Source organism: Microbispora sp. CA-102843 (genome assembly GCF_050936215.1).
In the GTDB taxonomy this organism is placed as follows: domain Bacteria; phylum Actinomycetota; class Actinomycetes; order Streptosporangiales; family Streptosporangiaceae; genus Microbispora.
Genome location: NZ_JBNJNF010000001.1, coordinates 7,186,245 through 7,240,919 on the forward strand (window position 1 = coordinate 7,186,245; position 54,675 = coordinate 7,240,919).

The 54,675-nt window shown below is 71.0% G+C and carries 57 protein-coding genes (1 of these 57 cut by a window edge); 23 read left to right on the forward strand and 34 right to left on the reverse strand.

All coding sequences use genetic code 11. The features are described 5' to 3' along the window. Positions 1–8 precede the first annotated feature (8 nt). Entirely contained in the window at positions 9–473 is a 465-nt protein-coding gene (locus tag ACQEVJ_RS33255; RefSeq protein ID WP_030510650.1) for an RrF2 family transcriptional regulator, read from the forward strand. A gap of 34 nt (positions 474–507) precedes the next feature. After that, complete coding sequence (locus ACQEVJ_RS33260) at positions 508–1,293, forward strand: Fpg/Nei family DNA glycosylase (RefSeq protein ID WP_433107989.1); 786 nt, start codon at positions 508–510, stop codon at positions 1,291–1,293. A gap of 687 nt (positions 1,294–1,980) precedes the next feature. Here ACQEVJ_RS33260 and ACQEVJ_RS33265 read toward each other — a convergent pair. The 7 genes from ACQEVJ_RS33265 to ACQEVJ_RS33295 all read right to left on the reverse strand — a co-directional run bounded on the left by ACQEVJ_RS33265 (position 1,981) and on the right by ACQEVJ_RS33295 (position 7,252). Next, the gene (locus ACQEVJ_RS33265; protein WP_079311978.1) at positions 1,981–2,337 is read right to left on the reverse strand and encodes a helix-turn-helix domain-containing protein; all 357 of its coding nucleotides are present in this window, start codon (positions 2,335–2,337) and stop codon (positions 1,981–1,983) included. A gap of 254 nt (positions 2,338–2,591) precedes the next feature. After that, positions 2,592–3,086: a CinA family protein gene (locus tag ACQEVJ_RS33270; RefSeq protein WP_433107992.1), complete on the reverse strand. Its 495-nt coding sequence runs from the start codon at positions 3,084–3,086 to the stop codon at positions 2,592–2,594. Continuing rightward, a complete protein-coding gene (gene pgsA, locus ACQEVJ_RS33275; protein ID WP_433107994.1) occupies positions 3,083–3,805 on the reverse strand; it encodes a CDP-diacylglycerol--glycerol-3-phosphate 3-phosphatidyltransferase in 723 nt (240 codons plus the stop codon). Before pgsA ends, ACQEVJ_RS33270 begins: the two co-directional genes overlap by 4 nt. Further along, positions 3,802–5,214: a 30S ribosomal protein S12 methylthiotransferase RimO gene (gene rimO, locus ACQEVJ_RS33280; RefSeq protein WP_433107996.1), complete on the reverse strand. Its 1,413-nt coding sequence runs from the start codon at positions 5,212–5,214 to the stop codon at positions 3,802–3,804. Before rimO ends, pgsA begins: the two co-directional genes overlap by 4 nt. A gap of 30 nt (positions 5,215–5,244) precedes the next feature. Then, a complete protein-coding gene (locus ACQEVJ_RS33285; protein ID WP_433107998.1) occupies positions 5,245–5,964 on the reverse strand; it encodes a helix-turn-helix domain-containing protein in 720 nt (239 codons plus the stop codon). 159 nt (positions 5,965–6,123) lie between these two features. Further along, on the reverse strand, positions 6,124–6,522 hold the full coding sequence (locus ACQEVJ_RS33290) for a hypothetical protein (protein ID WP_433108000.1): 399 nt from the start codon (positions 6,520–6,522) through the stop codon (positions 6,124–6,126). 58 nt (positions 6,523–6,580) lie between these two features. Continuing rightward, positions 6,581–7,252, reverse strand: coding sequence for an oxidoreductase (locus tag ACQEVJ_RS33295; RefSeq protein WP_433108002.1), 672 nt, complete (start codon positions 7,250–7,252; stop codon positions 6,581–6,583). Between the two features lie 193 nt (positions 7,253–7,445). Between ACQEVJ_RS33295 and ACQEVJ_RS33300 the strand changes: the two genes are divergently transcribed. After that, positions 7,446–7,997 carry a winged helix-turn-helix transcriptional regulator gene (locus tag ACQEVJ_RS33300; RefSeq protein WP_433108004.1) on the forward strand — a complete coding sequence of 184 codons (552 nt, stop codon included), beginning with the start codon at positions 7,446–7,448 and terminating at the stop codon, positions 7,995–7,997. Between the two features lie 34 nt (positions 7,998–8,031). Here the strand turns inward: ACQEVJ_RS33300 and ACQEVJ_RS33305 are convergent, their stop codons facing one another. The 7 genes from ACQEVJ_RS33305 to ACQEVJ_RS33335 all read right to left on the reverse strand — a co-directional run bounded on the left by ACQEVJ_RS33305 (position 8,032) and on the right by ACQEVJ_RS33335 (position 16,536). Further along, a complete protein-coding gene (locus ACQEVJ_RS33305) occupies positions 8,032–10,569 on the reverse strand; it encodes a DNA translocase FtsK (RefSeq protein ID WP_433108006.1) in 2,538 nt (845 codons plus the stop codon). 120 nt (positions 10,570–10,689) lie between these two features. Continuing rightward, positions 10,690–11,304, reverse strand: coding sequence for a DUF6879 family protein (locus ACQEVJ_RS33310; RefSeq protein WP_433108008.1), 615 nt, complete (start codon positions 11,302–11,304; stop codon positions 10,690–10,692). A gap of 97 nt (positions 11,305–11,401) precedes the next feature. Next, a complete protein-coding gene (locus ACQEVJ_RS33315; protein ID WP_079315726.1) occupies positions 11,402–12,175 on the reverse strand; it encodes an IclR family transcriptional regulator in 774 nt (257 codons plus the stop codon). Positions 12,176–12,205: 30 nt separating this feature from the next. Next, on the reverse strand, positions 12,206–13,369 hold the full coding sequence (locus ACQEVJ_RS33320) for an enolase C-terminal domain-like protein (protein ID WP_433108010.1): 1,164 nt from the start codon (positions 13,367–13,369) through the stop codon (positions 12,206–12,208). An 85-nt stretch (positions 13,370–13,454) separates the two neighbouring features. Further along, positions 13,455–14,744, reverse strand: a complete 1,290-nt coding sequence (locus ACQEVJ_RS33325) for an ABC transporter substrate-binding protein (protein WP_433108012.1) — start codon at positions 14,742–14,744, stop codon at positions 13,455–13,457. A 33-nt stretch (positions 14,745–14,777) separates the two neighbouring features. Continuing rightward, a complete protein-coding gene (locus tag ACQEVJ_RS33330; protein WP_433108014.1) occupies positions 14,778–15,659 on the reverse strand; it encodes a carbohydrate ABC transporter permease in 882 nt (293 codons plus the stop codon). A 19-nt stretch (positions 15,660–15,678) separates the two neighbouring features. Then, on the reverse strand, positions 15,679–16,536 hold the full coding sequence (locus tag ACQEVJ_RS33335) for a carbohydrate ABC transporter permease (RefSeq protein WP_433113117.1): 858 nt from the start codon (positions 16,534–16,536) through the stop codon (positions 15,679–15,681). A 282-nt stretch (positions 16,537–16,818) separates the two neighbouring features. Between ACQEVJ_RS33335 and ACQEVJ_RS33340 the strand changes: the two genes are divergently transcribed. Further along, positions 16,819–17,736, forward strand: coding sequence for a 5-dehydro-4-deoxyglucarate dehydratase (locus ACQEVJ_RS33340; RefSeq protein ID WP_433108016.1), 918 nt, complete (start codon positions 16,819–16,821; stop codon positions 17,734–17,736). A gap of 49 nt (positions 17,737–17,785) precedes the next feature. After that, complete coding sequence (locus ACQEVJ_RS33345) at positions 17,786–19,087, forward strand: pectate lyase family protein (RefSeq protein ID WP_433108018.1); 1,302 nt, start codon at positions 17,786–17,788, stop codon at positions 19,085–19,087. A 46-nt stretch (positions 19,088–19,133) separates the two neighbouring features. Here ACQEVJ_RS33345 and ACQEVJ_RS33350 read toward each other — a convergent pair whose 3' ends face one another. Further along, complete coding sequence (locus ACQEVJ_RS33350; protein WP_433108020.1) at positions 19,134–19,562, reverse strand: ester cyclase; 429 nt, start codon at positions 19,560–19,562, stop codon at positions 19,134–19,136. A gap of 56 nt (positions 19,563–19,618) precedes the next feature. Beyond that, positions 19,619–21,238, reverse strand: a complete 1,620-nt coding sequence (locus ACQEVJ_RS33355) for an FAD-dependent oxidoreductase (RefSeq protein ID WP_433108022.1) — start codon at positions 21,236–21,238, stop codon at positions 19,619–19,621. Between the two features lie 165 nt (positions 21,239–21,403). Between ACQEVJ_RS33355 and ACQEVJ_RS33360 the strand changes: the two genes are divergently transcribed. Next, entirely contained in the window at positions 21,404–22,036 is a 633-nt protein-coding gene (locus ACQEVJ_RS33360) for a TetR/AcrR family transcriptional regulator (protein WP_433108024.1), read from the forward strand. 54 nt (positions 22,037–22,090) lie between these two features. Here the strand turns inward: ACQEVJ_RS33360 and ACQEVJ_RS33365 are convergent, their stop codons facing one another. Both ACQEVJ_RS33365 and ACQEVJ_RS33370 read right to left on the reverse strand, forming a co-directional pair. Beyond that, a complete protein-coding gene (locus tag ACQEVJ_RS33365) occupies positions 22,091–23,506 on the reverse strand; it encodes an aldehyde dehydrogenase (NADP(+)) (protein WP_433108026.1) in 1,416 nt (471 codons plus the stop codon). Position 23,507: 1 nt separating this feature from the next. After that, on the reverse strand, positions 23,508–24,311 hold the full coding sequence (locus tag ACQEVJ_RS33370; protein WP_433108028.1) for an NAD-dependent epimerase/dehydratase family protein: 804 nt from the start codon (positions 24,309–24,311) through the stop codon (positions 23,508–23,510). Between the two features lie 305 nt (positions 24,312–24,616). Here ACQEVJ_RS33370 and ACQEVJ_RS33375 point away from each other — a divergent pair, with 305 nt between their 5' ends. The 8 genes from ACQEVJ_RS33375 to ACQEVJ_RS33410 all read left to right on the forward strand — a co-directional run bounded on the left by ACQEVJ_RS33375 (position 24,617) and on the right by ACQEVJ_RS33410 (position 34,852). Then, complete coding sequence (locus tag ACQEVJ_RS33375) at positions 24,617–25,192, forward strand: hypothetical protein (protein WP_433108030.1); 576 nt, start codon at positions 24,617–24,619, stop codon at positions 25,190–25,192. 159 nt (positions 25,193–25,351) lie between these two features. Further along, positions 25,352–25,780, forward strand: a complete 429-nt coding sequence (locus tag ACQEVJ_RS33380) for a carbohydrate ABC transporter permease (RefSeq protein WP_433113120.1) — start codon at positions 25,352–25,354, stop codon at positions 25,778–25,780. Continuing rightward, a complete protein-coding gene (locus ACQEVJ_RS33385; protein ID WP_433108032.1) occupies positions 25,777–26,640 on the forward strand; it encodes a carbohydrate ABC transporter permease in 864 nt (287 codons plus the stop codon). Before ACQEVJ_RS33380 ends, ACQEVJ_RS33385 begins: the two co-directional genes overlap by 4 nt. A gap of 91 nt (positions 26,641–26,731) precedes the next feature. After that, the gene (locus ACQEVJ_RS33390; protein WP_433108034.1) at positions 26,732–27,634 is read left to right on the forward strand and encodes a 5-dehydro-4-deoxyglucarate dehydratase; all 903 of its coding nucleotides are present in this window, start codon (positions 26,732–26,734) and stop codon (positions 27,632–27,634) included. Next, entirely contained in the window at positions 27,631–28,890 is a 1,260-nt protein-coding gene (locus ACQEVJ_RS33395) for a glucarate dehydratase family protein (protein WP_433108036.1), read from the forward strand. The genes ACQEVJ_RS33390 and ACQEVJ_RS33395 overlap by 4 nt, the downstream gene beginning before the upstream one ends. Continuing rightward, positions 28,887–30,008: a hypothetical protein gene (locus tag ACQEVJ_RS33400; RefSeq protein ID WP_433108038.1), complete on the forward strand. Its 1,122-nt coding sequence runs from the start codon at positions 28,887–28,889 to the stop codon at positions 30,006–30,008. Before ACQEVJ_RS33395 ends, ACQEVJ_RS33400 begins: the two co-directional genes overlap by 4 nt. Before the next feature lie 40 nt (positions 30,009–30,048). Then, a complete protein-coding gene (locus ACQEVJ_RS33405; protein WP_433108040.1) occupies positions 30,049–33,288 on the forward strand; it encodes a BTAD domain-containing putative transcriptional regulator in 3,240 nt (1,079 codons plus the stop codon). A gap of 31 nt (positions 33,289–33,319) precedes the next feature. Beyond that, positions 33,320–34,852 (forward strand): DHA2 family efflux MFS transporter permease subunit, encoded by a 1,533-nt coding sequence (locus tag ACQEVJ_RS33410; RefSeq protein WP_433108042.1) that lies wholly within the window; start codon positions 33,320–33,322, stop codon positions 34,850–34,852. 7 nt (positions 34,853–34,859) lie between these two features. Here the strand turns inward: ACQEVJ_RS33410 and ACQEVJ_RS33415 are convergent, their stop codons facing one another. The 4 genes from ACQEVJ_RS33415 to ACQEVJ_RS33430 all read right to left on the reverse strand — a co-directional run bounded on the left by ACQEVJ_RS33415 (position 34,860) and on the right by ACQEVJ_RS33430 (position 38,585). After that, positions 34,860–35,357, reverse strand: coding sequence for a DUF402 domain-containing protein (locus tag ACQEVJ_RS33415; RefSeq protein WP_433108044.1), 498 nt, complete (start codon positions 35,355–35,357; stop codon positions 34,860–34,862). A gap of 49 nt (positions 35,358–35,406) precedes the next feature. Next, positions 35,407–37,092 (reverse strand): ribonuclease J, encoded by a 1,686-nt coding sequence (locus tag ACQEVJ_RS33420; RefSeq protein ID WP_433108046.1) that lies wholly within the window; start codon positions 37,090–37,092, stop codon positions 35,407–35,409. 101 nt (positions 37,093–37,193) lie between these two features. After that, positions 37,194–38,108, reverse strand: a complete 915-nt coding sequence (gene dapA / locus ACQEVJ_RS33425) for a 4-hydroxy-tetrahydrodipicolinate synthase (RefSeq protein WP_433108048.1) — start codon at positions 38,106–38,108, stop codon at positions 37,194–37,196. A gap of 264 nt (positions 38,109–38,372) precedes the next feature. Beyond that, a complete protein-coding gene (locus ACQEVJ_RS33430; protein ID WP_433108050.1) occupies positions 38,373–38,585 on the reverse strand; it encodes a hypothetical protein in 213 nt (70 codons plus the stop codon). A 221-nt stretch (positions 38,586–38,806) separates the two neighbouring features. On the opposite strand from ACQEVJ_RS33430, the gene ACQEVJ_RS33435 reads away from it, so the two are divergent. The 5 genes from ACQEVJ_RS33435 (at position 38,807) to ACQEVJ_RS33455 (ending at position 41,684) form a co-directional block, all read left to right on the forward strand. Beyond that, positions 38,807–39,544: a GntR family transcriptional regulator gene (locus ACQEVJ_RS33435; RefSeq protein WP_433108052.1), complete on the forward strand. Its 738-nt coding sequence runs from the start codon at positions 38,807–38,809 to the stop codon at positions 39,542–39,544. A gap of 52 nt (positions 39,545–39,596) precedes the next feature. Beyond that, a complete protein-coding gene (locus ACQEVJ_RS33440; RefSeq protein ID WP_433108054.1) occupies positions 39,597–40,259 on the forward strand; it encodes a JAB domain-containing protein in 663 nt (220 codons plus the stop codon). An 87-nt stretch (positions 40,260–40,346) separates the two neighbouring features. Continuing rightward, positions 40,347–40,853: a GntR family transcriptional regulator gene (locus ACQEVJ_RS33445; protein WP_433108057.1), complete on the forward strand. Its 507-nt coding sequence runs from the start codon at positions 40,347–40,349 to the stop codon at positions 40,851–40,853. A gap of 56 nt (positions 40,854–40,909) precedes the next feature. Further along, positions 40,910–41,281: a GntR family transcriptional regulator gene (locus ACQEVJ_RS33450; RefSeq protein ID WP_433108059.1), complete on the forward strand. Its 372-nt coding sequence runs from the start codon at positions 40,910–40,912 to the stop codon at positions 41,279–41,281. Positions 41,282–41,519: 238 nt separating this feature from the next. Then, positions 41,520–41,684: a hypothetical protein gene (locus tag ACQEVJ_RS33455; RefSeq protein ID WP_433108061.1), complete on the forward strand. Its 165-nt coding sequence runs from the start codon at positions 41,520–41,522 to the stop codon at positions 41,682–41,684. Positions 41,685–41,916: 232 nt separating this feature from the next. Here the strand turns inward: ACQEVJ_RS33455 and ACQEVJ_RS33460 are convergent, their stop codons facing one another. The 3 genes from ACQEVJ_RS33460 to ACQEVJ_RS33470 form a co-directional block, all read right to left on the reverse strand. Continuing rightward, complete coding sequence (locus ACQEVJ_RS33460; RefSeq protein ID WP_433108063.1) at positions 41,917–43,179, reverse strand: serine hydrolase domain-containing protein; 1,263 nt, start codon at positions 43,177–43,179, stop codon at positions 41,917–41,919. A gap of 175 nt (positions 43,180–43,354) precedes the next feature. After that, positions 43,355–43,975 (reverse strand): DJ-1/PfpI family protein, encoded by a 621-nt coding sequence (locus ACQEVJ_RS33465; protein WP_433108065.1) that lies wholly within the window; start codon positions 43,973–43,975, stop codon positions 43,355–43,357. After that, complete coding sequence (locus tag ACQEVJ_RS33470; RefSeq protein WP_433108067.1) at positions 43,972–44,946, reverse strand: GlxA family transcriptional regulator; 975 nt, start codon at positions 44,944–44,946, stop codon at positions 43,972–43,974. The genes ACQEVJ_RS33465 and ACQEVJ_RS33470 overlap by 4 nt, the downstream gene beginning before the upstream one ends. A gap of 158 nt (positions 44,947–45,104) precedes the next feature. Here ACQEVJ_RS33470 and ACQEVJ_RS33475 point away from each other — a divergent pair, with 158 nt between their 5' ends. Continuing rightward, on the forward strand, positions 45,105–45,542 hold the full coding sequence (locus ACQEVJ_RS33475; protein ID WP_433108069.1) for an ester cyclase: 438 nt from the start codon (positions 45,105–45,107) through the stop codon (positions 45,540–45,542). Here ACQEVJ_RS33475 and ACQEVJ_RS33480 read toward each other — a convergent pair. The 6 genes from ACQEVJ_RS33480 to ACQEVJ_RS33505 form a co-directional block, all read right to left on the reverse strand. Continuing rightward, entirely contained in the window at positions 45,460–45,642 is a 183-nt protein-coding gene (locus ACQEVJ_RS33480) for a VOC family protein (RefSeq protein ID WP_433108071.1), read from the reverse strand. The two genes, ACQEVJ_RS33475 and ACQEVJ_RS33480, sit on opposite strands and share 83 nt — an antisense overlap. A gap of 30 nt (positions 45,643–45,672) precedes the next feature. Next, positions 45,673–45,864, reverse strand: a complete 192-nt coding sequence (locus ACQEVJ_RS33485) for a hypothetical protein (RefSeq protein WP_433113123.1) — start codon at positions 45,862–45,864, stop codon at positions 45,673–45,675. A gap of 15 nt (positions 45,865–45,879) precedes the next feature. Continuing rightward, positions 45,880–46,245: a ClpX C4-type zinc finger protein gene (locus ACQEVJ_RS33490; protein ID WP_433108073.1), complete on the reverse strand. Its 366-nt coding sequence runs from the start codon at positions 46,243–46,245 to the stop codon at positions 45,880–45,882. Positions 46,246–46,373: 128 nt separating this feature from the next. Continuing rightward, positions 46,374–47,816 (reverse strand): MFS transporter, encoded by a 1,443-nt coding sequence (locus ACQEVJ_RS33495; protein ID WP_433108075.1) that lies wholly within the window; start codon positions 47,814–47,816, stop codon positions 46,374–46,376. A 77-nt stretch (positions 47,817–47,893) separates the two neighbouring features. Next, positions 47,894–48,379, reverse strand: coding sequence for a MarR family winged helix-turn-helix transcriptional regulator (locus ACQEVJ_RS33500; RefSeq protein WP_433108077.1), 486 nt, complete (start codon positions 48,377–48,379; stop codon positions 47,894–47,896). Positions 48,380–48,432: 53 nt separating this feature from the next. Beyond that, on the reverse strand, positions 48,433–49,299 hold the full coding sequence (locus tag ACQEVJ_RS33505; protein WP_433108079.1) for a 4-hydroxy-tetrahydrodipicolinate synthase family protein: 867 nt from the start codon (positions 49,297–49,299) through the stop codon (positions 48,433–48,435). Positions 49,300–49,402: 103 nt separating this feature from the next. Here ACQEVJ_RS33505 and ACQEVJ_RS33510 point away from each other — a divergent pair, with 103 nt between their 5' ends. Next, positions 49,403–50,335 carry a LysR family transcriptional regulator gene (locus ACQEVJ_RS33510; RefSeq protein WP_433108081.1) on the forward strand — a complete coding sequence of 311 codons (933 nt, stop codon included), beginning with the start codon at positions 49,403–49,405 and terminating at the stop codon, positions 50,333–50,335. Here the strand turns inward: ACQEVJ_RS33510 and ACQEVJ_RS33515 are convergent. Both ACQEVJ_RS33515 and ACQEVJ_RS33520 read right to left on the reverse strand, forming a co-directional pair. Continuing rightward, a complete protein-coding gene (locus ACQEVJ_RS33515) occupies positions 50,319–51,341 on the reverse strand; it encodes a hypothetical protein (RefSeq protein WP_433108083.1) in 1,023 nt (340 codons plus the stop codon). The two genes, ACQEVJ_RS33510 and ACQEVJ_RS33515, sit on opposite strands and share 17 nt — an antisense overlap. A gap of 95 nt (positions 51,342–51,436) precedes the next feature. Continuing rightward, positions 51,437–52,390: a DMT family transporter gene (locus tag ACQEVJ_RS33520; protein ID WP_433108085.1), complete on the reverse strand. Its 954-nt coding sequence runs from the start codon at positions 52,388–52,390 to the stop codon at positions 51,437–51,439. Between ACQEVJ_RS33520 and ACQEVJ_RS33525 the strand changes: the two genes are divergently transcribed. Then, positions 52,389–53,789 carry a PLP-dependent aminotransferase family protein gene (locus tag ACQEVJ_RS33525; RefSeq protein WP_433108087.1) on the forward strand — a complete coding sequence of 467 codons (1,401 nt, stop codon included), beginning with the start codon at positions 52,389–52,391 and terminating at the stop codon, positions 53,787–53,789. The genes ACQEVJ_RS33520 and ACQEVJ_RS33525 overlap by 2 nt on opposite strands. An 86-nt stretch (positions 53,790–53,875) precedes the next feature. After that, positions 53,876–54,664 carry a hypothetical protein gene (locus ACQEVJ_RS33530; protein WP_433108089.1) on the forward strand — a complete coding sequence of 263 codons (789 nt, stop codon included), beginning with the start codon at positions 53,876–53,878 and terminating at the stop codon, positions 54,662–54,664. 9 nt (positions 54,665–54,673) lie between these two features. Here the strand turns inward: ACQEVJ_RS33530 and ACQEVJ_RS33535 are convergent, their stop codons facing one another. Next, positions 54,674–54,675: a 2-nt sliver of a hypothetical protein gene (locus tag ACQEVJ_RS33535; RefSeq protein WP_433108091.1), read on the reverse strand. The gene runs 121 nt beyond the window's last position; only 2 of the gene's 123 nt are visible here; its start codon lies off the right edge, out of view — the gene reads right to left on this strand; only part of the stop codon is in view: it crosses the right edge, with 2 bases visible at positions 54,674–54,675.

Sequence of the window (54,675 nt, forward strand, 5' to 3'; positions counted from 1 at the left end):
TCGACTACATGCGACTTTCTGCCCGTGTCGACTACGCCCTCCGTGCCGCCGCCGAACTCGCCGCGGCGGGTGAGGGACCCACCACGGTGGGCGAGCTGGCCAAGGAGCAGGAGATGCCCCCCAAATATCTGGAGAACATCCTGCTGCAGATGCGCCGCGCCGGCCTGGTGCGCGGGCAGCGGGGCCCAGAGGGGGGCTATGTCCTGGCACGGCCGGCCAGTCAGATCTCGCTCGCCGACGTGATCCGCGCGGTGGACGGGCCGCTGGCCAACGTGCGGGGCGAGCGGCCCGAGCACGTCGGCTACCAGGGCGCCGCCCAGGCGCTGCAGCAGGTGTGGATCGCGCTGCGGGCCAGTGAGCGGGCCATCCTCGAGGCGGTCAACCTGGAGCAGATCGCCAAGGGCGAGCTGCCGCCCCGGGTGACCGAGCTCGCCGCCGACCCGGCGGCGTGGGACTCGCACATGCCGGTCTGAGCCGCCTGTACTCGATCCTCCTGGGAGGAGAGCCGTGCCGGAGGGTGACGCCGTCTACCGGACCGCCAAGCGGCTCAGGCAGGCCCTGGACGGCCGGAGGCTGACCCGCAGCGACTTCCGGGTGCCCCGGTACGCCACGGCCGATCTGCGTGGCCGGACGGTGCTGACGACGATCTCGCGCGGCAAGCACCTCCTGACGCGGGTGGAGGGTGGGCTCACGGTCCACACCCACCTGCGCATGGAGGGAAGCTGGCGGGTTGGCCCGGCGGGCCGCACGGCGCCGAGGGGCGACGTGGTCCGGCTGATCCTCGCCAACGCCCAATGGCAGGCGGTCGGCACGCGGCTGGGGATGGTGGATCTCGTGCCCACCGACCGCGAGGAGCGGGTCGTGGGGCATCTCGGCCCGGACCTGCTCGGGCCGGACTGGGACGCCGCCCTGGCCGTACGGAACCTGCTGCGCGCCCCGGAACGGACGATCGGGGAGGCGCTGCTCGACCAGCGCGACCTGGCCGGCATCGGCACGATCTGGCGGGCCGAGACGCTGTACGCCGCGCGGGTGTCCCCGTGGCGTCCGGTGGGGTCGATCCCGCCGGACGAGCTGGAGGCGCTGGTCTCGGTCGCCCACCGTCTGATGGGCGCGAGCAAGGACGCCCCGCTTCCGGTGACGACCGGCGATCCGCGCCCCGGGCGGTCGCTCCTCGTGTACGGCAGGGCACGCCGCCCGTGCCGCCGCTGCGGCAGCCCGATCAGCGGCGGGGAGATGGGACCACAGCCGACCGAGCGGCTGATCTACTGGTGCCCCGCCTGCCAGCAGGACTGAGAACCGACAATAGGGCGGGTAGGTACACACGAAGGGGATCCCGTGCCGCCCACCGCCGCCCGCGTCACGCTGCTCGTCCTGTACACCGACCGGCTGGAAGAGTGCCGCGCCTTCTACGGCGCACTCGGCGTCGGATTCACCCGGGAGCGGCACGGCCGAGGTCCGCAGCACTACGCCGCCGTCCTGGCCGACGGCACCGTGTTCGAGTTGTATCCGGCGACGACCGAGCGCAGAACCGGAGCCGTACGGCTCGGTCTTCATGTGGATTCATGTGGACGGCGCCGCCGCCGAGCCGCGGTTGGAGCCCGGCCGGCACCTCTTGACCGACCCGGACGGCAGGGTGGTCGAGATCCAGGCAGCGTGATCACGATGGTCGGAAGCGGGGAGCCCGGGACGGAGGCCGGGGATCGGGCCGCGAGGCCGCAAGGAGATGAGGGGCCGGACGAACGCGACCAGGCGGGAACGGGCCGAACGGGCACGGGCCGCACGAAAACGGGAAACGGGCCTGCGGGGGCCAGGCGCCCGCCCGTGGGATCGGGACAGGGCACCCGGGTCCGGGGCGACCGGACTGCGAGCGCGGGCCACGCCTGGCCTTCTTGCCGGGCGTGCCTTATGGGGTCTGCGGGGACGGTCGGGCGAGGTCGCGGAGACGCCGTCCGCCGGCGCGGCGGGGCGTCGAGACGCCGCCTAGGCGGCGACCATGTCCTTGACCTCGGGGAAGCCCTCGAATTCCGGCCCCGAGGGGACGGTCTCGGGGATGGGCAGGCGCTCGTGCTCGGGCAGCTCTGCCAGCACGGGGGCGGCCTGCAGTTCGGCCAGCGCGAACTGGTCGGACACCTCGCGCAACACCTGGGACAGCGGGACCCCGAGCGCGCCGCAGATCGAGGCGAGCAACTCGGAGGAGGCTTCCTTCTGACCGCGCTCGACCTCGGACAGATAGCCGAGTGAGACACGCGCCAGGGTGGAGACCTCGCGAAGGGTGCGATTCTGCCGCACCCTCAGCCGCCGCAGTACGTCACCGAGCAGCTGACGCAGCAGGATCATCTGTCGCTCCCTCCCCAGGGGGGGCGCCTTCACGACGCCTCGCGCGGTGGGCTCGTGTCGCCCCTTCTTCATCTGCCCTTCGTACATACGCCTCGCCGTCATCATGGGTTCGCTCGGCCCCTTCGCCGGGCGTGCGCCTGTCTTGCTCCTCGCCGATGGCTCACGGACCTCACTCACAGCTTCCACCGTACCTGTAGAGGGCGACACCGCGGCAGACCGAGGCGAGCATGTTCGCTGGGGACGTAACGCGGTAATCACCCCGAATGTTCCCCCAATTTTGCCTTCAGCACACCTTCCAGCAGCTTCAACGCCTCCTGACAGGTGGCAGTTCTGATCCCGTCCCTGTTTCCGGTCAACCGCAGGTCACGATGCCAGAGCCGCTCTCCCGGCCCCGCCAGCGCGATGTGGACCGTGCCGACCGGCTTGCCGTCCTGGGGATCGGGGCCAGCGACCCCGGTCACCGCCAGGCCGTAATCGGCGTCCGTGAGCTTGCGCACTCCGGTGGCCATGGCCGCGGCCACGTCGGGGTGCACCGCTCCCTCCCTGTCGAGGAGGTCGGACGGGACGTCGAGGAGGCTCGACTTGAGGTCCGTGGCGTAGGCGATCACCCCGCCCCGGAAGGCGGCCGAGGCCCCCATCGGACCGGTCATCGTGGCCCCGATCAGGCCGCCCGTGAGCGACTCCGCCACGGCGACCGTCGCGCCCTGGCGGACCAGCAGGGACAGCACCTCGCTCGCCACGCCCATCATGACGCTCGCGCGCTCCTCGCCACCTGCCGCAGCCGCACCGCCCGCACCACGTAGTCGGCGCCGGTCCCCACCGTGACCACCAGGGCGAGGCCCATCGCCGCCCACCTGATCAGGTCGGGCACCCCCGGCACGATGTAGAGCGCGATGGCGACGATCTGCAACACGGTCTTCACCTTGCCCCCGTAACTGGCCGGGATAACCCCGTGCCGGATCACGAGGAAGCGCAGCAGCGTCACCCCGGCCTCGCGGGCGATGATCACCAGGGTGACCCACCACGGGATCTCGCCGAGGTACGACAGGCTGAGCAGCGCGGCGCCGATCAGCGCCTTGTCCGCGATCGGGTCGGCGATCTTCCCGAAGTCGGTGATCAGCGCGTACTTCCTGGCGAGCCAGCCGTCGAGCTGGTCGGTGAGGGACGCCAGCAGGAAGACGCCGAGGGCCGCCAGGCGCCAGCCCTCCCCGTCGACGAACAGGAAGACGGTGAAGACGGGGACGATCGCCAGCCGGGCGATGGTCAGGACGTTCGCGATGTTCCAGGTGCTGACGCGGCGCACCGTGACCTCTCCGGCCACGTCGGCGGACGGCGGCTCGGGCGCCGTGAGGCCGTCGTCCGGCGCGGCGGGCACGACGGGCACGGCAGCGACCGGCGGCGCAGCGGGCTCCGGTGTCATCTCTCCCGGGCCCGCCACGTCCACCGGCGGCTCACCGCGCTCCGTCATGTGCCTGCCTTGATCCGGGCGATGAGGTCGACTCCCTCGGAGTCGACGGCGACCGCTTGGACGATCTGGCCGGGGACCAGGCCGATCCCCTGGACCGTGACCGCCCCGTCCACCTCGGGGCCCTGGTGCGCCGCCCGGCCCTCGTATCCGCCGTCGCCGAGGTCCTCCTCGATCAGGACCTCCAGCTCGGTGCCGATGCGCTCCTCGGCCCGCTGGGCGGTCAGCTCCTCGGCGAGCTCGGTCAGCGTGGCGACCCGCTCGTCGATCACGTCCTGGTCGAGCTTGCCCTCGAAGCCGTACGCCTCTGTGCCCTCCTCGTCGGAGTAGCCGAAGACGCCGATGACGTCCAGCCTGGCCTCCTCCAGGAAGCCCACCAGCTCGTCGAACTCCTCCTGGGTCTCCCCCGGGAACCCCACGATGAAGTTGGACCTGATGCCCGCTTCGGGCGCGCGGTCGCGGATCTGCGCGAGCAGGTCGAGGAACCGCTTGGGGTCGCCGAAGCGCCGCATGCGCCGCAGCACGGTGCCGCTGGCGTGCTGGAAGGACAGGTCGAAGTAGGGTGCGACCCCCTCGGTGGAGGCGATCACGTCGAGCAGCCCGGGCCGCAGCTCGGCGGGCTGCAGGTAGCTGACCCGCACCCGCTCGATGCCCTCGGTCGCGGCCAGCGGGGGCAGCAGCTTCTCCAGCGCGCGCAGGTCGCCCAGGTCCTTGCCGTACGACGTGGAGTTCTCGCTGACCAGCACGAGCTCCTTGACGCCCTGGCCGGCCAGCCAGGCGGCCTCGGCGAGCAGGTCCTCCGGCCGGCGCGAGACGTACGAGCCGCGGAAGGCAGGGATCGCGCAGAACGTGCAGCGCCGGTCGCAGCCCGACGCGAGCTTCAGCGAGGCCACCGGCCCCGAGCCGAGCCGCTTGCGCAGCATGCGCGGGCCGCTGGCGGGGGCCACGCCCTCGGGGAGCGCGTCGTCCTGGCCGTGACCGGGAATGTGGGCCTGGGCGGCCGAGCGCTCCACCGGCGTGATCGGCAGGAGCGTGCGGCGGTCCCGCGGCGAGTGCGGGACCAGCGGCCTGCCCGCGATGACGTCGTCGAGACGCTCCCCGATCTCGGCGTAGTCGTCGAAGGAGATCACGGTCGCCTCGGGAAGAGCGTCGGCGAGCTGCGCGCCGTACCGTTCGGCCATGCAGCCCGCCGCCACCACCTTCGCGCCCGAGTCGGCGGCGGCGAGCAGGGTGTCGATAGAGTCCTTCTTCGCCGAATCGATGAAGCCGCACGTGTTGACGACGACGATGTCGGGATCGTCGTCATCGGTGTGCCAGCCGGCGGCCTCCAGCCGCGCGGCCAGCTCCTCGGAGTCGACCTCGTTGCGGGCGCAGCCCAGCGTGATCAGCGATACGGTTCGGCGAGAAGACATGATGCGAACTACGGTATCGGCAGTCGGCGATTAACGGGGACTCGGGCTGCCCGCGTCGAAGGTCCGCCGGATCATCTGACCGTCCCTGCCGAGCGTGCCGACGTCCTTTCCGTTGACCTCCAGCCGCACCGCCCCCGCGTCGCCGACGGTCACCCGCATCCGGTCCTTGGCGGAATAGGTCGTGGTCTTCCCCTCGGGCAGCGTCCCCTGGAAGATCTCGTGGCCCTTGGCGTCCTTGACGTTGATGTAGGCCGGCTTGCGCGCGGTGACCTTCACGACCACGAGGCCGGGCGCGACGGCCTCCTCGAGGGTCTTCTTCTCGTGACCCTTCTCGTGACGCTCGTGCGCGTGCGGCGCGTTCACCGGAAGCTGGGCGGCCGTCGGGCCCGTCTTCCCTCCGGATCCCCCGAGGATCCGCGCGATGACGACGACCGCGACGATGGCCAGGGCGACCGCGATGGCCATCGTCCAACTGGGGGCCCTGCGGGCCCGCTCGCCCACGTCGCCCCTGAACACCGCCGACGCCTTGACCGGAGACGCGATGTCGGCGTTCTCCTGCCCGTACTGCCGCAGGATCTCGTCCGGGTCCAGGCCGAGGTCTGAGGCGATGGTCCGGATGTGCCCGCGCGCGTAGAAGTCGCCCACCGAGAAGTCGTCGCGCTCGAAGCGTTCGATGACGGTCTCGCGGATCCGCGTGCGCTCGCTGAGCTGACGCACGGTCAGTCCGGCGCGCTCACGGGCTTCGGCCAAAACAGCACCAACGCTCATCGTTCCGCCCCCCTGTCGTCAACCGCACCGTCTTCCAGCTCGCCCCACGATGCGTAGTTAGTCACATTCAATCAGCAACTGACTACGGAGGGTACCCACAGGTGGACTCCGAGCAACTACCCTGTCACCTTCGCAACGGTTTCAGGGCGAGACGAGAGGAACGCGGCTCAGGCGGCCCCCGTGCGGGTCGTGAGCGACGATCTCCAGCCGGGCGATCCGCTCGGCGTCATCGAGGTCGAAGCGGTAGTCGAGGTCGACGGGGCTGCCGGGGAACGTTCCCTCCAATCGGCAGGTCACGACCGTCCACCCGGCCACGCCGCCGGCGCGGGCGGACAGCGGCGTCACGGTGTAGGTGTACTCGCCCGCGACACGATCGAGCCACCTCCTGATCTCGCCTGTTCCCTGGTAGTCGCGTCCGTCGTCGGTGACGTGCGCGGCCTCGGCGAAGCACACCATCGCGGCGGCGCGGTCGCCGCCGGTGGTCAGGCGCATGTAGGCGCGGACGGCGTCCGGGCAACCGGCGAGCGGCGAGTTCGCCATGGTGGGTTCCTTCCGATGGTCGTGAGTGGAGCGGTCGCCTCTTGCCGAGGCGGAGCGGTCAGACGGTGGGGACGGTGCCGCCGTCGACGAGATAGTCGGCGCCGACGACGCTGGCGGCGGCGTCGGAGACGAGAAAACCGACCACTTCGGCGACTTCGCGGGGTTCGGCGAACCGGCCGAGCGGGACGCCGCCGAGGGCGTCGATCAGTGACGTGAGCGCCGCCTGCCGGTCGCCGTCGAACCGTACGGCGAGCCGGTCGACCAGGCGGTCGGCGGCGGGGGTGCGGATGCCGCCGGGCGAGACGGTGTTGACGCGCACACCCTGGGGCGCGAGCTGGTTGGCCAGGCCGAGGCTGTAGGCCCGCAGGGCGGCCTTCGCCGCGGCGTACCCGAGCGTGCCGTTCCACAGGGGCATGCGTGCCTGGATGGAGGCCACGTGCACGATCGCGCCGCGACCGGCGGCGAGCATCGACGGCACGATCGCCCGGTCGAGTCGTACGGCGGCCAGGAGGTTGAGGTCGAGCTCGCGCTGCCAGTCGGCGTCGCCGAGCGTCGCGAAACCGCCGCCGGGCGCGCTCGACCCGCCGGCGACGTGCACCAGGATGTCCGGCACGCCCTCGGCCGTGACGGTCTCGGCGACGGCCGCAGCGGCGTCGGGAGAGGCGAGGTCGGCGGCCACGAACCGGTCCGCGTCCCCGTGCGGATCGGGGTTGCGGGCGATGGCGGTCACCACTGCGCCGGGGCCGCTTTCAGGCGAGTGACGACGGCGGCGCCGGTTCCCTTCGTCCCGCCGACGACGACCGCGTGGCGGCCTTTCAGCGAGAGAGCGTCCAGATAGGGCATGATTCTCCCGATCGGAGTGACTTTGATGTTAGCAGTGACAAGTGACTGTTACATAGCAGTAACTCGATTCAAGGATGGACATGGTCAGCAAGATCAGGCTGGAAGATCGCGAATGTCCGCTGTCCGCGACACTGGGCATCGTCGGCGAGTGGTGGACGGTGCTGATCCTGCACGACTGCTTCGACGGCTACACCCGATTCGACGAGTTCCAGGCCAACATCGGCCTGTCGTCGAGCATGCTCACGGCCCGGCTGAAGAGCCTCGTCGACCGCGGCGTCCTGGAACGCAGCCCCTACCAGGAGCGGCCGGTCCGGTACGAGTACGTGCTCACCGACCTCGGACGGTCGTTGCGGCCGGTGCTCGTCGCGCTGGCCGCGTGGCGCAACGCGCAACTGGCCCCGGAAGAGCGGTCGATGATCCTCGTTGACGCGCGGACCGGCCGGGAAGCCGAGCCCGTGGTCGTCGACGCCCACACCGGCGAGCGGGTCGACGGCCCCGGCTACGTTTTCGCGGCCGGACCCGCGGCGGGACCGATCATGCGGCAGCGTTATGAAGGCGTGGCGACCCGGCCCGCATCCGAGGCCACCTTCCAGCCGGGTGTACCGGAGACCGCAGCGCCCGAACCGGCCTGATCACGGACGGCACGTCCTGCACCGGAGCCGGCTTTCAGCCGGTCTCCCCGCGCAGCTCGGCGAGCAGGCCGGGCAGGTCGTCGGGCTTGACCAGCACTTCCCGGGCCTTGGAGCCCTCGCTCGGGCCTACCACGTTGCGGCTCTCCAGCAGGTCCATCAGCCGCCCGGCCTTGGCGAAGCCGACGCGCAGCTTGCGCTGGAGCATGGAGGTGGAGCCGAACTGGGTCGACACGATCAGCTCGGCGGCCTGGATCAGCAGGTCGAGATCGTCGCCGATCTCCTCGTCGACCTCCCGCTTCGCGGTGGCGGGCGCGGCGACGTCCTCCCGATACTCGGCCTGCATCTGGGCCTTGCAGTGGGCGACGACCTCCGCGATCTCCTTCTCGGAGATGTACGCGTTCTGCAGCCGCATCGGCTTGCTCGCGCCCATCGGCAGGAACAGCGCGTCGCCCTGCCCGACGAGCTTCTCGGCTCCCGGCTGGTCGAGGATGACCCGCGAGTCGGCGAGCGAGGAGGTCGCGAACGCCAGCCGCGAGGGCACGTTCGCCTTGATCAGGCCGGTGACGACGTCCACGGACGGCCGCTGCGTGGCGATGACCAGGTGGATGCCGGCGGCCCGGGCGAGCTGCGTGATGCGGACGATCGAGTCCTCCACGTCGCGCGGCGCGACCATCATCAGGTCGGCCAGCTCGTCCACGATCACCAGCAGGTAGGGGTACGGCTGGTAGACGCGCTCGCTGCCCGGCGGCGGCACCAGCTTGCCCGCGCGCACGGCCTTGTTGAAGTCGTCCACGTGCCGGAAGCCGCTGGCCGCGAGGTCGTCGTACCGCCGGTCCATCTCGCCCACCACCCATTCGAGGGCCTCGGCGGCCTTCTTCGGGTTGGTGATGATGGGCGTGATGAGGTGCGGGATGCCCTCGTACGCGCTGAGCTCGACCCGCTTGGGGTCGACCAGCACCATGCGGACCTCGTCGGGCGTGGACCGCAGGAGGATCGAGGAGATCAGCCCGTTGATGCAGGTCGACTTGCCCGCGCCGGTGGCGCCCGCGATCAGGATGTGCGGCATCTTGGCCAGATTGGCCACGATGGTGCGGCCCTCGACGTCCTTGCCGAGCCCGACGATCATCGGGTGGTGGTCGGCCTGGGCCACCGGCGAGCGCAGCACGTCGCCCAGCGAGACGAGGTCCTTGTCCGCGTTCGGGATCTCCACGCCGATCGCCGACTTGCCCGGGATCGGGGACAGGATCCGCACGTCGGCCGACTTCACGGCGTACGCGATGTTCTTGGTGAGCGCGGTGACCTTCTCGACCTTGACGGCCGGGCCCAGCTCGATCTCATACCTGGTCACCGTCGGGCCCCGGGTGAAGCCGACCACCTGCGCGTCGATGGCGAACTGCTCCAGCACGCTGCTCAGCGCGTCCACGACGACCTTGTTGGCCTTGGTCTGCGGCTTGGGCGCGGTGCCCGACCGCAGCAGCGCGACGTCCGGCAGCGTGTACGGCCCCTCCTGGCTGGACAGGACGAGCTGCTCCACCTTGCGCGGCGCGGGGGTCGGCAGCGGAGGCTGCGGCGCCGGCTTCGGTATCTCCGGCTCGGTCGGCTCGGCCGCATCCACGACGTCGTCCCCCAGGCCGGGGACGATCTCCGGCGAGTGGTCCTTCTCCGACAGCACGGGCGTGTCGTACGGCTTGGTGCCTTCGCCGCCCTCGGCGCCGCGCCCGCCGCCCTGCTGCTTGCGCGTGCGCTTCTTGGCCGGCCCGGTGGTCTTGCGGGGCTCCCCGGTCTCCTCCGGCCGCTGGAAGAGCATGTGCTGGATCTCGGCGAGGCGCTCGGGGATGCGGTGGACCGGGGTCGCGGTGATCACCAGCAGGCCGAAGCCGGACAGCATCAGCAGCAGCGGGATCGTGATGAACGCCGGCAGGATGCTCGACGGCGGGGCGGAGACGATGAAGCCGATCATGCCGCCCGCCGCCGACACGTTGTCCATGCCGTCGTTGAGCCCGCCGGAGGGGTACGGCGTGCCGTGGGCGACGTGCACGATCCCGAGGATCCCGGCCAGCAGCGCGGTCCAGCCGATGCCCATCCTGCCGGTCTCGGTGTTCTGGTCGGGGTGGCGCAGCAGCCGCCAGGCGAGCAGCGCGAGCAGCACGGGCACCGCCCAGGCGAGCGATCCCACCGTCCCGCGCACCACGGCGTCGACGAACGCGGCGAAGCCCGTCTTGGTGTCCCGCCAGGTCAGGGCGGCGAGCACGATGGCGCCCGCGAGCACCGACAGACCCTGCCCGTCGCGGCGGTGCACGGGGTCGAGGTCGCGGGCTCCCTGCCCGAGTGCCCGCGCCGCCGCACCCACGCTGTTCGCCACCAGCATCCACATGCCGATGACGAGCTTGCCGATCACGAGGAAGAACCAGCTGATCGGGTCCTGGCCGGTGCCGACCGGCCGTTTTTGCGCGGGCCTGGGCGCCGCCCTGCCTCGGGAACCCGCCGGGGATCGCTTCGGGGAAGCCGTACGGGATCCGGAGCGCGACGCGGGGCGCTTGCCGGACCCCTGTCCGGACGTACGGGTGGCCATGATGCCGAAGTTACTCGTAAGGCGGTGAGATATCCGGAAGGCTCGCCGAACGGGCCGGCCGCCGCACCGGTCTCGCGATGAACCGCCCCACGCGTGCTCCGCGCCTACGGACCCGGGGCCTCACCCACGTTCTTCCGCGCCGATCCGGGGTGGGGGCAGCGGCACGACCCGCTTCTCCACGTAACTCGGCAGGTCTTCACCCCGCTCGTACAAAGAGGACACGGTCGAAGTCCAAAAACCGACCACTTCGGCATCGTCTATCCTGCGCGCACCGACGCACGCACCACTTTTGTCGTAATCGATGTGATACATGTGCCTGCCCGGAAAGACGACGAGTTCCGGAAGGGGGCCGTCGGTCTCGATGCCGGCGATCTCACGGGCATCCAGAACTCTGCCGCGCTCTCCCAGACGCGCACGCATCGCGAGGAGGTGAAGCTCCCATTGCAGATACGCGTTGAGCGGCGTCTCGACAATGCGCAGGCGCCGCAGTTCGCCCCTGGCGGGAAGATCCGCGGCGATCGTCTCACGTGCCGCGTCCAGTAAATCGAGAGAGCGCTGCCAGTCCCCCTCACGCATGGCGTTCCAGCTCGGGTTCGGCCCTTCGTCGAACGTCTGAGCGCGCTCCAGCTTCCAGATCACACCGTCGACGTCGTGGAAGACTTCAAGGAAGTCGGCCGCATACTCCTTCATGGGAAGCGACGTGCCCGGCACGTCCTTCAGCCGGCGTATGTTCATGCCTCGTGATTATTCACGCCACGTCAACGGCCCGGATAAGCGAATCAGAAATCGCCCATCCGGACCGTTGTCAAGCGCCCCCACCCGGCGCTTCGGGTCAGTAGGCGCGGCGCTGCCGCATGGCGGAGCGCTCGATGCGTTCGCGCGCCTCCAGGAGGCAGGAGGCGATCTCCTTCTCCCGCTCGGGCGTGAGGCGCGGGATCGGCACCGAGCAGCTGATGGCGTCGCGCGGCGGATCGCTGATGTGCAGCGCGACACCGAAGCACCGCAGCCCCTCGGTGTTCTCCTCACGGTCCACCGCGTAGCCCTGCTTGCGCACCCGGCGCAGATCGACCAGCAGCTCCTCGGCGTCCACGATCGTGTGGGCCGTCAGCGAGGGCAGCTCGGCCGGCAGCATGGCGCGTACCTCGTCGTCGTCCCTGCTCGCCAGGATCGCCTTGCCGAGCGACGTGGTGCTCGCCGGCAGGCGGCGGCCCACCCGCGAGAACGGCCGCAGGTAGTGCCGCGAGGCGCGCGTGGCGAGGTACACGATGTCGAAGTGGTCGAGACGGGCGAGGTGCACCGTCTCCCCCGTGACCTCGGCCAGCCAGTCCAGGGCGTCGTGCGCCAGCTGGACCACCGGGTCGCCGTCGATGTACGTCGCCCCGACCAGCAGAGCCCGCATGCCGATCCGATAGAGCGTGCCGGTGACGTCGGTCTCGATCCAGCCGAGGTCGACCAGCGTGCGCAGCAGGGCGTGCAGGCTGCTCTTGGGATAGCCCAGCTTGCCCTGAAGGTCGGTGAGGCTGTGCAGTCCGGGATACTGCGCGAAGAAGTCGAGCAGCTCGACCGTCCGGAGTGCCGACTTCACGTGCGGCACGGGTTCCGCCATGTGTACCTCCCTGACCCGCCTGTCCGCCTCCTATTGTGAGCCGGTTCCCCAGGAGGCGACCGTCCGGGAGGCGATGTAGTCCATATCCAGATCATCCCCCAGTCCGGGAGTGTCCGGCATCCGCACCTTTCCGTCGGCGAGCGGGTCGACGATCGACCGCAGGTGCGGGGCGGGCGTGTCGTAGTCCGAGTGCGGGTGCAGCAGCCCCCGCTCGTACCACTGCCCGCACAGCGTGGCGCCGATCACGGCCAGGGCGCCGGAGCCGTTGCCGTGGATCTCGCAGTCCATTCCGAACGACTCGGCCAGGTGGACCGCCTTGATCGCCGGGATGATCCCGCCGGAGCCGACCACGCCGACCCTGAGGATGTCGCAGGCCCCCGCGGCCACCCACTCCGCCCGCGCCATGTGCTTGCCCCAGGAGGTCTCCGGCCCGAGGATCGGCGTCCTGAGCTGGTCGGCGAGCCATCGGTACGACTGCACCGAGGCCTCCTCCATGGGCTCCTCGTACCACGCGAAGTTCAGCTCGTCGAGGGCCCTGCCGAGGGCCAAGGCCTCGGAGCGGGAGTACCAGTGGTTGCTGTCGAGCATGAGCGCGACGTCCGGGCCGACCGCCTCGCGGACCGCGGCGCACGCCTCGATGTCGCGGTCCACGCCGTACGGCATGGGCGGCATCCAGGTGTGCAGCTTGATCCCGCGGTAGCCGCGCGAGACGAGTTCCTTGGCGAAGGCGGCGTAGTCCTCGGGGGTGGCCAGGCCGCCGGGGATGTCGTCGCCGCACATCGTGCTCGCGTAGGCGGGCACCTCGGATCGGGCGCCGCCGAGGAGCTTCCAGACCGGCAGGCCGAGCTTGCGCCCGGCGAGGTCCCACAGGGCCTGGTCGGCGGCGCTGAGCGCCCGGTCGGACAGGTTGCCCTGGGCGCCCCGCTGCCGGCGGGCGACGCGGTGCCACAGCCGCTCCCGGTCGAGGCTGTCCTGACCGATCAGCGCCGGCCCGATGTGACCGGTGATCACCGCCTCCCTGACGGTGTCCGGCGCCGCCAGGCAGTACCCGGTCGCGCCGTCGCTGTCGGTGATGACCAGCAGCGCCTCCCGCACCTCCCGGGGCGGGCCGGGATGCCGGTGGCCGTGCCCGTCCACCACGGACTTGGTGACCGTGGTGAAGACCGTGACGATGACGCGTTCGACGACCGCCATGACTTTTCCCTTTCTCAATGGATCCCGGAGGGCCGGTGCGCGGTCAGGGACGCACCGGCCCGGTCCCGGGGACAGGCGGCGCTCGTCAGCCGCCGTTCGCCTTCTTCCATTCGGCCTGGGCGTCGGTCAGCTTCTGCGCCAGGGTGTCGAGGAACTCCTGGGGCTTCATCTGGCCGAGCAGCACCTTCTGGAAGAGGGGCTCGGTGTCGGCCTTGGTGATGGAGGAGAACTGCGGCAGGTAGTAGGGCGGCGACACGACCTGGGTGTTCGGGTCGTTCAGCTTGTCGACGGCCGTCTTCAGGTGCTCCAGGCCCTGCAGCCAGGAGTCGCCCTGCGCCTCGGTGTTGGCCGGGATCTGGCCCGTCTGCTGGTTCCAGTAGCTGTTGCTGTCGTGGGAGACCAGGAACTCCACGAACTTCCAGGCGGCGTCCTTGTGCTCGCTGTTCTTGAAGACCGCGAAGCCGTCCACGGGGTTGGCGACGATCGTCCGCTTGCCGCCGGGGCCGGTCGGCAGCGCGAAGGCGCCGACCTTGCCCTCGCCGTGCGCCTTCTTGTGGTCGTTGTACGAGCCCAGGTTGTGGTGCATCATCGCGATCTTCCCGGTGCCGAACGCGGCGACCATCTTCGGGAAGTCGTTGGTGACGTCGGCCTCGGGGGTGTCCTTCTTGTACAGCCCGGCCATCTGGGTGAGGAACTCGACGTTCTTCGGGTCGTTGACCGTGCTCTTGCCGGAGGCATCGAAGAACTCGCCGACGCCCGAGTAGGAGTACATCTCGGCCAGGATCTGGAAGATCGAGCCGGCGCCGCCGCGGATGGTGTAGCCGTACTGGTCGGGCTTCTTGGTCAGGTCGTCGGCGTCCTTGAAGAACTCGTCCCAGGTATTCGGCGCCTGCTGGAGCTTGTCCTTCAGGTACCACACCACGTCCATGTTGGAGGTGCCCGGCACCAGGTAGAGCTTGCCGTCGGGCACGGTCTTGCGGACCGAGTCGAGCATCGGCGTGGCCAGCTTGCCGTTCACCGAGCTCTTGGCCAGCCACTCGTCCGCCGGCTCCAGCGCCTGCTGGCCGGTCAGGTTGGCCAGGTACGACGTGGTGACGCCGCCGACGTCGGGGGTGTCCCCGCCCGCGATGGCGGTGTCGTACTTCTGCTGGACCGAGGCGATCGGGACGCCGACGTACTCCACGTGGATCGAGGGGTTGGCCGCCTCGAACCGCTTGATCAGCTCCTGGTAGATCGGGGTGCGGGCGCCCCCGTTGTTGTCCCAGAACGTGATGGTCGTCTTGCCGGAGGCGTCGTCCGAACCCGAGTCCGACCCACATCCGGTAGCGGTGACGGCGAGGACGGCGAGCGCCGCCCAGGCCACTTTCATCTTCATGGTTCCTCCTGCTTACGACAGGCTGGGGGGTTGCTATCCCTTGACCGCGCCGGCGCTGATGCCGTGCACGAGATAGCGCTGGACCACTGCGAACACGCAGACCACCGGCAGGGCGGCGACGACACCCCCGGCCGCGAGAGCCCCGAAGTCGGCGCTGTACTCCCCGATCGTGTAGCTGAGCCCGACGGGGATCGTGAAGCTGTCCTGCTTGCTGACGAACATCAGCGCGAACAGGAAGTTGTTCCACGTGTGGATGAAGGCGAACGACCCCACGGCGATCAGGCCGGGCCGTAGCTGCGGCAGCACGATCGCGAGGAAGCCGCGGAACCGGGTGCAGCCGTCGACCATCGCGGCCTCCTCGACCGTGAACGGCACGGCCGAGATGAACCCGCTCATCAGGATGATCGACAGGGGCAGGTTGAAGACGGTGTCTGCGACGATGAGGCTGGCCAGGCTGTTGATCAGGCCGAGCGACTTGAAGATCGAAAACAGCGGGATCAGCATCATCGCGCCGGGGATGAACTGGGTGCACAGCAGCACGACCATGAACAGGCTCCGGCCGCGGAACCGGTAGCGCGACAGCGCGTACCCGCCCATGACCGCGACGACGGTGGTGAACAGCAGCGACCAGACCCCGACGATCACGCTGTTCTTGAAGAACACCGCGTAGCCGATGTCGTTCCAGACGGTCTCGAAGTGCTCGAACGTGATCGGCCAGGGCACCGGGTCGGTCGATCCGGCCGGCCGCAGGGCGAACACGAGCATCCAGTAGAACGGCACCAGGGTGAAGACCAGGTACATCCCGAGGGGGACGTAGAGCCGCAGCACACGGCCGGGATCACGCCTCTTCCGTCGGCGGCGGGCCCCCTCGGGCACCGCTCGCGGGCGCGGGCGGATCATGACGTCGGCGCTCATTGCGAAACCCCTCGCCTCTTCATCGTTCCTCGCCGAACCGGCTGAGCCGGAGGTAGAGGAGGGAGCAGAACAGCAGGATCACGAAGCCCGCCATCGTCAGCGCCGAGCCGTACCCGAAGTCCTTGGAGTCGACGGCCCGCTGCGCGACGTACAGCGGCAGCGTGGTCGTGACCTGCGCCGGGCCGCCGCCGGTGAGCGTGTAGAGCAGGTCGACGTTGTTGAACTCCCAGACCCCGCGCAGCAGCGTGGCCAGCACGATCGCGTCCCGCAGATGCGGCAGCGTGACGTGGAGGAAGCGCCTGATCCGCCCGGCGCCGTCCACCGCGGCCGCCTCGTAGAGCTCGCCCGGGATGCCCTGCAGGCCGGCGAGCAGGAGGATCGCGAAGAACGGCACGCCGCGCCACAACTCGGTCACCACCACGGCGGGGAAGACCGTGTCGGGGTTGCCGAGGACCGCCGCCTCGGGCTGCCCGAGGAAGCGCAGCACCCCGGTGCTCGGCGTGTAGAGCAGGATCCAGATGCCCGTCGTCAGCACCCCGGAGACGGCCCAGGGGGAGAAGACGAGCGACCGGGCGAGCCCCCTGCCGATGAAACTTTCATTGACGATCAGGGCCAGGGCCAGCCCGAGGATCAGCTGGAGGCCGATCTCGACGACCACCCATTTGGCGGTGAAGCCCAGGCTGTGCCAGAAGACCTCGTCCTCGAACAGCATCCGCCGGAAGTTGTCCAGGCCGGCGAAGCCGTCCGCCCATGGCCGGGTGAGGTTGCGGTGCTGCAGGCTGTAGTACGCGACGCTGGCGATCGGGTAGACGAGAAACGCGGCGATGAGCGCGACCGTCGGTGAGATCAGCAGGTACGGCACGGCCCTGCGGCGCATCGTCGTCACCGGCGCATCTCCTCTGTGACTTTTCCCGAACCATGTTCAAGACATATTCCTGAACGTAGTTCACAAACGTGGACGGATCAACGGTGATGTTCGGGCCTCGGTCCTGTCAAGAAGCCGTGTCCTATTCGAAACATTCGCCCTCTTGGGGTTCGCGTCTTGACCGCGCGACGCCTCGCACCGTACGGTCCGGGTGTTCACGAATATGAATCAAGTTCAGATGGATGTCAGATCCAGCTGGATGATGACGGCTCAGAAGGATGACGGAGGAAGCCGGTGACGTTCGACGGCCTGCTGTTCTTCCCGGTCACGCCGTGCGACGAGGAGGAGCGGCTCGACCTCGAGGTGTTCCGCCGGCACGTGCGGCAGGGCGTCGAGGCGGGGTGCGGCGCCGTTTTCGCCTGCTGCGGCACCGGCGAGTTCCCCTCGCTCAGCCTGCGCGAATACGCCGCCTGCGTGGCCGCGGCGGTCGAGGAGGCGGCCGGGCGCGTCCCTGTGGTCGCCGGGACCGGCTACGGCACCGCGATGGCCCTGGAGTTCGCCAGGGCGGCCGAGGACGGCGGGGCCTCGGCCCTGCTCGCGCTGCCGCCCTACCTCGTGCAGGCGGGCCAGGACGGCCTGCGCCGCCACTACGAGGCGATCGCCGACGCCGCCCGGCTGCCGATCATCCTCTACCAGCGGGACAACGCCGTCTTCGAGCCGGAGACGGTCGCGGCGCTCGCGGAGCACCCGGGCGTCATCGGGCTCAAGGACGGCCACGGCGACCTCGGCCTCATGCGCCGGATCATCGAGGCCGCCCCGCCCGGAATGCTCTACTTCAACGGCCTGCCGACGGCGGAGCTGTCCCAGCTCGGCTACCGGGACCTCGGAGTGGTCCGCTACTCCTCCGCCGTCTTCTGTTTCCTCCCCGACCTCGCCCTCGCCTGCTACCGGGCGCTGCGGGACGGCCGCGACGACGTCGCGAACCGTCTGATCGAGGGGTTCTACCGCCCCCTGGTCGACCTCCGGCGCGAGGGCCCGGGGTACGCCGTCTCGCTCATCAAGGCGGGTGTGCGCCTGCGTGGTCTGGACGTGGGACCCGTCCGCCGGCCGCTGTCCGATCCCAGCCCCGAGCACCTCGACAGGCTCGCCGCGCTGATCGACCGCGGTCTCGCCCTTCTCGAAGAACTGGAGCGGTCGCCCAACCCGGCCTGAGCGCCGGGCGACGAGTTTTCTGGGAAGCGACCGCGGAACGGAGACAGTCATGCCCGGAAGATCCTTACTCCTGTCGGCCGCCCTCGCGATCACGGCCGCCGTCCCCGTGCTGGGAGCGGGCCCCGCCGGGGCGGCCACCCCGCCGGCCGGGAAGCCCGCCGATCTCGGGCGGCAGACGCTGCCCGCCAACGACGGCTGGGCCTCGGCCGGCACCGGCACCACCGGCGGCGCGGCGGCCCCCGCGTCGAACATCCACGTGGTCACCGACCGCGCGGGCCTGGCCGCGGCCCTCGCCTCCCCCGGCCCCCGCGTCATCTACGTCAAGGGCGTCATCGACGTCGACAAGAGCTGCGCGGACTTCGCCACCGGCGGCTACACGCTGGCCGGCTACCTCGCGGCGTACGACCCGGCGGTGTGGGGCCGCGACACCGAGCCGTCCGGGCCGATGGAGGACGCGCGGGCGGCCTCCGCCGCGGCGCAGACGAAGTACATCAAGCTCAAGGTGCCGTCCAACACCACGATCGTGGGCCTGCCGGGAGCGACCATCCGGCACGTCAACCTGCACGTGGACAAGGCCGACAACGTCATCATCCGCAACATCCGGTTCGAGGACTCGGCCGACTGCTTCCCCCAGTGGGACCCCACCGACGGCGCCGAGGGCAACTGGAACTCCCTCTACGACAACATCTCGGTCACCGGCTCGACCCACGTCTGGATCGACCACAACTCGTTCACCGACGCGGACAACCCCGACTCGAACCAGCCGGTCTACTTCGGCCGGCCCTATCAGGTGCACGACGGGCAGGCGGACATCACCAACGCGTCCGACTTCGTGACCGTGTCGTGGAACAAGTTCTCCGACCATGACAAGACGATGCTGATCGGCTCGACCAACAACCCCGCCAACGACCGGGGCAAGCTCAGCGTCACCGTGCACCACAACGAGTTCTCCGGCAACCTGCAGCGGCTGCCCCGCGTGCGGTTCGGGAAGGTGCACGTCTACAACAACTACTACCAGGTGCCCGACGCCGAGCCCTTCGAGTACGCGCTGGGTGTGGGCGTGGAGTCCCAGATCTACGCCGAGAACAACTACTTCCGGCTGAGCCGGAGCGTGGATCCGGCCGACCTGCTCTACAACTGGGGCGGCACGACGCTGACGGCCAAGGGCAACCTGCTGCGGGTCGGCGGCAAGGAGCAGCCCATCGACCTGGTCGCCGCCTACAACGCGAAGTACGACCCCGACCTCGGCGCCGACGCGGGCTGGACGCCGACCCTGCACACGGGGATCGACCCCGCGGAAACGGTGCGCAGGGAGGTCTCCCGGCACGCCGGAGCCGGCGAGATCCACTGACGGCCGGCGCGCGGCCCCTGTGGAGCCGGAGGGGCCGCGCGCACCCTCATGTCGCCGGGCCGAGGCGGGACAGCGGCAGCCCGAGCTGGAGATACAGCTCCAGCTGGTCGTAGAAGACCTGCTGGTTGACGATCAGGCCGTCCTGCGCGGCGAAGAACCAGCAGCACCGCACGCTGACGTACCGCCCGGTGCCCGGGAGCACGTCGCCCGTGGTGAGCGGGAACGGCCCGGTGTGCCTGCCGGTCCCCACCGCGGTGACCGCCGTGGCCTCGCCGTCCACGACCTTCTGCAACACCGTGACGTGCACGTCGGGGAACGCCTGCCAGATGGCGGTGTGATAGGACGCCACCTCCGAGCGGCCCTCCGCCGGGCCGCCGGGCCCTACCGCGACGGGCTTGGCGCAGAAGCACCCCATGATCGCGTCCAGATCGTGGGCGTTGTACGCGCTGAAATAACGGTCCACCACGTCGACCACGGCGAGACCCCCGATTCTCGCACCTGGGCGTCCAGGCTATCGAGACGCGCGGCCTGTCACCTCGGGCGGGCGTCCAGAGCGAGCAGGCGGGCCAGTGCCCTATCCAGCCGATGTCCCGGCTGCGGGGGCAGGTCGCGTGCGCGCCAGCCGACGAATCCGTCGGGCCGGACGAGGATCGCGCCGGTCCTCGTGATGCCGTACGCGCCGCAGAACCGGTCCTCGGGATCGCGCAGGCCGGCGCCGATCCGATGGACGTCCAGCCAGGCGTGCCCCGGGGCCGCCGCGGCCCATTCCGCCCCGTCCGGGCCGATCAGCAGAGTGAACGCGCCGGTGAACAGGTCGAGCGTGGACAGCCTCGTCCCCTCCCGCTCCAGCCACACGTGCGGCGCGCGCAGGCCGGGACGCCCGCTGGGAGCGCGCGGGTCCTCGACCGGCGTGTCCGGACCGGGCGTCCGAGCGCAGACCGCCGCGGAGTCGTACCGGTATCCGAAGATCATGCTCAGGTCGTCGATCGCGGTGACGTCCTTACCCGTGCCGCCATGCCGGCCGGTGAGGTGCCGCATCGCGGTCTCGAGCGTCAGCCGCGCGACCGGGCGGCGCTCCTGCTCGTAGGTGTCCAGCAACGTCTCCCCCGCCCGGCCGGCGATCACGGCGGCGAGTTTCCATGCCAGGTTGTGCGCGTCGGCGATGCCGGTGTTCGCGCCGTAGGACCCGGCAGGCGGCACGACGTGGGCCGCGTCGCCGGCGAAGAACACCCGCCCGGCACGGTATCGGTGGGCGACCCACCCGCCGACCGTGCTGTGGGAGACCTTCCGCGGCCATCCGGGCACGGGGGGCACGAGAGTGAGGTCGAGGTCCGCCACCCCTGTCGCGAGGCGGGCCAGCGCGGCGCAGCGCTGCTCGGAGAAGTCGCCGGGTGTCTCGCCCGGCTCCGGGTGGTAGGGCACCGCGAGCATCCACCGCCCGGGAGTCCGCAGCGGCACCAGGACGGTGCCGGTCGCCGGCCGGTCGAGGTAGGCCAGCAGGAACCGGCGCCCGCGCAACGCGGCGGTGAGGTCGGCGTCGAAGACGAAATACGCCACGTGGGTCACGGGTCCCGGCTGGTCCACACCGATGCCGAGCCGGCCGCGTATGCCCGCGCGGTGACCGTCGGCGGCGACCAGGTAATCGGCGCGGATACGGCGTTCGGCGCCGGCGCCGAGGTCGCGGACGACGGCCGTCACGCCGTCGGCGTCGCAGTCGAGGGAGACCAGTTCGGTGCCGAACCAGATGTCCGCGCCGCCGCTTTCGGCATGGCTGCGCACGATACGTTCCAGCTCGTCCTGATCGATCATCGCCCAGTCGGTAGGACTGACCGTCGCCGGCGGCCGGACGTGCGCGAGCAGGTCCACGCGGAAACGCTCCCGGCCGGCCAGCGTGTCCGCGCCGATCATCTCCGGAAGCCCGGCCAGGATCGACTGACGCCCGCGGATCTCCTCCTCCAGCCCGAGGGCACGGTAGATCTCCATCGAGCGCGGGTTGAACGCGCGCGCCTGAGGCGTGATCGCCGTGGACGGATGCCGTTCGACCAGGATCGGGCGGACACCGAGACGCGTGAGGAAGAGCGCGGCGGACAGGCCGGTGATGCCTCCTCCCACGATGAGGACGGCGGTCCTGCGGTCGTACGGTCCGGTCATCGTCCCGGCACTCCCTTCTGTGCCGCCGAACGCGGCGGCACCTCGAACGCGTCCGCGACGGGGCCCGTCACACTCCTCGATAATCAATCGCTCATAAAATTGTGTCAACCAGTTGATTGATTGTGTTGACCGGACGGGTGTGACTGTCAGGGCTACGATTGGATCATGTCCACGCCGAAGCCCCGCCGGTCTCCCAAGCCCCAGGAACGCCGGCGCGACCCGGAGCGCACCCGCGGGCTCATCCTGGACGCGGCGACGGCCGAGTTCGCCGCGCACGGCTACGCCGGTGCCCGGCTCAGCGCGATCGCCGCCAGGGCCGGCGTCAACCAGCAGCTGATCTCGTATTACTTCGACGGCAAGGAAGGCCTCTACCGGGCCCTCGGGGAACGCTGGCGGCAGCGCCAGAGCGAGCTGGTGTCGCCCGGCACGCCGCTGCCCGAGCAGATCCGCCGGTACGCGCTTGAGGCGTTGAACAACCCGGACGGTGTCCGGTTGCTCGCGTGGAGCGGCCTGGAGTACGGGGGGCCGCGCACCGATCCCGACCAGGCGCCGCGTTCCGAGCGGCTACGGGGCTACGTGGACGAGGTCCACGCCCGGCAGGCGGCGGGCCGGCTGCCGGACGAGGTGGACCCGGCCTGCCTGAGCATCATGCTGATGGCCGCCGCGATGGCGACCGTCACACTGCCGCACGTCGTCGAAGGCGTCTGCGGAGCCGATCCCCGCTCCCCCGAGTTCGTCCGGCACTACGCCGAGCAGGTCTCCCTGGTCGCCCGGCTCCTCGGGCTCGATCCCGAATAGCGATCCGCGCCGCTCCCCCAGAACGGGAGCGGCGCGGAAACGAGCGCGGCGGCGTCAGACGCGCGGGCGGCCGTCTACACGCTGCGGCACGCCGAGGGGGTTGTCGTCACGCAACTCCGGCGGCAGCAGATCGTGCGGCCAGTCCTGGTACGCCACCGGAGTCGTCCAGCGCCTGATCGAGGCCGCACCGACGGAGGTCTGCGCCGGGGCCGTGGAGGCGGGCCAGGGGCCGCCGTGGTGCATCGCCCAGCAGACGGCGACGCCCGTGGGCCAGCCGTTCCAGATGAGCCGCCCGGCCAGCCGGCGCAGGACCGGCACGAGGTCGCGGGCCTCCTCAGCCCCGGCCGCGTGGACGGTCGCGGTCAGCGACCCGGGCAGCCGGCGCAGCACGGCGGGCAGGTCGGCGGGGTCGCGATAGCGGACGACGATCGCCGACGGGCCGAAGCACTCCTCCCCCAGCTCGGGCAGCCCGTCCGCGAACACCTCCAGGTCGGCGGCGAAGACCTGCGGGGTGATGCCGTCCACCGCGCCGCCGCCGGCCAGCACCGTGAGCCGCTCGGCCAGCCGGCCGGACGCCCGCAGGTAGCCCTCGCGGATCTTGGCGGTCAGCATGGGCCCGCCGGTGGTGGCGGCCACCGCTTCGGCGACGGCCTGCTCGAACCCTCCTTCGGCCGGGACGAACACCAGGCCGGGGTTGGTGCAGAACTGTCCCACGCCCAGCGTCAGCGAGGCCGCGAACCCGGAGGCCACCTCGGCGGCGTCGGCCGAGGGCAGCACGACGACCGGGTTGACGCTGCCCAGCTCGCCGTAGAACGGGATGGGATCGGGCCGCTCGTCGATCAGCCTCTGGATCGCCTTACCGCCCGCGAGCGAGCCGGTGAAGCCGACCGCCGTGACGAGCGGGTGCTTCACCAGCGGGGCCCCCGCCTCGAACCCGTGCACGAGCCCGAGCAGGTCGGGGTCGGGCAGGGCCTGCCGTACGACGGAGGCGGTCAGGTCGGAGGTGCGGGGATGCCCCTCGTGGGCCTTGACCACGACCGGGCAGCCGGCCGCGAGCGCCGACACCGTGTCGCCGCCCGCCACCGAGAACGCGAAGGGGAAGTTGCTGGCCGCGAAGACGGCCACGACGCCGAGCGGGTGGTTCATCCGGCGCACGTCGGGACGCGGCGGGGTGGCGCCGGGGTCGGGGTGGTCGATCACCGCCTCGACCCACCCGCCGTCCCGCAGGACGTCGGCGAACAGCCGGAACTGCGCGGCCGTACGGGCGATCTCGCCGCGCAGCCGCGCCTCCGGCAGCCGGGTCTCCTCCGCGGCGACAGGCCACAGCTCCTCGGCGTGCTTGAGCAGGGCGTCGGCGACGCCTTCGAGCACGGCGGCGCGCCCGGCCGGGGACGTCGCCCGCCACGCCTCGCCCGCCGCGGCGGCCCGCTCGACCGCCCCCTGGACGGCATGGTTCACCTGGTCGGTCACCTCATCCCCCAGCCGTGAGGTTGTCGACGTCGTAGCGGGGGCCGCAGAACCCCCCGCCGACCAGCGAGTGCGGCAGCTCGCCGAGATCGGGCTCGCCGTGCTCGGCGATCAGCTTCTCGGCGTAGACCTCCGAGTCGTCCTTGGGCTCGTAGCCGATGGCCCCGCCCTCCTCCAGCGACCACCAGCGGCGCGTGTTGGCCGACACGCCCCACACCACGTGGAAGCCGTCGGCCGCCAGCGACGCCTCGGCCAGCCGGGCGCAGTCGTCCGGGGACAGCCAGGTCGACAGCATGCGCACGTCCTTGGGCTGCTCGTAGCACGAGCCGATGCGCAGGCAGGTCACCTGCATGCCGTACCGGTCGTGGTAGAGCGAGCCGAGCGCCTCCTTGGTCACCTTGCTCACGCCGTAGAAGGTGTCCGGGCGCGGGAACAGGTAGTCGGGGGCCTCAGCGGCACTGCGCGGGAAGAACCCGACCGCGTGGTTGCTGCTGGCCAGCACGACGTGGCGCACTCCGGCCCGCCTCGCGGCCTCCAGCACCACGTAGGTGCCGTGGATGTTGACCTGCAGGATGTCCGCCCACGGCTGTTCGACGCTGTGGCCGCCCAGGTGCAGCACCGCGTCCACGCCGTCCATCGCCGCGTCCATCGCCTCGGGGTCGGTGATGTCGGCGGTCACCGCCTCCTCGCCCGGCCCCGCCTCCACCGGGACGACGTCGAGCAGGCGCAGCACGCGCCCCTCCCTGGCCAGCCGGGGTCGCAGCAGGGTGCCGACGCCGCCCGCCGCGCCGGTCATGAGAATTCGCATGTGCCTCCTGTCGGATCGGCCCTGCAGTGAAGCGCGGCACCGGTGATGGGGATCCGGTGCCCGCGCCGGCGCGCGGCGCTCCATGATCGTCCGCGCGACGTACGGACCGTGTCAATGCCGAACGCCGCCAGTCTCGCAGCAACTCCCAAATGTTCACAACTACGGGCATGATTCACATATCTGACCCGAGATCGCTCCTTGACGCAACTGTTGCCAATTTCTACGGTCTTGCTAACAAGTGGACGCAATTGCGGAGCCGATTCAGAAATGTGAACAGTCGGGTATGTGAATCTGGAGGCGGGCGTATGCCGCGTCATCTACTCGGTCGGCGTCATCTACTCGGTCAGTTACGCACGGCCGCGGTCGCCCTGGCGCTCGCCGTGCCGCTGGCGGCCTGCGGGTCCGGAGCCTCGGGCTCCGGCGACGACCCACTGGAGATCTGGATCCGCCAGACGCCCGGGTCCGACTCGGACAGGACCGCCCAGAAGCTCGCCGCGGCCTTCACGAAGGCGACCGGCGTGCCGGCCAAGGTGGTCGCGCTGCTCGACGACTTCGAGACCAAGCTGCAGCAGCAGGCGGCCCGCCGGAGCCTGCCCGACATCGTCATCAACGACACGGCCCAGCTCTGCACCATGCGTACGCAAGGCTGGATCCGCGAGGTGGACCGGGCGGCGGTGGCCCCCGGCTGGCAGGTCTTCCAGGACGCGTACAAGGACGCGAAATACAGCCCGCCGGCGCCCAACTGGACGCCGTTCCGGCAGGCGGCGGCCGACGCGTTCAACGCACTGTGGGCCGACTGCTCGGCGGACACCGCGACCGCGATGAACCGCCTGGCGGAGACGTTCGCGCGCGAGCTGAAGAACCAGAACGCCGCCGCATGACGGCCGCCCGCAGCCGGCGGCGCGGGGCGTGGATCCCGTGGCTGTTCCTGTCCCCCGCGTTGCTGCTGTTCCTGTATTTCAAGTTCATCCCGGCACCCGGGCGCGGACGGCCCGCTCAACACGCTCGCCGGATGGCTCGGCCTCGCCCCGCAGCCGTTCCTGGCGAGCGAGCACTCCTCGTTGCTGTCGGTCATGGGCATGGGCGTCTGGCGCGGCGCGCCGTACGACATGATGATCTTCCTGGCGGGCCTGGCCGGCGTGGACCGGGCGCTGTACGAGGCGGCCGCGGTGGACGGCGCCTCCACCTGGCGGCGCCTGCGGCACGTGACGCTCCCGGCGCTGCGCCCGGTGTTCTGGATCCTGTTCACCCTGGCGGCCATCCGGGGCCTGCGGGTGTTCGTCGAGGTCTACGTCCTCACCAACGGCGGGCCCGACGGGTCCAGCGAGGTGCTGATGACGCTCGTCTACAAGCTCGGACTGCAGCGCGGCGAGCTGGGCGTGGCCGCCGCCGGCTCGATCGTGCTGTTCGCGGCGACGCTGCTGCTGACCGTCCTGGTCCGGCTGCTGCGCGGAAGGGAGACGGGATGAGCCGGTTCGACAGCGCGCTCGGGCTGGAGGCCAGGCGCGGGCCGCTCGCGACGCTGCTCAAGATCGTGCTCTACGCGGGCATGGTGCTCGTCTTCACCGGGCCGCTGCTGGGGCTGCTGGTCAGCGCGTTCGGCCGGACGCTCGACCCGACCGGCTTCACGCTGCTCCCGGACGGCTTCACGCTGGACAACTTCGTCCAGGCGGGCCGACAGGGCGTCTATCGCTACCTGCTGAACTCCTTCGTCGTGGTCGGGTTCGGGCTGCTGCTCCAGATGACGGTCAGCGTGTTCGCGGCGTACGCGCTGGCCCGCAGGAGGTTCCGGGGCATGGCGGTCGTGATGCTGCTGATCCTGGCGACCATGATGCTGCCGGAAGAGGTGATCGCCATCCCGCTGTCGGTGGTGCTCGCCGACGTCCCGCCCTTCCACGCCGACCTGATCGGCACGTACGCGGGGATGATCCTGCCGGTCGGCGCCTGGGGGTTCTCGATCCTCGTCATGACCGAGTTCATGAAGGAGGTGCCGGTCGAACTGGAGGAGGCGGCCCGCCTGGACGGCGCGGGCGAGCTGCGCACCTTCCTCACGATCATCCTGCCGCTGTGCCGTCCCGCGCTCGGCGTCATCGGCGTGTTCGGCTTCACGATGATCTGGGACCAGTATCTGCTGCCGCTGATCGTGGCCACCGAGCCCGGCCAGTGGACCCTGCCGATCGCGCTGCGCTCACTGCGGTCGGACGAGGAGGCAGGCATCGGGGTGCTGCTCGCGGCGTCCCTGCTGGCCCTCCTGCCTTCGATCATCGCGTTCCTGGCCTTCCAGCGCCAGTTCATGCGCGGGCTGACCAGCGACGCGGTCAAAGGCTGACCCGGTTGACTTTCGTGAGATCACCCGGCTAGCTTCGTGGACATATTGAAGAACTTTGTCCATGTATGTGGACATGCAAGGGAGTGGGCGGATGCAGCTCGACGGCGTTCTCTTCTTTCCGGTCACACCGTTCGGCTCGGACGGTGAGCTGGCCGAGGACGTGCTGGCCAAACACGTGATCCGAGGGGTGACCGAGGGCGCGGGCGGGGTGTTCGCCGCCTGCGGCACCGGCGAGTTCAACGCGCTGGGCATCGACGAGTACGCGCGGGTGGTGCGGATCGCCGTCGAGTCGGCGGGCGGGCGGGTCCCCGTCCTGTCCGGCGCCGGCGGCTCGCTCCCGTTCGCCCGCGAGTGCGCGCACAGGGCCGCCGAGGCGGGCGCGGACGGCCTGCTGCTGCTGCCGCCCTACCTGGTCAGCGCGCCCGCCGACGGGCTGGTGCGCTACGTCCGCGAGGTCGCGGCGTCCACCGACCTGCCAATCATCGTCTACCAGCGGGGCAACGCCCGCTTCACGGCCGCCGCCGCGGCGGCGCTGACCGAGATCCCCAACGTCGTCGGATTCAAGGACGGCCTCGGCGACGTCGACGCCATGCAGCGGATCGTCCTCGCCGTCAGGGAGGCGACCGACCGCGACTTCACGTTCTTCAACGGGCTGCCGACGGCCGAGATGACCGTGCCCGCCTACCGCGGGATCGGCGTGAGCCTGTATTCCTCCGCCGTGTTCTGCTTCCTCCCCGAGGTGGCGCTGGCCTTCCACAAGGCGGTGACCGCCGGGGACGACGACCTCGTCCGGCGCCTGCTCGCCGGCTTCTACCGCCCGCTGGTCGAGCTGCGCGACCTCGTGCCCGGCTACGCCGTCTCGCTCGTCAAGGCGGGCGTCGCCCTGCGCGGCCTCGACGTGGGCCGGGTGCGGCCGCCGCTGGTCGACGCGGCCCCCGAGCACGTCGCCCGCCTGGAGAAGCTGATCGCGACCGGACTGGACATCGCCGGATGAGGATTCGCGAGATCGACGTCACGCCGGTCGCCTTCCGCGACCCGCCGCTGCTCAACGCCGCCGGCGTCCACGAGCCGTGGGCGCTGCGCACGATCGTCGAGGTCGTCACCGACGAGGGCCTGACCGGCCTCGGGGAGACCTACGGCGACCTCGACCACCTCGTGCGGGTGCGGGCCGCCGCCGAGGCGCTGATCGGCCACGACGTCTACGGCCACAACGCGATGTACGCCACCGTGGCCGGCCTCGTCGGGGCCGACGTCGTCACCGACCTGCACGGACTGACCGGCACCTCCTCCCGGGCCAAGACCGTCGACCGGATCTTCTCCCCCTTCGAGGTCGCCTGCCTGGACATCCGCGGCAAGGCGGTGGGCCGGCCCGTCGTGGACCTGCTCGGCGGCAGGGTGCGCGACGCCGTGCCGTACAGCGCGTACCTGTTCTACAAGTGGGCGGGCCATCCGGGAGCGGCGGAGGACGGCTTCGGCGCCGCGCTCGACCCCGAGGGGGTGGTCGAGCAGGCCCGCCTGCTGATCGGCCGGTACGGCTTCCGCTCGATCAAGCTCAAGGGCGGCGTGTTCCCGCCCGAGCAGGAGGTCGAGGCGATCCGCGCGCTGCGTGAGGCCTTCCCCGGGCATCCGCTGCGCCTCGACCCCAACGCCGTCTGGAGCGTGGAGACCTCGATCAGGGTGGGCCGCGAGCTCGACGGCGTGCTCGAATACCTGGAGGACCCGACCGAGGGCATCGAGGGCATGGCGCGGGTCGCCGCCGAGGTGCCGATGCCGCTCGCCACGAACATGTGCGTCGTCACCCCCGAGCACCTGCCCGAGGCCGTCCGCCGCGACGCGATCGGCGTGCTGCTGACCGACCACCACTACTGGGGCGGTCTCGTGCGCTCGGCGCACATCGCCACGCTGTGCGAGACCTTCGGCATCGAGCTGTCCATGCACTCCAACTCCCACCTCGGCATCAGCCTCGCCGCGATGACCCACCTGGCCGCCGCCACCCCGGCGGTCACGCACGCCTGCGACACCCACACCCCCTGGCAGGACGGCCAGGACGTGGTCGCCCCCGGCGCGCTGCGGTTCACGGACGGCGCGGTCCCGGTGCCGGACGGCCCGGGGCTCGGGGTGGAACTCGACCGCGACGCCCTCGCGGTCATGAACGAGCACTATGAGAAGTGCGGGGTCCGCTCCCGCGACGACACGACGTACATGAGGACCGTCGACCCGTCCTTCTCCACACGGAGGCCACGCTGGTGAACGTCATCTACGCCTACCCCTGGGACATCGTCGGCGACCCCGGCGCCGCCGCACGCCTCAAGGCGCTCGGCGTCGACGCGGTGGCGCTCGCCGCGTCCTACCACACCACCCGCGCCGCGACCCCCGCCCATCCGGCCCACCGGCTGGTCGAGGCGCGGCACGCGGCCTGCTACGTCCCCGTACGCGAGGAGGCGTGGAAGGGCAACCGGCTGGTGCCCGGCACGCCGTCGTGGATGGATTCGGCCGACCCGTTCGGCGAGGCCAGGGACGCCCTGCGCGCGGCGGGCCTGGCGGTCCAGGCATGGACCGTGCTGACCCACAACACGCTGCTCGGCTCGGCCAACCCCGGCCTGGTCGTCACCAACGCCTTCGGCGAGCTCTACCCGTACGCGCTGTGCCCGGCGGCGGCCGACGTGCGCGACTACTGCCGCACGCTGGTCCACGAGGTCGTCGAGGCCGGCGACCCCGACGCGCTGATCCTGGAGGCGTGCGGCGCGCTCGGCTTCCGCCACGGCGGCCACCACGAGAAGACCGACGGCGCGGACTGGTCGCCCACGCAGATCGCGCTGCTGTCCCTGTGCTTCTGCGCGGCCTGCGCACGCCGCTACGAGGCGGCCGGGCTGGACGTCGCCGAGGTCCGCGCGCGGGTGCGGGCGGGCGTCGACGGCGCGCCCGGCTCGGTCGAGGACGCGCTCGGCGACCTGGCCGGCGCGATGCGCGACCTGCGCACGGGGCTCGCGGGCGAACTGCGCGACCTGCTGCTGGCCGAGGCCAGGGCGGTGCGGCCGGACCTGAAGATCGCCCTGCACGCCAACGCCGACCCGTGGGCGACCGGCCCGTTCGCGACCGTGCCCGAGGGGGTGGACGTCGACCTGCTCGTCGGCAACTGCTGGAACGCCCCCGAGGTGGACGAGGCCGGGCTGCGCGCCCTGGGGCGGCTCGGCCCCCGCGTGGGCGCGTACGTACTGGCCCTGCCGCCGCGCCCGGCGGACGGCGCGGCGCTGTCGTTCCTGGCCGAGGCCTACACGGCGGCCGGCGCCGCAGAGATCCACTGGTACCACGGCGGCCTCGCCTCCGCGGCCCGGCTGAAGGCGATCGCGGAGGCCGTCCGCCGCTGAGCCGCCGCGCCGGGCCGGACGATGCGGGACAATCATGGGCATGCGGTTCGGCATTCTCGGCCCGACGGAGGCACGACCCGACGGCGACCGCCCGGTCCCCGTCGGCGGGCCGGGGCTGCGGGCGCTGCTCGGCCTGCTGCTCCTCAACGCGGGGCGGGTCGTCACCACCGACCGCCTGATCGACGGCCTGTACGGTGCCGAGCCCCCGTCCGGGGCGACCAACGCGCTGCAGGCCCAGGTGTCGCGGCTGCGCCAGCACCTCGGCGACCTGGTCGTGCGGGAACCGGCCGGCTACCGGCTGGCGGTGGATCCGGACGACGTGGACGCCTCGCGCTTCGAACGGCTGGCGGCCGAGGGGCGGCGGGCGCTCGACGCGGGCGACCCCGCCCGGGCCGCCGGCCTGCTCGACCAGGCCCTCGCGCTCTGGCGCGGCCCGGCGCTCGCGGACGTGCCCGACGCACCGTTCGCGCCCGCCCAGGCGACCAGGCTGGAGGAGCTGCGCCTGTCTGCGGCCGAGGACCTCGCCGAGGCGGGCCTCACCCTCGGACGGCACCGCGACCTGCTGCCCGAGCTGCAGGAACGGGCCGCCGCGCACCCGCTGCGGGAGCGCTCGCGCGGGCAGCTCATGCGCGCTCTGTACGCGGCGGGCCGCCCGGCGGAAGCGCTGGCCGCCTACGACGACGCCCGGCGGGTCCTCGCCGACGAGCTAGGCGCCGACCCCTCGGCCGAACTGTCGGCGATCCACCTCGCGGTGCTGCGCTCCGATCCGGCCCTCGCTCCCGCCTCCGCCGCGCCCGGCGGGCGGCCGGTCCCGCTCACCTCGCTCGTGGGTCGCACCGCCGAGCTGGAGCGCATCGGCGCGCTGCTCGCCGAGGCGCGGCTGGTGACGCTCACCGGCCCGGGCGGCACCGGGAAGACCCGGCTGGCGATCGAGGCCGCCAACCGGTGGCCGGGCGAGGTCTGCCTCGTGGAACTGGCCCCGCTCACCGACGGCGCCGACGTGCCGCAGGCCGTGCTCGGCGCGCTCGGGCTGCGCGAGACCGCCGTGGCCATCCCCACTCCCGGGACTCGGCACGGCACCGCCGATCCCGTCGCCCGCCTGGTGGCCGCCCTGACCCTGCGGCCGGTGCTGCTGGTGCTCGACAACTGCGAGCACGTCGTGGAGGATGCGGCCTGGCTCGCCGACCGGCTGCTCGCGGCGTGCCCCGCCCTGCGCGTGCTGGCCACCGGCCGGGAGGCGCTCGGCATCACCGGCGAGCGCCTGTGCCCGGTTCCCCCACTGCGGGTCCCGCCGCCCGGCAGCGAGCCCGCCGTCGAGGACGCGCTCGCCTATCCGGCCGTGCGGCTGTTCGTCGAGCGGGCGGCCGCCGTACGGCCCGGCTTCGTCCTCGCGCCCGGCGACGTCGAGCACGTGCTGCGGATCTGCCGGGCGCTGGACGGGCTGCCGCTCGCCGTCGAACTGGCCGCCGCGCGGCTGCGCTCGCTGCCCCTGGCCCGGATCGCCGCGCGTCTCGGAACCGATGACGGTACAGCTGACATGGGCCCGGAGGGCGACGCCCCCCGCTTCGCGCTGCTGTCGCGCGGCAGCCGTACGGCGCAGCCGCGCCACCGGACGCTGCGCGCGGTCGTCGAGTGGAGCTGGGACCTGCTCGACGAGCCGGAACGCGCGCTCGCGCGGCGGCTGACGGTTTTCGCGGGCGGCGCGACGCTGGAGGCGGCCGAGCGGGTGTGCGGCGTGCCCGACACCGACGGCGTGCTCGCCTCCCTGGTGGACAAGTCCCTCGTCGAGGTGGTGGACGACCGCTACCGGATGCTGGAGACGATCCGGGCGTTCTGCGCCGAACGGCTGGCCGAGGCGGGCGAGGGCGAGCGCATGCGGGCGGCCCACCTCGCGTACTTCCTGGACCTGGCCGCCGCGGCCGACCCGCACCTGCGCGGCCCCCGCCAGATCGAGTGGCTGCGCCGGCTGGACGACGAGCACGAGAATCTCACCGCCGCCCTGCGCCGGGCCGCCCGCGCAGGCGACGCGGAGGGCGGGCTGCGGCTGCTGTCGGCCACGACCGGCTACTGGATCCTGCGCGGCCTGCGTGGGGAGGCGGCCCGGCCGGCCGCCGAACTGCTCGGGATCGGCTCCGCGCCGCCCGAGGGGCTGGAAGAGGAGTACATCGTGTGCGCCTGCCTCGTAGGCTATGGCGGAATGAGCGGCCCCGGCCTGGACACCCGCGTGGCCGAGGCCGCCCGGCGGACCTACACCCTGCCCATGCCGCCCCGGCAGCCGTTCCTCCTCGTTCTGCACGCCTTGATCAACGGCCCGCCCCCGCGGGAGGAGTTCCACGACATGGGGGGCCTGTTCGACGCGCTCAAGCGCGACCCGTGGACGCGGACGCTCAGCCGCTTCAGCCTCTCGTACCTGAAGATGTTCGACGGCCGGCTCGCGGAGGCGGAACAGGAGCTCGCCGAAGCGCTCCGAGAGGCCCGTTCCATCGGCGACCTGTGGGTCCTGGTGATCATCCTGTCCGCGGTGGCGGACGTCGCCGACCGGCGGGGAGACCACGAACAGGTCGAGGCGCTGGTGAACGAGGCGCTTGAGCTGGCCGAGCGGCTCGGCGCGACGTCGGACGTCGCGGAGACCCTCTGCCGGCGCGCCTGGGCACGGATGCGCTCCGGACGCGTGGACGCCGCGAAAGACGACTACGACCGCGCCGCCGCGCTGTCCCGCCGCACGGGCGCCCCGGAGGTGCTCGCCGCGGCGCTCCTCGGGCTCGGCGAGCTCGCCAGGCTGGACGGCGACATGGCCGGGGCCCGGCGCCGGTACGAGGCGGCCCTGGCGGAGTGCACGACCGCGTGGTTCAACGTCGAGGAGACGCGCTCGCGCGTCTACCTCGCGCTCGGCTGGGCCGCGCAGAACTCCGAGTCGGCCGGCGAGGCGCTGGCGTGGCACCGCCGCGCCCTCACCACCATGCCCGGCACCCGCCGCAGCTTCGGGATGACCGCCGCGGTCGCGGAGGGAGTCGCCGGCGTCGCGCTGCTGGAGGGGGATCCCGGGCGGTCCGCGTGGCTGCTGGGCGTGGGCGCCGCCCTGCGCGGCGCTCCGGCCGCGGGCGACCCGGACGTCGCCCGGGTCGAGGCGCGTTCCCGGGCCGCCCTCGGCGGCGACGCGTTCGACCGGGCGTACGGCCAGGGCAGGGCGTACGCGCGCGAGCGGATGGCGATCACCGCGGACACGGACGCGGCGGCGCTGACCATCGTCGAAGGGCACCTGTCAGCGCTCGGTGGATGATCCGTCAGCGTACGGGCGCACGCTGGCGGCCATGAACGACACCTCCCGCAAGTGGGGCACGCTGGTCATCGCCTGCCTGGCCGTGCTCCTGCTGTCCATCGACCTCACCGTGCTGCACCTCGCCCTTCCGAAACTGGGTGAGGACCTGGCGCCCACCGCCACCCAGTTGCTGTGGATCGCCGACATCTACGGCTTCGCGCTGGCCGCGCTGCTCATCACCATGGGCAACCTCGGCGACCGGATCGGGCGCAGGCGCCTGCTGCTCATCGGCCTGGCCGCCTTCGGCGCGACCTCGCTGCTGACGGCGTACGCGCCGAACGCCCCGCTGTTGATCGCCGCCCGCGCCCTGCTCGGGGTGGCCGGCGCGACGATCATGCCTTCGACGTTGTCGCTGGTCCGCAACGTGTTCCCCGACCCGAAGGAGCGGACCACGGCCGTCGGCATATGGAGCAGCGTCTCCGCCGTGGGGTTCGCCCTCGGGCCCATCGTCGGCGGCCTGCTGCTCGACCACTTCTGGTGGGGCTCGGTGTTCCTGATCAACGTGCCCGTCGTCGTGGTGGTCCTGGCCGCCGGGCTCGTCGTGCTGCCCGAGTCGCGCAACCCCCGTCCCGGCAGGCTCGACCTCGTCAGCGTCCCGCTGTCCGCCGTGGGCGTGCTCGGCCTGATCTACGCGATGAAGGAGGCCGCGACCGGCGGTGTCGCGCAGGTTCCCGTGATCGTCGCGGCGGTGATCGGGATCGCCGCGCTGGTCGTGTTCGTCCGCCGGCAGACCCGGCTGGCCGAGCCCCTGATCGATGTGGCGTTGTTCCGGCGGCGCGCGTTCGCGGCCACGGTCGGCGCCCAACTGGTCGCGATCTTCGCGATGCTCGCCATGTCGGTGGTCTTCGCTCAGTATTTCCAGCTCGTCATGGGCTGGTCGCCGCTGACCGCCGGGCTCGCCGGCATGCCCGGCGGCCTCGCCGGAGGCGTCGGCGGCGCGCTGTCGGGGGTGCTCGTGCACCGGTGGGGACGCGGGCCGGTCGTCAGCCTCGGGCTGGTGCTGACCGCGATCGGGTTCATCCTGTTCAGCCGGATCGACACCGAGACGCCCTACCTCTACATGCTCGTCGCCATGCTCATCCAGGGCGTCGGCATGGGCTTCACGTTCGCGGTGACCGGCGACACGCTGCTCGCCTCGGTGCCCAAGGAGCGGGCCGGCGCGGCGAGCGCGATCTCGGAGACCGCCCAGGAGATGGGCGGCGCGCTCGGCATCGCCGTGCTCGGCACCGTGCTGACCAGCGCCTACCGGAACGGCCTGGCGCTGCCGCCCGGCCTGCCCGAGGGCGCGGCGGCCGAGGCCCGCGACACACTGGCGGGCGCGCTGAAGGCCGCCGCCGCGCTCCCGGGCGACGCCGCGGGGGCCGTCGCCCAGGCCGCACGGCAGGCGTTCGTCGAGGGAATCCACGTCACCGTGCTGACCGGCGCGGCCATCCTGCTCGTGCTCGCGGTCGCCGCGCCGTTCGCGCTGCGCGGCGTGCCCAAGGTGATCCCTGAGACCGTGGACGAGCCGGCCCCGGTCAGGTGATCCCGGGTCAAGTGACCTGGGACAGCCAACGGTCGTGGGCGCCGCCGAAGGGGCCGGTACGCGCGCCCACGGCCTCCATCAGCCAGGCGGCCGACCGCTCCGCCTGCCGGATGATCTCCTCCGGGTACGCGTACCGCACCTGGTGCTCGGCGAACTCGTCCTCGTCGTCCAGGATCAGCCGCCCGTCGCGCATCCGGAGCACGTCGAGATCGAGGTCGACCATCGTGATCCGGCCGTCCGCCCGGACCGGCACGGTAGTGATGTCGCAGTAGATCTCCGCCTTGTGCGGCGGCGCGTTGAACGCCGCCGTCCACCACGCGTCGCGGGGAAACAGGATGACGGACGCGAACTCGAAGACCGTGGGGCGCTCGTGCCCCCGCTGGGCGATCATCCCGGAGGGACAGCCGACCCAGACTCCGTGCTCGTCCTCGCCCAGCACGCGCGCGTGGTGGTGCCAGTGCAGCGATCCGCCGTACTTGCGGTAGATGATCCTCACCTCGGACACGGGCGGGACGCTACGCCACGCCCGTCTCCGAGTACAACGGGATTGTTCCCTAGACCTCGACGACCACCGGGATGATCATCGGGCGGCGGCGGTAGGTGTCGCTCACCCAGCGGCCCACCGTACGCCGGATGGTCCGGCGGATCTGCATCTCGTCGGCCACTCCAGACGCGGCGACCTCCTGCAGCGCGGCCTCGATCTGCGGGACGACCGCGTCGAAGGCGTCGGGGTCGATGCCCGAGCCGCGCGCGGTGATCTCCGGCCCGCCGGTGAGCTTCCCGGTGGTGGAGTCCACGACGACGACGACGGAGATGAACCCCTCGTCGCCCAGGATGCGCCGGTCCTTGAGCGCCACGTCGGTGATGTCGCCCACCGAGGTGCCGTCCACGAAGACGTACCCGCACGGGACCGCACCGGTGATCCTCGCCTGGCCGTCGACGAGGTCCACGACCACGCCGTCCTCGGCGATCACGATGTTCTCCCCGGGCACGCCGGTCAGCTCGGCCAGCCGTGCGTGCGCCCGCAGGTGCCGCCACTCCCCGTGCACGGGCATGAAGTTGGACGGCTTGGTGAGGTTGAGCACGTACAGCAGCTCGCCCGCGGCGGCGTGGCCGGAAACGTGCACCCGCGCGTTGCCCTTGTGGACCACCCGCGCGCCCCAGCGGTTGAGGCCGTTGATGACCTTGCTGACCGCCGTCTCGTTGCCCGGCACGAGCGACGAGGCGAGCAGGACGGTGTCGCCCTCGGCGATCCTGATCGGGTGGTCGCGGTTGGCCATGCGCGACAGCGCCGCCATCGGCTCGCCCTGGGAGCCGGTGCAGATCAGCACCACGTCCTCCGGCGGCCACTCCTCGATCTCCCGGGAGTCCACGAGCAGGCCCCCGGGCACCTTCAGGTAGCCGAGTTCGCGCGCCACGCCCATGTTGCGGACCATCGACCTGCCGATGAGCGCGACCTTGCGGCCGTGCTTCTCGGCCGCGTCCATGATCTGCTGGACGCGGTGGATGTGCGAGGCGAAGCTCGCCACGATGATCCGCTTGGTCGCGGCGCGGAAGACCTCGTCGATGACCGGCGCGATCTCCCGCTCGCTGGTGACGAAGCCCGGCACCTCCGAGTTGGTGGAGTCGGACATCAGCAGGTCGACGCCCTCGCCCCCGAGCCGGGCGAACGCCCCGAGGTCGGTCAGCCGCCCGTCCAGCGGAAGCTGGTCCATCTTGAAGTCGCCGGTGTGCAGGACGAGGCCCGCCGGGGTGCGGACCGCCACGGCCAGCGCGTCGGGGATCGAGTGGTTGACCGAGACGAACTCGCACTCGAACGGCCCGAACGAGCGCCGCTCGCCCTCGATCACCTCGACCTTGACCGGCTGCATCCGGTGCTCGGTCAGCTTGCTCTCGATGAGCCCGAGCGTCAGCCGCGAGCCGACGATCGGGATGTCGCGCCGCTCCCGCAGCAGGTACGGCACCGCACCGATGTGGTCCTCGTGGGCGTGCGTGAGCACGAGCGCCTCGATGTCGTCGAGCCGCCCCCGTATGTAGTCGAAGTCGGGCAGGATGAGATCCACGCCCGGCTGGTCCGGCTCGGGGAACAGCACGCCGCAGTCCACCACGAGGAGGCGGCCGTCGTACTCGAAGACCGCCATGTTGCGGCCGATCTCGCCGAGGCCGCCCAGCGCGACGATGCGCAGGCCGTTCTCCGGCAGCGGCGGAGGTGGCCCGAGTTCGGGATGCGGGTGACTCATTCCGCGCCCTCCGCCCCGCACCGCTCGCCGTGCGCGCTCACGCGCGGTTCCCTATCTTCGTTTTCTCTGATCAAGTCGCTCATTCGGCTCCATCTGCTGATCTAATCCACAAGCTTGAGGCCCCCTGTGATGAGGTCCTCCCGAAGCGCTGTGACCTGCGCCTCCGTGGCGTCCACGAGCGGCGGCCTGACGTACCCCGCGTCCTGGCCCACCAGCTTCAACGCCGCCTTGACCATGATCGCCCCCTGCGTGCGCGTCATGATCGCCGAAACCACCGGAAGAAGCTGACGGTGGACGGCCAGTGCGTTCTCGACGTCACCGGACCGGTAGGAGTCGGCCATCGAGGCCAGCTCGGCGCCCACCACGTGGCTCACCACGCTGACGTACCCCGCCGCGCCGACCGAGAGCCACGGCAGGTTCAGCAGGTCGTCGCCGGAGTAGAACACGAGGTCGGTGGAGGCCATCACCTGCGAGCCCGCGAACAGGTCGCCCTTGGCGTCCTTGACCGCGGCGATGCGCGGGTGCTCGGCCAGCCGGAACAGGGTCTCGGTCGTGATGGGCACCCCGGCGCGGCCGGGGATGTCGTACAGCATCACCGGAAGGCCGGTCGCGTCCGCGACGGCCGTGAAGTGCCGGAGCAGGCCCTCCTGCGGCGGTTTGTTGTAGTAGGGGGTCACCACCAGGAGACCGTGCGCACCCGCGCGTTCGGCGGCCTCGGCCAGCTCGACACTGTGCCGCGTGTCGTTGCTGCCGGCGCCGGCCACGACGGTGGCCCGGTCGCCCACGGCCTCGACGACCGCACGGAGGATGCGGTCCTTCTCCTCGTCGGAGGTGGTGGGAGACTCCCCCGTGGTGCCGCTGACGACCAGGCCGTCGTTGCGCTGCTCGTCCACCAGATAGGCGGCGAGCCGCTGGACGCCCTCGTAGTCGACGGTGCCGTCCGAGGTGAACGGCGTGACCATAGCGGTCAGCGTGCGGCCGAAGGGGGCGTCGGAAGTTCCGGTAGGCGATGCCATAGACCGAACGGTACCCGGATCCGCAGGAGTGATGGACCTCGCCACCCCGTTATGTCCAGTAGCGCCCGTGGGACCGCCGGCAGCGGAAGAGGCCGCCGATATGTGCTCGGGGGTACACACATCAGCGACCTCTAACCGGGAATCGCCGCTCCTTACGCGGACGTTACACGCCGCTGGCGAAATTTTTCCGGAAGGCCGCGAACGGCAGCTTCTGCGCCTCCTGGCACCCCGTCACCCAGCGAACCGGCAGCCGGGCGACCTTGATCAGTGGACCTCCCCGGAGAGGAGCCGCACCCACAGCTCCTCCATCCGCGCGGCGACGAGCCGCTCGGTCTCACGGATCTCCACCTTCTTGCCCCGTTTCGTCCGCCGGATGAACAACAGTCCGCCCGCCGAGCACAGCTCGTAGATCGTCGCCTTGCACTCACACGTGTGGCGGCGCACCCGTACGCGGTCGCTGCGGTTGGTGGGCTTCACCCAGTTGATCCTCTTGTGCCCGTCCCTGGGAGGGCTGGCATGGATGCCGTGATAGGGCGGCGGGAGGGGAATATCAGCACCTGGCCGCTTAGCGGCACAATCACCCATTAGCAGCCCTTTCACCAGGCAAAGTTGGAGTCACAGGCCATCTCCGTCACTCTCGGTCGCCCGGCGAATACGCCAAGATTTGGAAGACCCGTCACCCCCTCAGGGATGGATTGATGGCAAACTCTGATCCGGTCTACCTGCGCGTAGTCGAGGACATTCGCCGCCAGATCGTCGACGGCACGCTCCCCCCGGGCGCACCGATCCCCTCGCGGCACCAGATCACCCGGAAGTACAGCGTCGGAGAGACGGCCGCCCGCCACGCACTGCGCGTGCTCGCCCAGGAGGGCCTCATCCTCGGCCGGGTGGGGTCCGGCCATCGGGTGCGGGAGAAACCGATCCTGCTCCCGCTCCACCGCAGCCGTCTTCCCGAACCGCACGCCGCCTTCGCCAGCGACATGCAGGCGGGCGGGCGACAACCCAGCTGGAACTGGCGCAGCGAGCTCGCCGACGCCCCTCCCGACATCGCCCACCGGCTGCGCGTCGGGGAATGCAGCCCGGTGATCAGAACCCGCTACGTCTTCCGCGGGGACGGCCGCCCGGTGCAGTTGCTCACCTCGTACGAACCGGTCGAGCGCGGGCAGAACCAGGGGCCCGAGGAGGGCACGTACGAACGCAGGAGCGCGGCCTTCCGGCTCGCGGCGAGCGGCCTGCCGCTCACCGAGATCAGCGAGACCGTGCTCATCCGTGTCCCCCAGCCGACCGAGAGCGACCTGCTGGAGCTCCCCTCCGGCGTCCAGGTGCTCCAGATCGAGCGCACGTACTGGGCCGGGGAGCGCCCGGTCGAGACCAGCGACGCCGTGGTGCCCGGCGACAGGTTCCGCCTGGTCTACGGCATTCCCAGCCCCCTCTGACTGTCGGTGCCCACTGGTACAACCGATCCGGATCCCCCATCCGGAGGTGCCGATGCGCGTCAAGGACATGCCCCTGGCCGACCAGCCGCGTGAGCGGCTCCTGGCGTCGGGGGCCGCGGCGCTCGCCGACAGGGAGTTGCTCGCCCTGCTGCTCGGCTCGGGCAGCAGGGGCGTGAGCGCCGTCGAACTCGCCTCCCAGGTCATCGCCCACTGCGGCGACCTCGGGGAACTGGCCCGCTCCGAGGCCCATCGGCTGCTCGCCGTCCCCGGCGTGGGCCCCGCCAAGGCCGCCCGCGTGGCGGCCGCGTTCCATCTCGTACGGCGGGCCCAGGCGGAGCCGGAGCGAAGCCGGATCACCTGCTCGGCCGACATCGCTTCGGCTGCCGCTCCCCTGCTGCACGGACAGCCGCGCGAGCGGCTCGTCGTGGTCGTGTGCGACGGCCGCGGCGCCGTGCTGCGCAGAGCCGTGGTCACCGAGGGCGGCAGCGACCACACCCCCGCGCCCGTCCGCGACATCGTCACGACCGTCCTCCTCTCCGGCGGGGCCGCCTTCGGCCTCGCCCACAACCACCCGAGCGGATCGCTCGACCCCAGCCCCGCCGACGTCGAGGTCACGGCCCGCCTCCACGAGGCCGCCGACACCGTCGGCCTCCGCTTCCTCGACCACGTGATCGTCACCGACACCGCCTGGCGCCGGGTTCCATACGACGAGTAGCAGGGCCATTACTATAAGTTCCGTCGTCACAGTAGGTCTAGTTGCTCGTATCTATCGCGGCCTTATGATGTCTTATTTTGTGCGGCGATGTCTGTTTCGGTCTATGGTTTCTCTGTGCTCGACCGAGATGGACCCGTACCTGTCTACAAGCAGATCGCCGACATCCTTCGAGAACGCATCGACACCGGCGAACTGGCACCCGGCAATCCGATGCCGAGCGAGGCGCAACTCGAGGCCGAGTACGGCATAGCGAGGACGACGGCCCGCCGGGTGGCGCGGGAGCTACGCGAGCAGGGTCTCGTCTATACGGTTCAGGGCGAGGGCACCTTCGTCGGCGATCAGGCCGCTCCGCGTGTGCGCCGAAAGAAACCCCTCTATCAGGAGATCGGCGAAGAGATCGCGCAACGCATCCGGCGGCAGGAGTTCAAGCCGAACCGCGCGATCCCCAGCGAGAAAGCACTCATGAAGCACTATGGCGTGGCCAAGGTGACCGTGCGGCAGGCCGTCGGGTTCCTGCGGGACCAGGGCTACGTCTTCACCGTCCCCCATCGCGGCACCTATGTGTCATCTCCGGATAACTGGCCGCAGGACTGATCATGCGATTCGAGAAGACGCGTCGCATCGGGGCGTCCGACTCCTAACGTAGTGGCGTGCTTGACCACGACGGCGACACGCATCTCTACCTTCAGGTGACCGAGATCCTGCGTCGGCGGATTGGAGACCTCTCACCCGGCTCGCCGGTCCCCAGCGAGGCGGCCATTCAGCGCGAGTTCGGCGTGGCGCGGACCACCGCACGCCGGGCCCTGCGGCTGCTTCGGGACGAAGGTCTCGTCTACACGGTCCACGGCCAGGGAACGTTCGCCGGCGGCTCCGGCACAAAAGCCACAGCACCTCGCTCGATCCCTTTTTACCGGCAGATCGCCCAGGAAATCGCAGAGCGAATAAGACAGGGGGATTTGGCACCCCGCCGTTCAGTACCGAGCGAGACGAGCCTGGTGCAGCAATATGGCGTGGCTCGCTAAACCGTGCGACGAGCCATAGCCGTACTTCGAGAGGAAGGCTGGGTCTACACCGTTCCCCAACGCGGCTCCTATGTGTCTCCCCCGGAGAACTGGCCAAAGGATGCACGTCGGCATTACACAGGCGGGGACAGCCGACAGGATCTCGACGGAGAGAGATCGAGTTTTCACCCTTCGTGATCCGCTCGGCGCTCTATGGTGTCACGCATGCCACCCGGTAGCCTCGCGTACCGGGCCGCCCATGGCCCAGATCCCCTTCCGCGGAGCGGGGTCGATGGGAGAACTCGCGACCTCGATCGGACAAACGCTGGGCTGGGTCGTCAACCTGGTCGTGGTCGAGAGCATCATCAGACGGCGCAGCGCGGGCTACGACGGGCCGGTCAGCACGCCGGCGAGCCAGTCGTAGACCACCGAAGACGTCAGGGCGATGTTGCCGAGGCCGCAGTGGCTGTCGGCGCCGTGTTCCGTGGCGAGGCGGTGCCACCTGAGCCCGCAGGCCGGCGCGTGCGGCACGCTGGCGAGGGAGTACAGCTCTTCGCCGTGGCCGTCGACACCCCGGAAATGACGACAGTGGGGCGCGGGGCACCGGAGTCGTTGGCGGCGAAGAGGTAGCCGGGCGGTCGGGGAACCTCACCCGCTCACGGTGCGAAGGCGGCGGTGATGATCTGGTTGACCAGGGCCATGTCGTTGCCTCCGCCTGTGACGGGGTTGAAGCAGTACGCCAGGCGGCGGCGAAGGTCGGAGGTGGTGAACATGCCGTCGGTGTAGCCGTAGGTGCTGCCGGTCTTGCCCCATACGGTCACGCCCGGGCGGCCGTCGCTGCCGGGAATCGTGACACGCATCAAGCCCGCACTGTAGTAAGCCTTGCCATGGCCCGGGTCCTGGTCGGATCCGCCCAGGTACGGTACGCCGGGGACGGCGAGCAGTTCCTTCATCTGGGCCGACGCCAGGAGCCGCCCCCGGAACAAGGCGGTCAGGAAGCGGTCGAGGTCGGCGGTGGTCGAGATCATGCCGCCCGCGCCAGGGTTCTGGTCGGTCACGTCGACCAGCTTGCTCTCTCCGTCGGGTTGGGGGACCGCGAGGTAGCCATGAGCGTGGGGGCCGGGAATGGTGGGGTCGGTCTCGGGAGCGGTGGTGTGCCGCAGGTGCAGCGGGCGCAGGATGCGTCGGATGATCTCCTGCTCGTAGCTGTGTCCGGTGAGCTTCTCGACGAGCATTCCTGCGACGTAGTAGCCGGTGGCTCCGTAGACCTGCATGCTGCCCGGTTCAGTGAAAGGCCGGTCATGACGGACGGCCTTGGCGACCAGCTCGGACAGCGGGTGGTCATCGAAGCGGTGCTGGACGATGGCGTCGGGCGTGGACGGCATGTCGTCGGCTGTCAGCTCGGGCAGGCTGCTGGTGAAGTTCAGCAAGGTGCGAACCGGGATCGGCGGGTAGCCGGCGGGCAGTACGCCCGGAAGGTAGTGCTGGACGGGCTTGTCGAGGTCGACGCGGTGTTCGGCGGCCAGTTGCAACATCACGGTGGCGATGAAGGTCTTGGTGACGCTGCCGAGACGGAAGCGGCCGTCGAGCGGAACCGGCTGCTGCGTGGTGATGTCGGCGACTCCGTAGGTCCCCGTCCACTTCCCGGCGGGTCCGCTGACCCGTGCGAGTACGCCCGTCACTCGGTTGGGTGCGCTGGAGATCGCCTGCTGAAGCGCCTGGGGGTTCAACTTGGGCAATGAGTCGTCGGCACGCCTGATTGTGGCAGCCGGGTGCGTGGCAGGCGTGGCCGACGCGGGCGCGGCCCCACCGATGACCACGGCGGCAGCGGCCGCGAACGACAGCACCGCCCACGTTCGCCTGCGTCGCCGCGACCCGGGGGCAATCGAACGATAGGTGGAAGAAGGCTCAAACGTCATGCGGAACAAGATCGCAGCTCCCCGGCTTGCCCGCCCTCAGGGATCGCCCCGGACTCAGCCCCGAGCTGCCCCTGACCCGACCTCATGGCTGGTCGCGTCGACGCCGCCCGCAAGATCGTCTCGCACACGGATCCCCCGGCGCCCGCCGCAATCTCCGGGTGCCTCCGGTCTCCGATCAGATAAGAGCCATCGCCTTGTCGCTCAGGCCCGCCGGGGCGGTCTTCGGGTTGCCGGCCTCGAAGGGCGGCCGCGGGTCGTACTCGATCGCGAGCTGGACGGCCTGCGCCGTCTCCTCGTCGCGCATCTCGGCCAGCAGGGTCAGGGCCATGTCGATACCGGAGGACACACCCGCCGCCGTCACGACCTTGCCGTCGATCACCACACGCTCGCTGACCGGCTCGGCCCCGAATCCGGCGAGCTGGTCGAGCCATCCCCAGTGGGTCGTCGCCCTGCGGCCCTTCAGCAGCCCCGCCGCGCCCAGCAGGAACGAGCCGCTGCACACCGAGGTGGTCCACCGGGTGCGCTCGTGGGCCCGCGCGATCCAGCCCAGCAGCTCCGAGTCGGACAGCGCCTCGATCGTCCCGGGTCCTCCGGGCACGACGACCACGTCCGGCGCGGGCAGGTCGTCGTACGACGCGGTGGCCGCGAGGCTCAGGCTCCCCCGGTCGTCGAGCACCGGCCCGAGCTCGGCCGCGACGAACGTGACCGTGCAGCCCGGCGCGAAGGCCAGCACCGTGTACGGCCCGACGGCGTCGAGCGCGGTGAACCGGGGATAGAGGGGGATGACGATGTTCATGATCTGCTGCCTTCCTTCGATCGGAACCGGCGGCGGTAGTCGCCGGGTGAGACGCGCCAGTGGCGGCGGAAGACCCGATAGAGGGTCTCGGGAACGCCGAGTCCCGACTCCCTGGCCACCCTGTCCAGGGGGTGGCCGGTGGTCTCCAGCAGCCGCCGGGCGGCGTCGGCCCTGCTGCGTTCGACGTACCTGCCGGGGGAGACCCCGGTCTGCTCGGTGAAGACGCGGGAGAAGTGCCGCTCGCTCATCCCCGCCCGCCGGGCGAGCGCGGGCACGCTCAGGTCCTCGGCCGGGTTGGCGTCGATGAACGCCTGGATCTCGCGGAGCGGCTCGGCGCGCGGGACGGCGGCCCGCATGGGGGCGCTGAACTGGCTCTGCCCGCCCGGACGATGCAGGTACACCACGAGTCCGCGGGCGACGTTCCGGGCGATCCTGTGGCCGTGGTCGTCGGCCACGAGCGCCAGGGCGAGATCCACTCCCGAGCTGACCCCGGCCGAGGTCCAGACGTTCCCGTCGCGGATGTAGATGGGATCGGCGTCCACCTCGACGTCCGGATAGCGGTCGGCCATCTCATCCGCGACCAGCCAGTGGGTGGTCGCGCGCCTGCCGCCCAGCAGCCCGGCCTCCGCAAGGAGGAAGCTGCCGTTGCAGACGGAGGCGACGCGCCCGGCCCCGGCCGCCAGCCGGGCGATGCCCGCGACCAGTTCCCGATCGCGCAGGTGCTCCGGCACCGACAGCCCGCCCACGACCAGCAACGTGTCGATCGGCCCCACGACCTCGCCGAGCGGAGTCTCCGCGAGCGTCGTGATCCCGTTCTGAGCCGGTACGGCCCCCGCGCGCACGGCCGTCACCTCGACCCGGTAGCCGGGCTCCGGCACGAGCAGATTCGCCGTGGTGAAGACGTCGGCAGGCCCGGCGAGGTCGAACATCTGGAAGCCATCGAAGATCACGATGACCACGCGTCGCTGCATGCCTCAATCCTCCCGACCAGGGCTTGATGGCGTCAACGACACAGATATTGCAGATTACGCCACCGGCACGAACACCCCGCGACGAAGCGCTTGTTAGATTTGAAGGAGGTCTCTGCGACGCTGTCGGATATCGGAGCGCTCAGGAGGTGGCCAGGACGATGCCGAGCGCTCGAGAGCTCAAAGACAGGCTCTTCGCCGCGATCAACCGTCACGACCTCTACGACGTGCTGGACTGTTACGCGCCCGACGCCGTGTACGTCAGCCCCACAGGCATCGCGGAGGGCCGTGAGCAGATCGCATGGAGCTACGAGGACCTCTGCAAGGTCTTCCCCGACATTTGCTACACCGCCTGGTACAAGGCCCCCTGCGAGGACCCCGCCTTCACCGAGTACACGATGACCGGCACCCATATGGGCCCGCTCCTGTTGCCGGGCGGCAGGGTGGCAGCAGCGACGGGCCGTCGTATAACGGTCCGGGGCAGCTGTGCCTGCGCGGTCGAGAACGGCAAGATCATCACGGATCGGGACTACTACGACCAACTGGAGCTCTATTCCCAGCTCGGCATCCGCCTCGAACCGCCGCCGGCAGGACCGTGAAGCCGAGGACGTCGCCGTAGAAGGCCAGCGCCTCGTCGGGATCGTCGACGAGCACCACGACGCGGCCGACCGAGGAGAAGAGATTCGCACCCGTGGTCATGGCCGAACCCTAGTTCGCACCGCCGACATTTCAGGGTAGGGCTGAGATGCCGGTGTCCGTCTCCTCGACGAACTCGTACACCTTGTCATCGAGCCCGGCGAAGTCGGACTCCTGGCCGGAGTCCTCGCCCCGGCTGAGGCGGCGCACCACCTCCGCCGGGTCGAGCCCGTGGAAAAAGGCCACGCTGAAGATCACACCCAGGGGCCGTCGCCCTCCGACAATCCACCTGAGCGAGCGTCACTCCTCGCCGGAGAACCTCTCCCAGGCGGACTGCCGGGTCATGCCGAGCGCGGCGCCGATCCTGGCCCAGGTGGCGCCCCGATCACGCGCCCGCTGGACCCAGATCCGCAGGTTGTCCTCGACCTGTGCGCTCACCTCGGCGACACGCGGAAGGAGTTCCAGGATCTGCTCGACGGTCATGCTCTCGGTGTACGAGATCTCCGGAGTCCCGGCGGACTCCGCCGCCAGGATCTCGGCGCAGAGCCCGACACACTGGTTGCAGATGTAGACGCCGGGGCCGGCGATCACCTTGGCCACCTCGGTCTTCGGCTTGGAGCAGAACGAGCAGCGGATGTCCTGTTCCGCCAGAGAAGGAGCCGGCATGTCGCTCTCCAAGGGGATAATGTGTCAGGCTGTTCCTGACGCCCGACCCAAAGGCTAGGACGTCAGGAACAGCCTGACAAGGGATCATCGGGAAAGCGGTGTTTCCCGCACGCCCTCACGTCGTGGAGTCACAGGGCGGGGGCACGCCGTTCGGGCTGGAGCGCCGCCGTCCGCTCCACGTCCGCCCGGGGCCGTCGCAGGACGACGTATGCGGCCACGAGGGCGCTGACCAGCAGGGCGAGGGAGACCGTGAAGGCCAGACGGTAGCCACCGGTCAGCGCGACCGCCTCGCTCGCCCCACTCGCCAGCAGCCCCTCCGTACGGGAGGCGGCCAGCGTGGACAGCAGCGCGACGCCGACGGCCATCCCCACCTGCTGGGTCGTGTTGAAGAACCCCGAGACCAGGCCCGCGTCGTCGGAGCGGGCATCGGACATGCCGAGCGTGGTCAGCGCCGGGAGCACCAGCCCGCCGCCCATGATGAGCACCATCACGGGGAGCAGGTCGGTCACGTAGCGGGCGTCGACCGGGACGCGGGTGAGCCAGGCCATCGCGCCGATCAGGAGCACCAGGCCGCCCAGCAGCACGGCACGCGCACCGAAGCGGGTGCTCAGCCGCGGGGACACGAACAGCGACACCCCCGCGATGGCCAGCGCCGCCGGGAGCATGGCCAGGCCGGTGTCGAGCGCGCCATACCGGAGCACCTGCTGCATGAAGAGCGCGACGACGACCTGGAAGGCGAACATCGCGCCCAGCGCCAGGACCTGCACGAGGTTGGCCCCGGCGACGGCGCGCGAGCGCAGGATCCGCAGCGGCATGAGCGGGGTCCTGGCGGTCGCCTGGCGAACGAGGAACGCACCCAGCAGCACGAGCGACACCGCGCCGAACCACAGGGAGCGCAGGCCGTACCGCTCGATCTGGACCACGGCGTAGATGCCCAGCATGAGACCGGCCGTGACCAGCAGGGCGCCGAAGGCGTCCGCGCCCGCCGACAGGCCGAGCCCCCGATCGGCGGGCAGTGCCCGGAGCGCCAGCACGATCGTGACCGCGCCGATCGGCACGTTGATGAGGAAGATGTAGTTCCAGCCCAGCGCGTCCGTGAGGACTCCGCCGAGCACCGCGCCCAGTGACGCCCCGGCGGCGCCGGTGAAGCTGAAGACACCGATCGCCTTCGCCCGCTCCCCCGCGTCCGTGAAGGTCGTCACCAGGATGCCGAGCACGACCGCCGAGGCCATGGCACTGCCGACGCCCTGGAGGAACCGGGCGCCGATCAGCATCCCCGGCCCGGTGGCCGCTCCGGCCAGCAGGGAGGCGGCGGCGAAGACGGCGTTGCCCGCCAGGAACATGGCCCGGCGGCCGATCAGGTCGCCCAACCGGCCGGCCAGCAGGAGCAGTCCGCCGTACGCGATGAGGTAGGCGTTCACGGTCCAGCTCAGCTCGGCGGGCGCGAAGCCGAGATCCCGCTGGATGGCGGGCATGGCCACGGTCACGATGCTGCCGTCGAGCACCGTCATCAGCATCGTGGCGGACAGCACTCCCAGCACGAGCCAGCGGGATCGGGATATGCGCGACATGGGGTCGCCTCCTGTTCATGAGGAACAGGAAAAACCGTAGCAGATAGTTTTGTTGTAGACGATCCCTTACGGACCCATCAGCCTCGGTGGCGCGCCCTCCGCACCGCCTGCGGCACCTCCACCGGAGTGGCCAGATGCCCCGTGACCAGCCGGTTCAGCGCGCGTACGAGCACCTCCGCCTCCTCCTCCGGCAGCGACCCGAGGGCGGCCCGGTGAACCCCGTCGACGATCTCCTGGCTCCGCTTCGCCACCTCCGCACCCTTCTCCGTGACCGCGACGATCCGGGCGCGCCGGTCGGTGCTGGACGGCCGGCGCTCGGCGAGGCCGGCCTGCTCCAGGGCGTCGAGCGTGACCACCATCGTGGTCTTGTCCATGTCGCCGAGCTCGGCGAGCTGGATCTGGGTACGCTCCTCCTCCAGGGCGTGGACGAGCACGCAGTGCATCCGCGCCGTCAGCCCGATCTCGGCGAGGGCCGCCGCCATCTGCGTTCGCAGCACGTGGCTGGTGTGGTCGAGCAGGAAGGACAGGTCGGGCTCGTTACGCGAGGGTGCCATGGCGGTCATGCACCCAGGCTATCAATTCGTCCGCTTGCGGATTATCTCCAAAGGTCCTGCCCTCAGAGCATCCTCAGGGCCGCCTCGATCGACGCCTGGCTCGCCGGGACGAGCGGGAGCCGTACGGAGGCGGTGGGAATGCGGCCCTGCGCGTGCAGGACGCCCTTCAGGACGGTCGGGTTGGGCTCGGCGAACATGGCCGCCGACATGAGCGACAGCCGGTGACCGAGGGCGCGGGCGTGCTCGACGTCTCCGGCGCGCCACGCCTGGACGAGCTCGGCGAACTCGCCGGTGCACAGGTGGGCGGAGGCGAGGATGCCGCCGGAGGCGCCCAGGGCGAGCAGCGCGGACAGGAACGGGTCGTCCCCGGCGAGCACCGCGAAGTCCTCCGGCGGGTCGGCGAGCAGGGCGACCGTGTCGAGGTCGACGCCGCCGACCGCGTGCTTGACCCCGGCCACCATGGGCAGCTCGCCCAGCCGGCGCAGCGTGGCCACGCCCACCGACTGCCCGGTGCGGTAGGGGATGTTGTAGACGACCAGCGGCACCGGGGTCTGCTCGGCCAGCGCGGTGAAGTGGGCGAGCACGCCGGCCTCGGACGGGCGGACGAACGCCGGAACCGTCACCAGAGCCGCGTCCGCCTCTCCCTTGAGCGCGCGCAGCGCCTCGGCCGTGCTCCGCGTGTCGCTGGACCCCGCGCCGACGGTGAGCGTGGCGCCCCGTTCGCGGCAGACCCGGCCACAGATCTCGATCACCGCACGCCGTTCCTCCTCGGCCAGCGTGGCGACCTCCGCCGTGGTGCCGAGCGCGACGATCCCGGACGCGCCGTCGTCGAGCACGCTGTAAGCCAGGCCCTCGATCGCTTCAAACGCGATCTCGCCGTCCTCGGCGAAGGGGGTGATCAGCGGGACATGGATGCCGGAAAGAGTCATACCGCGATCCTTCCGGCGAGCAACCGTGTAGGTCCAGTTCGCCTTTCTGTCGAAACCATTAAGCTGAGCTGATGCTCGATGTCCGCAGGCTCCGCCTGCTCTGATGCTTGATGTCCGCAGGCTCCGCCTGCTTCGTGAGCTCGCCTACCGGGGCACGATCGCGGCGGTGGCCGAGGCGCTGACGTTCACTCCCTCGGCCGTCTCCCAGCAGCTCGCCGCGCTGGAACGCGAGGCGGGGGTCGCCCTGCTGGAGCGCACCGGACGCCGGGTCGTGCTCACCCCCGCCGGGGTGGCGCTGGTGCGGCACGCCGAGGCCGTGCTCGAACGGCTGGAGCAGGCGGCGGCGGAACTCGCCGCGGCCAGGACCGATCTGTCCGGAACCAACCTGGCCGGGACCCTGCGGATCGGCGCCTTTCCCACGGCGACCCGCGCCATCCTCCCCTCGGCCCTGGCGGCGCTCGCGCAGAGCCACCCGGGCCTGGATCCGATGGTGGACGAGGTCGACCCCGCCGAGGTCGCGCCCCGCCTGCGCGCCGGCGAGCTCGACGTGGCCCTGGTGCACGAGTACGACTTCGTCCCGGCCGAGCCCGATCTCGCCCTGGACGCCGTCCCCCTCCTCGACGAACCCATGTACCTGGCCACCATGCACAACGTCAGCGGAGAGGGGGACGCGGCCACGCTCCTCACCTGCCGGGACGCGCCGTGGATCGCCTCCACCCCGGGCACGCTCTGCCACGCGATGACCGTACGCGCCTGCCAGGCGGCCGGTTTCTCCCCTCGCGTACGCCACCACATCGACGACTTCGCGACGGTCCTCGCGATGGTCGCTGTCGGGCAGGGCGTGGCTCTCGTGCCGGAGCTGGGAGCCGCCGACCCGCCCGAAGGCGTCACGCTGACCGCGCTGTCGATGCGCCGCCGCACCCGCGTCGCCTTCCGCCGGGGCGCCGGCGGTCACCCCGCCGTCGTCGCCCTGATCGCAGCCCTGCGCATCGCGACACCGGGCTTCAGAACACCGGGCTTCAGAACACCGGGATGATGTCCTCCGGGTCGATGACGTCGACCGCCACGCCGTCGATGTCGAGTTCGGGGATCGCGGGGAACTCGATGCCCCATCGCTCGACGATCGCGCGTACGCGGGCCATCGCCACCCGCCAGTTGTCGGCCTGCTCCTCGAACGACAGCACGCCGAGGCCGCCCTCCCGCGCCTGGTCCATCAGCACGCGATGGTTGTGCAGGAAGTACGGCGGGAGCTCCCAGAAGCCCTCGGGCGGCTCCCACAGGATCATCGACAGGAACACGAACCCGGCGCGCAACTGCCGGGTGATCAGGCCGCGTACGTCGTCGGTGAGCCCGGGCCACTCGTTCTCCAGGATCGTCATGCAGATCTGGAGGTGACGCGACTCGTCCCGGCCGATCTTGTGGAACATGTCCGAGAACAGGGGGTGCTCGGTGCCGGAGGCCATCCCGCGGAACAACGTGGAGGCCGCCATCTCCCCCATCATGAAGCTCGTGAACAGCACGGCGAGCGAGTACTTGCCCACGGCCGCGTTGTAGCCGTTCCAGTAGCGCCCACCGTTGTGGTAGAGCCAGCCGATGTTGTTGTGCGCCGCCCGCTCCAGGTCGGTGGAGGGCTGCCAGTCGAGCGGACCGCCGGGCCACAGCCGCGCGATCGAGCGCTGGCAGCACTCCTCGTGGTTCATCTCGTCACGGGTGATCGAGAAGAAGCACTTGCGTACGGGATCCTCCTCGTGCTTCTCGAACGCCTGAATGGTGGCGCGGGCGAAGACGGCCGGGCCGGAGGCGTCGAAGTTGGCCAGCACGGAGAACCAGTACATGATCCCCAGCCGCTGCTCGGCCGTGAACTCCGCGGGGTCGAGCAGGTCCCACGGCAGGTCGGCGGGGTTCCAGACCATGCGCTTGGACTTCTCGTAGATCGCCGCGAGCTTCTCGGTCTCCACCCGCCACTCCATCGGGTAGATGTTGGGCTGCGGAATCTCGGGCGCCGGCCAGAAACCACCCTCAGGAACCACGACGTCCGACATCGCCTCACCATCCCGCGCGATTGTGACCGGCTCGCTTTACGTAACTTCACCTTGTAACACTGACAGCCTCATCCTGCGCCGTACCGTCACATCAATCAAGTGCCCACACCGTCCCGCCGACGGCTGCGTCGTGTCCGGCTGCCTTGGGTGACGGCGACGCACACGAGCACGGCCAGGGCCGCCACGATCGTCGCGGCGCCGATCTCCTCGTCCAGCAGCAGCCAGGCCCACACCAGCGTGAGCAGCGGCTGCGCGAGCTGGATCTGCCCGGCACGGGCGATCCCGCCCATCGCGAGCCCGGCGTACCACGGAATGAACCCGAGGAACATCGACACCAGCCCGACGTACGCGAACCCGGCCAGCGACTCGGCCGAGGGCTCCATGGGCGTGGTGACCGCCAGCACCGCCGTCACCGGCACGGTGAGCGGGGCCGCGAGCACCAGGGCGTACGAGATGACGCGCCAGCCGGGCGTCTCCCGCGCGAGGCGGCCGCCCTCGGTGTAGCCGACGGCGGCCGACAGCAGGGCGAGCACGAGCAGCACGTCCGCACCGGCGAAGCGGCCGGTCCCCCGAGTCAGGGTGAACAGGGTGATCGACAGCGCGCCCGCCGCGCAGGCCACCCAGAACAGGCGCCGCGGCCGCTCCCCCGCCCGCAGCACCGCGAACGCGGCCGTGGCGGCCGGGAGCAGGCCGATGACGACGGCCGAGTGGGCCGTGCTCGCGCCGCCGTCCAGGGCCAGACCGCTGAACAGCGGGAACCCGAGGACCACGCCCAGCGCGATCAACGCGTACGACCGCAGGTGGGCGCGGGGCGGCAGGAGCGGCGCCCCGGCGGCCTTGAGGCAGATCACCGCGGCGAGCGCCGCGACCGCCGCGCGTCCGATCGCGACGAGGTACGGATCGAACCCCCGCATCGCGAACACGGTCCCAGGAAACGACCCAGAGAACGACAGCACGCCCGCGCCCGCCAGGAGGCTGCCCCGCCATGCCAGGCGGCGAGGGGCGTCCGCTATCGGAAGGTGGTCGATAGCGCTATTGTCCGTTTTCATGCACGACGATAGCAGTATCGCCCGTCTCGCCGCGATACTCCGGGACGAGACGGAACGGTCGCGGCCGGGCGAACGGCTGCCGTCCAGCAGGGAGATCATGCGCCGCCACGGCGTGGGCCCGGTGACGGTCTCGCGGGCGATCGCGCAGCTCGCGGCGGAGGGGCGGGTCGTGACCCGCCCTGGGGCGGGCGTGTTCGTGGCCCAGGCCCGGCGGCCGGTCGCGGAGGCGCCCGACCTGTCGTGGCAGACCGTGGCCCTGGGCGACCGGGTGGTGGACGACTCGGCGACGGCGAGCCTGCTGGCCCAGCCCCCCGACGGCGTCGTGCCGCTCACCGGCGGCTATCTCAACCCCGAACTGCGCCCGGTGAAGGCGCTGGCCGCGGCGGCCGCGCGAGCCGTACGCCGCCCGGAGTCGTGGAGCATGCCCCCGTTGAACGGCCTGCCGGAGCTGCGCCGGTGGTTCGCCACGGAGGTCGGCGGCGCGGTGACGCAGAACGACGTGCTCGTGGTGAGCGGCGGGCAGTCGGCGCTCACCCTCGCGTTCCGCGCGCTGGCGGCTCCCGGCTCGCCGATCCTCGTCGAGACCCCCACCTACCCGGGAGCGCTCGCGGCGGCCAAGGCGGCCGGACTGCGGGCGAGCGCGGTGCCGCTCGACCGGGACGGCGTACGGCCCGACCTGCTCGCGGAGGCGTTCGCGATGACGGGGGCGCGGGTGTTCTACTGCCAGCCGACGCTGCACAACCCCACGGGGGCGACGCTGACCCGCGAGCGCAGGGAGCAGGTGCTCGCCGTGGCCCGGGCGGCGGGGGCGTTCGTGATCGAGGACGACTACGCGCGATATCTGGCCACCGGCCCGGTCCCGCCGCCCATGGTGACCATGGACACCCACGGCACGGTGGTCCACGTCCTGTCGCTCAGCAAGATCACCTCGCCCAGCCTGCGGGTGGCGGCCCTGACCGCGCGGGGCCCGGCCGCACACCGCCTGCGGGCCTGCCAGGTGGTGGAGTCGTTCTTCGTCGCCCGGCCCCTTCAGGAGACGGCCCTCGAGTTCGTCGCGTCCACCGCCTGGCGGCGCCACCTCGGCACCGTCCGGCAGGAGATCGGCGTACGGCAGGCCACGCTGCTGGCGGGGCTCGCCCGCCACGCGACCGCCGCCGAGGTGCACCTGGCGCCTCCCGGCGGCCTGCACATCTGGGTACGGCTGCCGCCCGGCACCGACGAGGCGGAGGTGGTCGAGGCGGCGCAGGCGCAGGGCGTGCAGGTGAGCCCGGGGCGCATCTACTACCCCTCCGAACCCCCGGGGCCCCGGCTGCGGCTGACCCACACGGCCGCGACCGGCCTGGCCGAACTGGAAGAGGGCATCCGCCGCCTCGCCCCTGTCCTGTCCCGCTCGATTTAGTCACATCAGCCCCACCAGTGAACCTACGCCCCGGCTGAACCGTCTCTTCTCTGTCGCTCTCAACCCCCCTTCACAGAGGAGACACCATGCGCGTCCGCTCTCTGCTGATCGCGTTATGCGCCGTGCTCGCGTCAGCCGGCCTGCTCGTCGTCCCGTTCGCCGCCGAGGCCGCCTCCGCCGGGACTTCCTCCGCCTCGGCGGGCTGCTACCGCCAGGTCGGGGACCACTGGGAATGCGTCACGCCCGGCGCGTTCTGCCCGGCGGCCGCCCACGGCAGGAGCGGAACCTCGGAGGACGGCGACTCCTACCGCTGTGTGCAGGACGGCTCCTACTGGCGGTGGAAGCCGACCGGCTCCTCCGGCGGCTCGACCCCGAAGCCGACCCCGAAGCCGACGGCCAAGCCGACCCCGAAGCCCACGCCGACCACGAAGCCGGCGGGGTCGAAGTGCTCGCAGAAGTACCTGCCGCTGCCGGACCCGAAGTGCCAGCCGGGAGCCCGTAACCCCGCCGTCACTCAGGCGACGATCAAGTCCACGATCTGCGCGTCCGGCTACAGCAGGAAGGTCGCGCCTCCGGCGAGCTACGCCAACGCGCTGCGCGTCACGCAGATCGCCCAGTACGGCTACGCGGACAGGAAGCCCTCGCACTACAAGGAGGACCACCTCATCCCGCTGTCCCTGGGCGGGTCGCCGAAGAGCGTGAAGAACCTGTGGCCCCAGCCGGTTCTGGCGGGCAAGGGGAAGACCCCGGCCGACAAGGACGCGGTCGAGCTCACCCTCTGGAGGGCCGTGTGCCACGGCGAGGTGCCGCTCGCCAAGGCACAGCAGGCGATCGCCAAGAACTGGCGGACCGCGGTGGGGCGGCTCGGTCTCTAGCCGCCTGGGTC

Coding starts and splice junctions, on each gene's coding strand:
- ACQEVJ_RS33480 (WP_433108071.1), bottom strand. CDS start 45,642: ATGACCACGGGTGCGAATCTCTTCTCCTCGGTCGGCCGCGTCGTGGTG.
- ACQEVJ_RS33325 (WP_433108012.1), bottom strand. CDS start 14,744: ATGAAGATGAAAGTGGCCTGGGCGGCGCTCGCCGTCCTCGCCGTCACC.
- rimO (WP_433107996.1), bottom strand. CDS start 5,214: ATGTCTTCTCGCCGAACCGTATCGCTGATCACGCTGGGCTGCGCCCGC.
- ACQEVJ_RS33370 (WP_433108028.1), bottom strand. CDS start 24,311: ATGCGAATTCTCATGACCGGCGCGGCGGGCGGCGTCGGCACCCTGCTG.
- ACQEVJ_RS33460 (WP_433108063.1), bottom strand. CDS start 43,179: ATGACGTTTGAGCCTTCTTCCACCTATCGTTCGATTGCCCCCGGGTCG.
- ACQEVJ_RS33525 (WP_433108087.1), top strand. CDS start 52,389: ATGCACGACGATAGCAGTATCGCCCGTCTCGCCGCGATACTCCGGGAC.
- pgsA (WP_433107994.1), bottom strand. CDS start 3,805: ATGACGGAGCGCGGTGAGCCGCCGGTGGACGTGGCGGGCCCGGGAGAG.
- ACQEVJ_RS33455 (WP_433108061.1), top strand. CDS start 41,520: ATGGCCCAGATCCCCTTCCGCGGAGCGGGGTCGATGGGAGAACTCGCG.
- ACQEVJ_RS33345 (WP_433108018.1), top strand. CDS start 17,786: ATGCCCGGAAGATCCTTACTCCTGTCGGCCGCCCTCGCGATCACGGCC.
- ACQEVJ_RS33320 (WP_433108010.1), bottom strand. CDS start 13,369: ATGGCGGTCGTCGAACGCGTCATCGTCACGGTCTTCACCACGGTCACC.
- ACQEVJ_RS33355 (WP_433108022.1), bottom strand. CDS start 21,238: ATGACCGGACCGTACGACCGCAGGACCGCCGTCCTCATCGTGGGAGGA.
- ACQEVJ_RS33445 (WP_433108057.1), top strand. CDS start 40,347: ATGTCTGTTTCGGTCTATGGTTTCTCTGTGCTCGACCGAGATGGACCC.
- ACQEVJ_RS33405 (WP_433108040.1), top strand. CDS start 30,049: ATGCGGTTCGGCATTCTCGGCCCGACGGAGGCACGACCCGACGGCGAC.
- ACQEVJ_RS33520 (WP_433108085.1), bottom strand. CDS start 52,390: ATGAAAACGGACAATAGCGCTATCGACCACCTTCCGATAGCGGACGCC.
- ACQEVJ_RS33315 (WP_079315726.1), bottom strand. CDS start 12,175: ATGGCGGAACCCGTGCCGCACGTGAAGTCGGCACTCCGGACGGTCGAG.
- ACQEVJ_RS33395 (WP_433108036.1), top strand. CDS start 27,631: ATGAGGATTCGCGAGATCGACGTCACGCCGGTCGCCTTCCGCGACCCG.
- ACQEVJ_RS33290 (WP_433108000.1), bottom strand. CDS start 6,522: ATGGCGAACTCGCCGCTCGCCGGTTGCCCGGACGCCGTCCGCGCCTAC.
- ACQEVJ_RS33310 (WP_433108008.1), bottom strand. CDS start 11,304: ATGAACATACGCCGGCTGAAGGACGTGCCGGGCACGTCGCTTCCCATG.
- ACQEVJ_RS33390 (WP_433108034.1), top strand. CDS start 26,732: ATGCAGCTCGACGGCGTTCTCTTCTTTCCGGTCACACCGTTCGGCTCG.
- ACQEVJ_RS33270 (WP_433107992.1), bottom strand. CDS start 3,086: ATGATGGGCGTGGCGAGCGAGGTGCTGTCCCTGCTGGTCCGCCAGGGC.
- ACQEVJ_RS33300 (WP_433108004.1), top strand. CDS start 7,446: ATGGTCAGCAAGATCAGGCTGGAAGATCGCGAATGTCCGCTGTCCGCG.
- ACQEVJ_RS33500 (WP_433108077.1), bottom strand. CDS start 48,379: ATGACCGCCATGGCACCCTCGCGTAACGAGCCCGACCTGTCCTTCCTG.
- ACQEVJ_RS33330 (WP_433108014.1), bottom strand. CDS start 15,659: ATGAGCGCCGACGTCATGATCCGCCCGCGCCCGCGAGCGGTGCCCGAG.
- ACQEVJ_RS33515 (WP_433108083.1), bottom strand. CDS start 51,341: ATGTCGGACGTCGTGGTTCCTGAGGGTGGTTTCTGGCCGGCGCCCGAG.
- ACQEVJ_RS33335 (WP_433113117.1), bottom strand. CDS start 16,536: ATGCGCCGCAGGGCCGTGCCGTACCTGCTGATCTCACCGACGGTCGCG.
- ACQEVJ_RS33495 (WP_433108075.1), bottom strand. CDS start 47,816: ATGTCGCGCATATCCCGATCCCGCTGGCTCGTGCTGGGAGTGCTGTCC.
- ACQEVJ_RS33375 (WP_433108030.1), top strand. CDS start 24,617: ATGCCGCGTCATCTACTCGGTCGGCGTCATCTACTCGGTCAGTTACGC.
- ACQEVJ_RS33435 (WP_433108052.1), top strand. CDS start 38,807: ATGGCAAACTCTGATCCGGTCTACCTGCGCGTAGTCGAGGACATTCGC.
- ACQEVJ_RS33410 (WP_433108042.1), top strand. CDS start 33,320: ATGAACGACACCTCCCGCAAGTGGGGCACGCTGGTCATCGCCTGCCTG.
- ACQEVJ_RS33510 (WP_433108081.1), top strand. CDS start 49,403: ATGCTTGATGTCCGCAGGCTCCGCCTGCTTCGTGAGCTCGCCTACCGG.
- ACQEVJ_RS33265 (WP_079311978.1), bottom strand. CDS start 2,337: ATGATCCTGCTGCGTCAGCTGCTCGGTGACGTACTGCGGCGGCTGAGG.
- ACQEVJ_RS33360 (WP_433108024.1), top strand. CDS start 21,404: ATGTCCACGCCGAAGCCCCGCCGGTCTCCCAAGCCCCAGGAACGCCGG.
- ACQEVJ_RS33420 (WP_433108046.1), bottom strand. CDS start 37,092: ATGAGTCACCCGCATCCCGAACTCGGGCCACCTCCGCCGCTGCCGGAG.
- ACQEVJ_RS33470 (WP_433108067.1), bottom strand. CDS start 44,946: ATGCAGCGACGCGTGGTCATCGTGATCTTCGATGGCTTCCAGATGTTC.
- ACQEVJ_RS33465 (WP_433108065.1), bottom strand. CDS start 43,975: ATGAACATCGTCATCCCCCTCTATCCCCGGTTCACCGCGCTCGACGCC.
- ACQEVJ_RS33255 (WP_030510650.1), top strand. CDS start 9: ATGCGACTTTCTGCCCGTGTCGACTACGCCCTCCGTGCCGCCGCCGAA.
- ACQEVJ_RS33440 (WP_433108054.1), top strand. CDS start 39,597: ATGCGCGTCAAGGACATGCCCCTGGCCGACCAGCCGCGTGAGCGGCTC.
- ACQEVJ_RS33505 (WP_433108079.1), bottom strand. CDS start 49,299: ATGACTCTTTCCGGCATCCATGTCCCGCTGATCACCCCCTTCGCCGAG.
- ACQEVJ_RS33305 (WP_433108006.1), bottom strand. CDS start 10,569: ATGGCCACCCGTACGTCCGGACAGGGGTCCGGCAAGCGCCCCGCGTCG.
- ACQEVJ_RS33475 (WP_433108069.1), top strand. CDS start 45,105: ATGCCGAGCGCTCGAGAGCTCAAAGACAGGCTCTTCGCCGCGATCAAC.
- ACQEVJ_RS33530 (WP_433108089.1), top strand. CDS start 53,876: ATGCGCGTCCGCTCTCTGCTGATCGCGTTATGCGCCGTGCTCGCGTCA.
- dapA (WP_433108048.1), bottom strand. CDS start 38,108: ATGGCATCGCCTACCGGAACTTCCGACGCCCCCTTCGGCCGCACGCTG.
- ACQEVJ_RS33385 (WP_433108032.1), top strand. CDS start 25,777: ATGAGCCGGTTCGACAGCGCGCTCGGGCTGGAGGCCAGGCGCGGGCCG.
- ACQEVJ_RS33490 (WP_433108073.1), bottom strand. CDS start 46,245: ATGCCGGCTCCTTCTCTGGCGGAACAGGACATCCGCTGCTCGTTCTGC.